The following is a 56,952-nucleotide window of genomic DNA, read 5'->3' as shown; positions in this document are numbered from 1 at the left end:
GCGTGGCGCCTGCCCGGTGATGCACAGGATCGGAATCGAATCCGCGATCGCTGAATAAAGCCCGGTGATCATGTCGGTGCCAGCAGGCCCCGAAGTGCCGATGCATACGCCGATGTTGCCGGCCTTGGCGCGCGTGTAACCTTCGGCCATGTGCGAAGCGCCCTCGACGTGGCGAGCGAGGATGTGACCGATCGAGCCGCTCTTCTTGAGCGCCGAATACAGCGGATTGATCGCCGCGCCCGGAACGCCGAACGCCTGCGTCACGCCTTCCTTTTCTAGGACAAGAACGGCGGCATCGATTGCTCTCATGCGGGCCATAGGCACCTCCCTACCAAAACGGTTGGTGTACGAAATGCCAAATTGACTCGATCGTCAATTTATTCCAGAATATTTTTCCATTTCTGATTTTAGGCGATTATTCAAATAATAACAGATGCTTGGAATTTTCTATCGTCTTTAGTGGAATATGGATCGGAAAAATATTCTGTTGACCTCGAGGAAACCCACTTATGACCATCATCGAGCAAAGCCGAAAGCGCGGGCGTCCGCGATCGTTCAAACCGCAAAGCAAGGCAGGCGCGATCCAGGCGCTGGATCGTGGTCTCGCGCTGTTGCGTATCGTCGCCGAAGCGGATGGCCTGACGCTCACAGATCTCGCGCAGCGCTCCAACCTCGCCCCCTCCACTGTTCATCGGCTGTTGTTCACGCTCGAGGCGCATCGTTTCGTCGTTCACGATGACGAGCGCGGGTTGTGGCAGGTCGGGGTCGATGCCTTCCAGATCGGGACAGCGTTCCTGCGCAACCGCCGCCTCGCCGGCATCGGCCGCGACGCGATGCGCCAGTTAATGGAGCAAACCGGCGAGACGGTGAATCTCGGGATCGAGGACGGCGGCGAAGTCGTGTTCATCTCGCAAATGGAAAGCCACAACACCCTGCGCGCCTTCTTCCGTGCCGGCTCGCGCAGCGTGATGCACGCTTCCGGTGTCGGCAAGGCGTTGCTGTCGGGGATGACCGAACAGCGCGTGCGGCAGATAGCGTCGGTGAAAGGGATGCCTCGCTTCACTGACAGAACGCTCATCGATCCTGCGGCGCTGCTGGCAGAGCTTGCCGAAAGCAGGCGACGCGGCTGGGCAGTGGACGATGAGGAGCGCACGCTGGGAATGCGCTGTGTCGCGGCGCCGATTTTCAACGAGCATGGCGAAACCATCGCGGCAATCTCGATGTCGGGACCTTCGGTGCGGATCACACCGCAGCGCCTCAGCGAGCTGGGTCCGCTGGTGATGCGTGCCGCCGATCAGATCACCGCCTCGATCGGAGGCGCGCTGACGCGCAGGAACTGAAAGTTAGTGCGTCGGGATCAGCGCCTGTCGCATCGTCGCGCCGACGAGATGGGCACTGCGTGCGATTCGTACACCGGCCTTTTCCAGCGCGGCGATCTTGCTGTTGGTGTCCCCTCGTCCATACAGCGTCAGCGTTCCGGCGTGGCCCATACGGCGCTCGGGCGGTGCGTGCTGGCCGGCGACGAACGCAACGATCGGCTTCGTCATCTTTCGGCCCTGCAGGTATTCTGCGACGTCCTGCTCTTCGCTGCCCCCGATTTCGCCAATCAGGATGATACCGTCGGTTTCGGGGTCGGCAAGAAACAGATCGAGGCAGTCCACCATGCCGATGCCGTGGATCGGATCGCCGCCGACGCCCACCGTGGTCGATTGACCGAGCTTTTCGGCGCTGACCTGCGCCACAACTTCGCTGGTCAGCGACGCTGAGCGCGACACGATGCCGATCGAACCTTCACGCGCGCTACCGGTCGCCATCACGCCGATCATGCACACGCCCGGCGCGAGAATACCCTGCGAATTCGGGCCAACCAGCCGCGTCCGCGAGCCGTTGAGCGCCTGACGCACACGCACCATGTCAAGCGCGGGCACTCGTTCAGTGACGGCTACGATCAATGGAATCTCCGCTTCGATCGCCTCGATCATTGCGCCCGCGGCCTGCGCCGGAGGCACGAAGATCATGCTGGCGTTGGCGCCGGTCTCGGCCGCCGCTTTCGCCACGGTGTCGTAAACCGGCAGGTTGAGATGCGAACGGCCGCCCTTGCCCGGCGTCACGCCGGCCACCACCGACGTGCCGTATTCCATCATCCGCGAGGTGTGATGGGTGCCGGCCCAGCCGGTCATGCCCTGGCACAGCACGCGCGTATCTCTGTCCACGAGGATTGCCATGGCTCAAGCTCCCTTGCGCGCGATTTCGACGGCGCGGGTCGCGGCCGTCCACATGTCCGGACATTCGATTATCGGGCAGCCGAAATTCACAAAGCGCGACCGCGCGAATTCCGCATTGTTGCCGGCAAGCCGCGCGATGACCGGAAGCGACCGGCCGGTGCGACGCATCGCGATGCCGAGCCCTTCGGCGATGGTGTCGCACGGTTGCATGCCGCCGCCATGGACGTTGACGAGAATGGCCCTGGTGGCCGGATTGTCGAGCAGCAGGCCGAAGCCATAAGCCACATCGCGTGTGGTCGCTGTGGTGCGGATGTCCATGAAGTTCGCCGGGCGGCCCTTTGCCTGGCACACCATGTCCACCGTCGCGAGCCCGAGCCCTGCGCCGTTGGCGACGAGCCCGATATCGCCGTCCATGCTGACATAGTTGAGCTGATGATTCTGCGCTTCATGCTCACGGCGATCGATCTCGCCTTCGTCTCGCAGCGCCGCGAGTTCGGGATGACGAAACAGCGCGTTGTCATCGAGCGCCATCTTGACGTCGAGCGCCTGGAAGCCGTCGCGCGTGATCGCCAGCGGATTGATCTCGATCAGGCTGGCGTCGAGTTCGACGAACGCTCGGCGCAGGCCATCGACGATGGTCTCGAATGCCGGGATCAGGCGGTTGTCGATCCGGATGTTATGAGCAAATGCAGCGACTGCGTCCGCCTGGCGGGTCTTGCCATCGCCGAGGCCGAGCTTTTCGAGGCGCAGTTCGCCGCGCGCGGCGCGCTCCTCGATGTCATCACCACCGCGCGCACTGCCGATGAGCATCACCTGGCCGGATTTGCCGTCAACCAGCAGCGCGAGGTGCAGTTCGTGGACGCTCTGCACGCCGACCTCGACATAGATCCGCTTGACGATGCGGCCTTCCGGCCCGGTCTGCGCCGTGACCAGCTTTTTACCGAGCAACTTGGCTGCGGCCGCCTTCGCCTCAACCGGTGAATTGACGATATGGATGCCGCCGGCCCTCGCCCGGCCGCCGGCATGGACTTGCGCCTTGACGACGATGGCGGACGGCCCGAGGTCGACGGCAATCGCTTCCGCCTGTTGAGGGGTAATGGCGACGCGCCCGCCCGGTGACGGCAATCCGTAACCGGCCAGCAGTTCTTTGGCCTGAAATTCGTGCAAGTTCATCTGGCACCTCCCGGTCGACGCTCTATTGGGCCGAAACCGCGTGTTCTGGCGACACTGAGCCCGTTCGGGCGCTCGGGTTCGGAGATACAAACGACTTGGTATACTAAATACCAGAAGATTTGAGCTGCCGCAACGGCTCAAATCGGCCTTTTTGCGCTGCCCCGCCCTCGTCATAGGCATCACTCGCCTACGGCGATTTACTCCCGGCCGACAATCTTCTTAGGTGGCGCCAAGGTCGGGCAGCACAACCCGGCCATGACAACAATCAAGCGGAAATGTTCAGAGGTTCTCGATGATCAAGACGAGGTTCACCGAACTGGTAGGTGTCGAACATCCGATCGTTCAGGGCGGGATGCAGTGGGTCGGGCGCGCGGAACTGGTCGCAGCGGTCGCCAACGCCGGGGCGCTCGGCTTCATCACAGCGCTGACGCAACCGACCCCGGAAGACCTGCGCAAGGAAATCGCTCGCTGCCGTGAGATGACCGACAAGCCGTTCGGCGTGAACCTCACCATCCTGCCGACGATCAAGCCGCCGCCCTATGCGGAGTACCGGCAGGCGATCATCGAAAGCGGCATCAAGGTCGTCGAGACCGCCGGCAACAAGCCGCAGGAGCATGTCACCGAATTCAAGAAGCACGGCATTGTGGTCGTGCACAAATGCACCAGCGTCCGTCACGCGCTGTCAGCGGAGCGGATGGGTGTCGATGCGATCTCGATCGACGGCTTCGAATGCGCCGGTCATCCAGGCGAAGACGATACCCCGGGCCTGATCCTCATTCCCGCCGCGGCTGACAAGGTGAAAATCCCGATGATCGCTTCGGGCGGCTTTGGCGACGGTCGCGGCCTGGTGGCGGCGCTGGCGCTCGGCGCCGAGGGCATCAACATGGGCACGCGATTCATGTGCACCAAGGAAAGTCCGATCCATCAGCGGGTGAAGGAGCAAATCGTCGCCAATGACGAACGCGCCACCGAATTGATCTTCCGCACCATGCGCAATACGTCGCGTGTCGCCAAGAACAGCGTCAGCACCAAGGTCGTCGAACTGGAAAAGGAAGGCACGACCTTCGATCAGGTTCGCGATCTGGTGGCGGGTGCGCGCGGGCGCGGCGTTTACGAGAATGGCGACCCGGAAGCAGGCGTGTGGTCGGCCGGCCAGATCCAGGGCTTGATCCACGACATTCCGACCTGCGCCGAACTGGTTGCGCGGATCGTTCGCGAGGCAGAGGATATCATTGCGGCGCGACTCGACAGCATGATGGCGAGCCGGCGCATGGCCGCGGAATAAATTTCAAGAACATCACTCAAAGAGAAACGTCCAATGAAAGCCTATGTCTACGGCGCCAGCGGCGCAGCCATCACCGACATTGCGAAGCCCGAGCCAAGGGGCTCGCAGGTACTGGTCAAGGTTCACACCTGCGGCATGAATCGCGCCGACCTCGGCATGATCAAAGGACACGTGCATGGCGCGGCGGGTGGTGCCGGCACCGTGCTCGGAATGGAGTTTGCGGGGGAGATCGCGGCGCTCGGACCGGATGCCAAGGGCTTGAAGATCGGAGACCGGGTGATGGGTTCGGGCGGCGGCGCTTATGCCGAATACGCGGTGACCGATTGTGGCCGCGTGTTTCCGATCCCGGCATCGATGGGTTACGAGACCGCGGCGACGCTCACTCTGGCGCTGACCACGATGCACAACGCGGTGGTCACCATCGGTGGCCTTCACCCCGGACAGAGCGTGCTGGTGCAAGGCGCCAGCGCCGGCGTCGGCCTGATGGCGATGCAGATCGCGAAGCTCAAAGGCGCGAAACTTGTCGCGGGTTCATCGACCGATGCAGCCCGCCGCGCCCGGTTGAAGGAATGCGGCGCCGATCTCGCGATCGACTCCAGCGATCCAAAATGGGTCGACGAAATTCTGAAAGCAACCGGCGGCAAGGGCGTCGACCTGATCATCGATCAGGTCTCGGGCAAGCTCGTCAACCAGAACCTCGCGGCGACCAAGGTGCTCGGTCGCATCGTCAATGTCGGCCGCCTCGGCGGCACCCACGCCGACTTCGACTTCGATCTCCATGCCGCTCGCCGCATCAGCTATATCGGCGTGACGTTCCGCACCCGGTCGATCGAGGAAATCCGCGACATCTTCGCACAGGTCAAGGCCGATCTCTGGCCGGCATTGGAAGCGGGCAAACTGAAACTGCCAATCGACAAGGTATTTCCATTCGCCGACATTGCGCAGGCCGTCGACCACATGTCGACAAACAAGCACTTCGGGAAAATTGTACTGAAATTGTGACGGCTACACGGAGCGAGACGCCTGCTGCGAATGAGACGCAATGCAGACAGTATCGGATCAATTGACGCCCACGCCCTGATCGTGACATGAGGCGGGTCAACCGGGACCCGTCATGAGTGCCAAGCGAAAGGTTGCTGCCATTTCGATCGTCGCCAGCGGCAGCATGGCGGCGGCGAAGTTTGCTGTCGGCATTGCCATCGGCAGCGTGGCGATGATCTCTGAGGCGCTGCACAGCACGGTCGATCTGATTGCCACCGTTATTACCTGGATCGTGGTCGGGGTTGCCGACAAGCCTGCCGACGCCGAACATCATTACGGCCATGGCAAGCTGGAAAGCCTGTCGGCGCTCGGCATCATTGCCCTGCTCTACATCCTTGCCGGCGGCATTGTTGTGGAGGCTTACGGCCGGCTGCAGGAAGGCGCGATACCGCCCACCCTGTCGGCCATTCCTTTCGTTGTTCTGATCATCGATATCTTCGTCAACGTTTGGCGCGCACGCGTGCTGCACAGTACTGCCCGCGAAACCAACAGCCAGGCGCTGGCAGCGGATGCGCTGCACTTTGCATCCGACGTGCTCGGCTCGAGCGCAGTCATTTTCGGCCTGATCCTGATCTGGCTCGGTTACGACTGGGGCGATGCCGCGGCGGCCATCGCCGTAGCGGTGTTGATCTCCCTGCTCGGTTTGCGCCTTGGCCGCGAGACCATCGAGACACTGCTCGATCAAGCCCCTAAAGGCGTTGCGGAGATCGCTAACCGAGCGATCCTGTCAGTCGACGGCGTGATCGACATCGAGCGGCTGCGCGTCCGCATGGTCGGCCCGACCCACTTCATCGATGCTGCCGTCCACGTCCCCCGCACCTATCCAATCGATCGCATCGACGAGATCAAGCGCAAAGCGCAGAATGCGACGGTCAAGGCGCTGGGCGATGCCGACCTGACATTCACCGCCATCCCGGTCGCCCGCGACAATGAAAGCGTTCGCGAGCGGATCATGGTGATCTCCCGCAACAGCGGTCTAGCGATCCATCATGTCACCGTCCATGACCTCGGCGGCAAACTGATCGTCAGCATCGACCTTGAGATCGATGCCAACATGCCGTTGGTCGACGCCCATGAAGTCACGCGAGAACTGGAGAGCGCGATCCGCAGTGAATTCGGCTCCGATGTCGAGGTCGACACCCACATCGAGCCGCTTGAGCCGGAATTGCCGCACGGCACCGATGCCGATTCCGGGCGCGTCATCGAAATTGCTCAAGAACTGGCGCACCTTGCTGCCCGCGATGGCGCGATCCACGACATCCATAACGTCCGGGTGCGTAACACCGAAGCTGGCGAGATCGTCAATTTCCATTGCCGTGCGACACCGTCGATGACGGTGATCGACGTCCACAACAATGTCGACGAGATCGAGCGCGCCCTGCGGCGCGCCTATCCCACCGTCAAGCGGGTCATCAGCCACGCCGAACCGGAACGCTAGCGATCCAGTTCGGCGAAACTGTTTTAGCTGACCTTCAGGGTGATGCCGCCATCGACCACCAGTTCGATGCCGGTCACGTAGCGCGATTCATCCGACGCCAGGAACAGTGCGGCGTTGGCAACATCCCACGCCTCGCCCATGTGCCCCATAGGCACCTGCGCATCACGCGCCCGCCACATCGCCTCGACGTCGCCCTTGGCATAGCTCGCCGCCAGCCCGGCCGAATGCTCGACCATCGGCGTCTTCATCAATCCCGGCAGTACCGCGTTCACCCGGACGTTCTGCGGCGCATACTGAACCGCAGTGGAGCGCGTCATCTGGTTCATCGCCGCCTTGGTGGTTGCGTAGGTTATGTAGGACACGCCGAGATGCCGGATCGATGCAATCGAAGAAATATTCACGATCGAGCCGCCACCCTGCTTCACCATCACCGGGATGACGTGCTTCATCGCGAGATAGGCACTTTTCAGGTTGATCGCGAAGACGCGGTCCCAGTCGGCTTCCTCCACCTCGACGACGCTGCCGACCTCGGCGATGCCGACATTGTTGTCCAGGATATCGATGCGCCCGAACGCCTTGAGGCACGCCGCCACCATCGCCTGAATATCGCTTTCCTTCGCCGCATCGGCCGCGAAAGCTTCCGCCTTGCCGCCCTCGCCGGCGATGATTTTAGCAGTCTCCTCGGCGGCCTTGACGTTGCGGTCGACGCAGAACACTTGCGCGCCCTCGCGCGCGAACGTGACTGCAGTGGCCTTGCCGTTGCCCCAGCCCGGCCCGATCGAACCCGCGCCAACGACGATGGCGGTCTTTCCCTTCAGCCGATCCATTTTTGTTTTCTCCCGCAGCGTTTGCCTGCCTCCTGATTAGGTAGGCTTTCAGGCTTCGGCAAGTGTTCTCGCGAGCGACGCCGGCCGAGAAGCGTGCACCGCCGGGATCGCGACGCAGAGACGATGCAGCGCCGGCGCGATGCGTTTCTATATTTTGTATCGCCACAAAGCGCGACGACGCAGCGCGTTCGCGTTTCGGACTCAAATTGTCGCGTGATCGAGTCAGAATTCTTCTTGGGACAACATTTATTTCGCATTAACGATTCGTTGACTCTCGACAGGGCGCCGAATCTGGATTCAAATCGCCTTCGATTCGGAAGGGCATCTCATCCTTCTGGACGGGGTGCGGAAAGACGATCCAAGGGGGCGAAGGCATGGCGCGTGCGCACACAGCGAGCACGTGTGTCCAATCCGATTCGATAAAGGGATTGGCCGAGTCGATCGCGAAGCCCGCGTATCATCGTCTGCTCATTGCCGAGCCTGCGTTGCGCCGCGCCGTCCCGATTCTCATCATCGCGTTTCTGGTCACGATCTGCATCGGCGCCTTCGTCCAGGTGCTTGACCAGACCCGGCACAAGCAAGCCTCGGTCAAACGCGACCTGGCGGCATTGGCGGATGTTCTCGCCGAGCGCCTCAACCGCAGCGGCACCATCCGTTACGATCGTGCCGCCACTGCGGAACGTCTGCAGGACCTGCTGCCGTCACTGATCCCCGCATGGGGCAACGCCCCCGGCCGCCGCATCATCATCGGCGGCATCGAACAACGTATTCTGGCGAGCCTGCCAGCTGACGAGGCCGGCAACGACAAGGCTCTCGTCGATCTGCTCGGCACCGTGCAGGCTGTCGCCGCGCAGGCGACCGAGAATACCGTCATCGAACTTACCCTGCCGAACGGCAATGCGGCGCTGACAACCCAGCGCGCCGTGAAGTGGCTTCCCGGCCAGATCGTGGTCGTTCAGGAGCAGGCCGAGTCGCTATGGCGTTCCGATACCGCACTGCAGATCACGCTGTCGGCAACCACCGGCTTCGTGGTGCTGATCCTCGGTTTTGCTTTCCATTGGCAATCGACCCGCGCCCGCGAGGGCGACCTGATCAACGACGCCGTACGCGGCCGGATCGACACGGCCCTGAACCGCGGCCGCTGCGGCCTGTGGGATTGGGATCTGTCGCGGGGCCGGATCTTCTGGTCGCAATCGATGTTCACGCTGCTCGGGCTTGAGAACCGCAACGATCTGCTGGCGTTTGGCGAAGTCAACGCGCTGGTGAATCCGGAAGATATCGCTCTCCTCGACATCGCCGAACAACTCATGTCGGGCACGATCACCCAGATCGACCAGACCTTCAGGATGCGGCATGCCCAGGGTCACTGGATCTGGCTCCGGGTGCGGTGCGAATTGAGCCACGGCACCAGTGGCGACGATGGCATCCACCTGATCGGCATTGCCGTCGACATGACCGAGCAAAAGAATCTCGCCGAGAAGACCGTCGAAGCCGATCTGCGGCTGCGCGACGCCATCGAGACCATTCCCGAAGCGTTCGTGCTGTGGGATGCCGACAACCGCCTCGTGCTGTGCAACTCCCATTTCAAGCGCCTGCACAAGCTCCCCGATTCAGCAGTGATGCCGGGTACGTCCTATGAGACGGTGATCGAAGTCGGGCGGATGCCGGAAGTCCGTGCGCGGCTGCCCGAAGCCGTCTCCCGGGCGCCGGGCACCCGCACCTTCGAGGCTCAGCTTGACGACGGGAGCTGGCTCCATATCAGCGAGCGGCGCACCAAGGACGGCGGCTACGTCTCCGTCGGCACCGACATCACCCAGATCAAGCTTCACGAACAGAAGCTGGTCGAAAACGACATGCGGCTGACCGCCAGTGTCATCGATCTCAAACGCTCGCAAACGGCGCTCGAGCGGCAGGCCAGCGAACTCGCTGATCTGGCGCAGAAGTATGCCGAGGAAAAACAGCGGGCCGAGGAAGCCAATCAGACCAAGTCCAAGTTCCTCGCCAACATGAGCCACGAGCTGCGTACGCCGCTCAACGCCATCATCGGTTTCTCGGAAGTGATGGGTAGCGGCATGTTCGGTGCGCTCGGCTCGGAAAAATATCAGGAATACTGCCACGACATCCTGACCAGCGGAAACTACCTGCTGGAGGTCATCAACGACATCCTCGACATGTCGAAGATCGAAGCCGGCCGGATGAAGTTCGATCTCGAACGTCTCGATCTGGCGCAAACGCTGACGGAATCGCTGCGTGTCGTCTCCGGCCGCGCCGAGAACAAGAACCTCAGCCTAGAGGCCGACATCGAAGACGCCGTCCCGGTGATCGCCGATCGCCGCGCGATGAAACAGATCGTCGTCAATCTGCTGTCGAACGCGGTCAAGTTCACCCCGGACAACGGCCGCGTCATCGTCCGCAGCCGCGTGGTCGGTGACACCGTACGGCTGATGATCGCCGACACCGGCATTGGCATTGCGCAGCAATCGCTTGCGCGCCTCGGCCGTCCATTCGAGCAGGTCGAAAGCCAGCTCACCAAAAGTTATCACGGTTCGGGGCTTGGCCTCGCCATCGCCAAGTCGCTGGTTCATTTGCACGACGGCTCGATGAAGTTGCGCTCGAAACTCGGCGTTGGAACCGTCGTCTATGTGACGCTGCCGTGCGACCCCCGCAGCGAAATCGCCGCCGAAATCATCCCCGCTCCGGCGGCCGCGCCTCGAGGTTCCTCAAGAAAATCGCGCGAACTTCGGCTTGTGTCTCCCGAACCTGGGCTTCAAGCGCCGAAAAATCAGGCGCGTCGCCGGCTCGCGTCATCACGCGCAGCAGATCCTCTCCCGCGGTTTCCGGCTTGAACCCGGAGCTGACGCAGAGCCGCAGGATTTGCGTCAGGTCGTGATAGAGCCGCGCCGCCGGGCGCAACACATCCGCGTCCGACGACGGCAGGACACCGAGCCTGACCGCGTTGTCCAGAACCTGAAGCGTCCTGACGCTGAGGATGTCCGGCTTGTCCGCAGCGTGGACCAACTGGAGATACTGCGCCAGAAACTCGATATCGATCATGCCGCCGGCGGCATATTTCAGATCCCAGATGTCTTTGTCGCCCTTCTCGTCGGCGATCGCCTGACGCATCTCCAGAACATCGTTGGCGATGATCGTCATGTCGCGGCGGCGCGTCAGCACCTCGCGAATGACATACTCGATCTTCTCCTTGAAGCCCGGCGAGGACGAAATCACCCGCGCCCGCGTCAGCGCCATGTGCTCCCAGGTCCAGGCTTCATGATCCTGATACTCGGCAAAGGAATCGATCCGCGTTGCGACCGGTCCCGCACGGCCTGACGGTCGCAACCGCATATCGACTTCGTACAGCACGCCGTAATTGGTCCGCGTCGTGAAGGCGCTGATCAACCGCTGGGTATAGCGCGCGAAATATTGCGCGCCATGGAGTGAGCGCGCGCCGTCGGAGTCCGGATTGTCGTGGTCGAAGTCGTAGATCAGGATCAAATCGAGATCGGACGACGCCGTCATCTCACGGCTGCCAAGCTTGCCCATAGCAAGGATGGCGGTCTCCTGCCCCTTGATGTGCCCGTGCTGCGCGACGAACTGCTCGCTGACCAGCCCGTGCACCGTGCGCACGACGCCTTCAGCCACGTCGGCAAAGGCGACGCTGGCATGCTGGGCCGAGACTGTACCGGAAAGAATCCGTGTACCGATGAGGAATAGACTTTCCTGACCGAACAGGCGCAAGCGATCGAGAAACTCTTCATATGAATCCGCATCGGCGAGCGTGGCCGCAAGCCGCGCGGACAACTCGCCCTGATCCGGCATCGCGCCGAAAAAGCGCGGATCGACCAGGCCATCCATCGTTTGGGGATGGCGGGCGAGCATGTCGCCGAGGCGGGGCGCGGCGCCCAGAATGAGCGCCACCAGCGCAACGATGTCCTTGTTCTGGCTGAGCAGCGAGATCAGCCGCCCACCGCGGGTCAGCGCCTGCAGGAAACGGTCGAATGCGTTGACTGCGGCGTCGGGCTCTTCGGCGCGCGCCAGTCCGCGGATCAGGTCGGGCACGAACTGCTGGAACGCTTCACGCGTGGCATCCACCCGGAAGACGCGATAATCGCCCGTCATCCAGGTCTTCACGGTTTCGGCGACCATCTTCGGCGTCTTGAACCCGAGCTTGAGCAGATGATCCTGCAAACGCAGATCGTCGGGGCCGGCATTGTAATCGATGTCTGGAAGCTTTTCGGTTCCGGCCGGGTCGCCCTCGAACAATCGCTCATAGTGGTTCTGGACGCATTTGAGATGTGCGAGCAGATCGGCGGCGAAGGCATCGCGGCTATCGTAACCGAAGAAGCGCGCGAAACGCTCGACGTCTTCGGCCCGCTCGGGAAGGCTGTGAGTCTGCTCGTCGGCGATCATCTGAATGCGATGCTCGACCCGCCGCAGAAACTCGTAAGCGATGGTCAGTTGGTCGCGTGCCTCAGCCGTGATCCAGCTGTTCTCGGCCAGAACGGCGAGCGTCTCCAGCGTCGGTCGAATACGCAATTCGGGGTGCCGCCCGCCAGCAATCAATTGCTGGGTCTGTGCGAAGAATTCGATTTCGCGGATGCCGCCGCGGCCGACCTTGACGTTGTGACCCTCGACCGAGATTTCGCTCTGCCCGCGAAACGTCTGCATCTGCCGCTTCATGTCGTGGACATCGGCAAGCGCCGCAAAATCGAGATGCTTGCGCCAGACGAACGGCGCGATTTCGGCCAGCAGCGCGTTACCGGCTTCGATATCGCCGGCGCACGGAAGCGCCTTGATCATCGCCGCGCGTTCCCAGGTCCGCCCTTCCCGTTCGTAATAATTCAATGCGGCTTCGGTCGAAATCGCAACGGGTGTCGAGGCCGGATCCGGCCGCAGCCGGAGATCGACCCGAAACACATAGCCGTCGCCCGTGCGCTGGGACAACAGGCGTGACATGCCCTGCGCGATCTTGACGAAGAACGGCGTCGGCTCGACATCCTCACCGAGTGCAGGGCGCTCGCGTTCGTAAAACACGATCAGATCGATGTCGCTGGAGTAATTCAACTCGCCCGCGCCCATCTTGCCCATGGCAACGATGATGAGACCGCTGCCGTCCTCGGGACGCTCGGGGTCGCGTGGCTTGAACCGGCCACGCTCGGCTTCCTGTGTCAGCAGATAGCGAACCGCACTCTGGATCGACGATATCGCGAGGTCGGTCAGCGCCTTCGTCACGCGCATCACCGGCCAGACCCCGCCGATATCGCACAGCGCGATCAGCAGCGCGGCTTCGGATTTCAGGCGCCTGAGATGCTGCATGACGTCGGCATCGTTGTCCGACGCCGCCACGCCTGCCCTCGCCCGCGCGATCAATTCTTCCAAGCAAGCGTCGGGATCGCACGACAGCAGCCGCGCGCCCCGCGAAGGATCGAAGCGCAGCAAATCGAACAGATAGGGAGAAGCCTCGGCGATCCCCTCAAAAATCGCTTTCGCGTGCGGATACCGGTCCAGGATTGCTCTGAGGGTCTCGGCCTGCGGGGGATCGATGTCCGCGAGCCAGCCGGCGACGCGTTCCTGCGCCTCCGCCGGAGCAGACAATTGCGGTCCGGTCACGAAGCGCGCGGCCAGGGTGAATCGGTCCGCGTCGCCATTCGCGGGTAGTTTCATACGGTCTTTTGTTCCACGTCCCGCCTTGGGATGGCAAGCGTCGCGCGCAGCCCCGGATGGGCATCGCTGAGTCGCAGGTCGCCACCATGCAATGTCGCAACGGCCGACGCCAGACTTAAGCCCAGCCCTGAGCCGGGCTGGGTACGGCTTGCTTCGAGGCGAACGAACCGCTCCACCGCACGCTGGCGGTCGGCGTCCGGAATACCGGGGCCATGGTCGGTGACACTGAATTCGATGCCGTGATCGATGCGCCGGGCCTCGATCAGAATATCTGCCGGTCCCAGGCTGGATTTGATCGCGGATTCCGGCTCGGGCTTGTTGCTGTCCTTCGCGGCGGCATGAACCGGTTCGCCGTACTTGATCGCATTTTCAACCAGATTGGCCAGAGCCTGACTGATCAATTCGCGGTTGCCGTGGATGGTCGCGGTGTCGGCTTTGACAGCGAGCGTCAAGCCCTTGTCCTCAGCCAGCGGCTCGTAAAGTTCCTGGATGCTGTGGGCAACTTCGGACGCGTCGAAATCGATCATATTGTCCCGCGCCTGCCCGGACTCGGCGCGCGCGATCATCAGGAGGGCGTTGAAGGTACGGATCAGGCCGTCGGATTCATCGATCGTCCGTTCCAGCGCCGCACGATATTCGCCCTCATTTCCGGCTTTCGCCAGCGCGTCCTCGGCCCGGTTTCTCAGTCGTGTCAGCGGCGTCTTGAGATCGTGGGCGATGTTATCGGACACCTCCTTGAGGCCCGCCATCAAGGCCTCGATTCGCTCCAGCATGGCGTTGAGATTTTCCGCGAGACGATCAATTTCGTCGCCACTCCGGCCCACCGGCAGACGCTCGCTGAGATCGCCCGCCATGATCCGCTGTGTCGTCCCGGTCATCGCATCGATCCGGTGCAACACACGGCGGGCGACAAAAATGCCGCCGGCGAGACCAAGGACGAATACGATCAGGACCGACCATTGCCCCGCCTTCGCGACGATGCCGAACAGCCGCCGCCGCTCTTCCAGATCGCGGCCAATCAGGAGACGGAATCCGCCGGACAACTGGGCAACACGCACCAGAGCGAAATGGGTTCGTGCATCAGTTTCGTCGAGCCGGCGATAAGACGCCTCCGCCCAGCCGGGCGTATCCATCACTCCCGGTTGCAGCGAGCCGACATTACCGGCGACCGCCTGCCCTTGCGCTGTCGTGACGAGATAGAGATTGGCGCCCGGCCGCAACGCGCGATTTTCGACGGCGAATACCAGCGCGCGAATGCCGCCCCGGGTGTACTGGTTTTGCAATTCGACCAGTTCACCGTTCACCGTTTCAGTGATTTGTTCGGTGATCATGCGCCGCGTGTTCCAGGCAAAATAGCCCAGCAGCGAAAACGCAAATAATGCAAACAAAAAAAGATAGGCCAGCGTCAACCGGAACGCAGTCGTGCGGACAAGTTTACCGAATGCCGTCACGAATCATGTATCCGGCGCCGCGAATGGTATGCAGCAGAGGCTGCGCGTAGCCTTTGTCGATCTTCGAGCGCAAACGTGAGATGTGGACGTCGATCACATTGGTCTGCGGGTCGAAATGATAATCCCAGACGTTCTCGAGCAGCATGGTGCGGGTCACCACCTGACCGGCGTGCTTCATCAGATATTCAAGCAGGCGGAATTCGCGAGGCTGCAGCGTGATCTCGTCGTTGCCGCGGGCGACACGATGGGACAAACGATCGAGTTCAAGGTCGCCGACACGATAGCTCGTCTCCTCGGACGGGCCGCCATGACGCCGCGACAGCACCTCGACCCGCGCCAGCAATTCAGCGAATGAATAAGGCTTCGGCAGATAATCGTCGCCGCCGGCGCGCAATCCCTTGATACGATCGTCAACCTGACCGAGTGCGGACAGAATGAGGGCCGGCGTCCTGTCGCCCTTATCGCGCAGTGTCCCGATCAGGGACAGGCCGTCGCGCTTCGGCAGCATGCGATCGACCACAAGGACGTCGTAATCGCCGGATTCGGCGAGCACCAGCCCCTCCTCGCCATCGCTGGCAAGATCGGCGACATGACCGACCTCGCGAAACGCCTTAACGAGGTAATCGGCGGATTCGCGGTCGTCTTCAACGATGAGCAATCGCATCTGTGATTCGTCTGAGGTCGGGACAGCTTCGCTTTTCATAACCATGACGCCGGGACCATTTTCTTGCAAGGCGGTGAAATGCCACCCGGGACAGAAACGGGCGGCGAGGCTGGGGAGACCTCACCGCCCGCTCGCACAATCCGCCAATGAACAAGCAACTGGGCGAACCATGCGCTCTTCGACGGAGGGGGGCGAATTCCATCGAAGAGAAGAATTGGAGGGGACGAGCTTGCGGCCCGTCCCCCGGGAAGGAGCCGTCGGCGGGGGCGATTGATACCGGCGACACTCCCCATCCTTTCAGCGCGAGATCAACCCTTCGCGACCGGCACGGCCACGAAGCGCGACGAGTCGCCGGAGCGGACCCGGATCAGCACGCTATTCTTCTTGTCGGCTTTCGCGGACGCAATCGCTTCGCGAACCTGGGCAGGACTGGCAACAGACTTTCCGGCGACCTCGAGAATGACATCACCTTCCTTGAAGCCGCGCTCGGCCGAAGCACTCTGCGGATCAACCTGCATCACGACGACGCCATCCTTGCCGGCACCGGCGACCGATTTCGACGGTGCCAGCGTCAGGCCGAGATTCGGAACTTCATCACCCTGCCCGGACTGGCCGTTGTCGCCCGAGTCGGAATCGGCCTTGGCCTGCTGAGTGTTCGGCAGCTCGCCGAGCGTCAGGTTGATCGTCTTGTCGACGCCCTTGTGGAGCACGTCGAGCTTGATCGTGGCGCCCGGCGCCATGGTGCCGATGGTCCGCGCCAGCTCGCGTGCATCTTTCACCGGATTGCCGTTCACCTGCTTGATGACGTCGCCGGACTCGATACCCGCCTTGGAAGCCGGGCCACCGGCCTGTGGTTCGGCAACCAGCGCGCCTTCAACCTTTTTCAGGCCGAGGCTGTCGGCGATGTCCGGCGTGATCGACTGAATCTGGACGCCGATCCAGCCGCGGCTGACAGTGCCCTTGTCCTTGAGCTGGGCGACAACGCTCTTCACCGTCGAGGACGGAATGGAGAATGCGATGCCGACGCTGCCACCGGACGGCGAATAGATCGCCGTGTTGACGCCGACGACGTCACCATTGGTGCTGAAAGCGGGACCACCGGAGTTGCCCTTGTTCACCGGCGCGTCGATCTGGATGAAATCATCATATGGACCGTTGCCGATATCGCGACCGCGCGCGGATACGATACCCGCCGTCACGGTGCCGCCGAGACCGAACGGATTGCCAACCGCAAGCACCCAGTCACCGATGCGCGGGAGATCGTCGGACAGCTTGGCGAACGCAAAGTCAGTCCGGCCATCGACCTTGATCAGAGCGAGGTCGGTACGCTTGTCGGTGCCGATTACTTTGGCCTTGTAGGTCTTGCCGTCGTCGGTGGTGACCTCGACCTTGTCGGCGCCATCGACCACGTGGTTGTTGGTCACCGCATAACCGTCAGGCGAAATGAAGAAGCCCGACCCCTGTCCGGTGACGATCGGACCGCCATGGCGGCCATGACCGCGACGTCCCGGGAATCCATCCGGACCGCCGAAGCGACGGAAGAAACGCTCCATCGGCGAGCCGGGCGGGAACGGCATATCGTTATCGAAGCTTTCGTTATCCGAGGTCTTCTCGGGAATCTTGACGCGAACCGAAATCACCGAGGGCTTTACGCGCTCGACGATGTCAGCGAAGCCGACCGGCTGCTGGACCTGCCGGACGTCCTTGTTGACCTGCGCATGTGCGGGAGTGGTCAGCACGTCAGTGCTGAAGATGGGAGCGAAGCCATAGGTCGCAGCGCCAAGGCCGGCGACGACCGAAGCCATCAATGCGAATTTGCGGGCCGAGAATATCCGGCGTGACGGCTGGGAGGTGGAGTTGGTGGGGCGGTCAGTCATGAAACATCTCCGGGGCGTGAATCTCGTTAGTGCACGGTCATGCACCTTCAACGCCGAAGATGGAGTTTGCGGCCTTACGGCGCGCTGGCCGGGGAATTAATGTTTTGTAATAATGATACCGCGTGGAAAATCGCTCACACCGGCTTTTCCGCACCCGGTTCGGCGGAAATCAGCTTTTCCAGCCGTGCTTCTTCCTCAGGCGACAGCCCCGGAACCTTATCCAGTGTTTCGGCACCGGCCTTTGATCGCCGCCGATTGAGCCACCATAGTGCTGCGCCGCCTCCGATTAGAAGCAACGGCGACACCAGCCACAGAATCAGCGTGTGGCCTTCGAGGCGTGGCTTCAGCAGCACGAATTCGCCGTAGCGCGCGACGAGAAAATCCATCACCTGCTGATCGTTCTTGCCGGCCGCGATCTGCTCACGCACCAGCAGGCGCAGGTCGCGCGCCAGTGGGGCATCGGAATCGTCGATCGATTGATTCTGGCAGACCATGCAGCGCAATTCGCGCGACAGCGCCCGCGCCCGCGCCTCCTGCGCCGGATCGGTCATGATCTCGTCCGGCTGCACGGCAAACGCAACGGATGGCCCTAACGCCAACATCGCGAAGAACAAGGCGGCGAAAAGATTGTTCATCGTCCTATTCCGCCGGCTGCAAGGCGCGCGGCGCCTTCGCTGGCTTCGGCGCGCCAACGCGCAGGCGGCGATCGGACAGCGACAGTACGCCGCCGAATGCCATCAACACCGGCCCGAACCAGATCAACAGCACCAGCGGCTTGTAGTAGATACGAACCGCAATCGAGCCATCGGTGTGGCTATCGCCGAGCGAGATATAAAGCTGGCTCGCGCCGCGCGTCATCAGTGCGGCTTCGGTGGTCGACGTCCCGCGCGTGGTGAAGCTGCGCTTCGATGGCGCCATCACGCCGACCGGCTTGCCGTCACGGTCGATGGCGAACGTCGCGATCTGCTCGCGGAAATTCGGTCCCTGCTGCTGGGTGACGCCTTTCAGCGTCGCGGTATAGGCGCCGACCCGGGCACTGTCGCCCGCCGACATGTTGGCGATGCTCTCGCTGTTCCATGTGGTTTCGCAGACAACGCCGATCAGCGCGACGCCGAGGCCGAGATGGGCGAACATTGTGCCCCATGTCGAACGCGGCAGGCCGCGCGCGCGGCGGAATGAGATCGACGGCGGCGCGCGGAAAAGATTGGTCCGCTCGGCGAGATCGCTCAACGCGCCGAGAATCACGAACACGGCAAGGCCGATCATCAGCGGCGCCAGAGCGCTGCCGCCGCGCATCCACGCCCAGATCAGCGCAATCGTCACCAGCGCCACGATGCCGGCCATGGTCAGGCGCTGCGCCGCGCCAAGGATGTCTCCGCGCTTCCACGCCAGCAGCGGACCGAACGGCACCGCGAGCAGCAACGGCAGGAACAATGGCGCAAACGTCAGATTGAAGAACGGCGCGCCGACCGAAATCTTGTCGCCGGTCACGACTTCGAGCGCGAGCGGATACAGCGTGCCGACGAACACGGTGGCGCAAGCCGTCGTCAGCAGCAGATTGTTCAGCACCAGCGCGCCTTCGCGCGAAATCGGCGCGAACAGGCCACCCTGCTTCAGCGCCGATGCGCGCCACGCATAGAGCGACAGGCTGCCGCCGATGAAGATGCACAGGATCAGCAGGATGAAAACGCCGCGCGTCGGATCGGTCGCGAAGGCATGGACAGATGTGAGCACGCCGGAGCGAACAAGAAAGGTGCCGAGCAGCGACAGCGAGAACGTCAGGATCGACAGCAGGATGGTCCAGACCTTGAGCGCGTCGCGCTTCTCCATCACCAGCGCCGAATGGAGCAGCGCGGTGCCGGCAAGCCACGGCATCAGCGATGCGTTTTCGACCGGGTCCCAGAACCACCAGCCGCCCCAGCCGAGTTCGTAATAGGCCCAGTACGAGCCCATCGCGATGCCGAGGGTCAGGAATATCCACGCCACCAGCGTCCACGGCCGCACCCACCGCGCCCACGCCGGATCGATCCGGCCTTCGATCAGCGCCGCCACGGCGAACGAGAACGAGATCGAGAATCCGACATAGCCGAGATAGAGCATCGGCGGATGCACCGCGAGGCCGATGTCCTGCAACACCGGATTGAGATCACGGCCCTCGATCGGCGGATTGGCGATACGCAGGAACGGGTTCGAGGTCAGGAGGATGAACAGATAGAATGCGGTCCCGACCCACCCCTGCACCGCCAGCACATGCGCCCGCAGCGACAGCGGCAGATTGTTGCCGAACGCCGCGACCAGCCCGCCGAATAGCGCAAGGATCAGCACCCACAGCAGCATCGAGCCTTCGTGGTTTCCCCACACGCCGGTGATCTTGTAGAGCAGCGGCTTCAGCGAATGGGAGTTCTCGTAGACGTTGACCACCGAGAAATCTGACGTGACGTGCAACGTCACCAAAGCCGTGAACGAAACCGCCACGAACAGACATTGTGCGAGCGCGGTCGAGCGCGCGACACCCATCAGCGCAGGATCGCGCATCCGCGCCCCGACGATCGGCACGAACGACTGGATCAGCGCCAGCGCCAGCGCCAGAACCAGCGCATAATGACCAGCCTCCGCGATCATTTCGCGGCTCCCTGAAGCTCGGTCGCCTTCTTGCCGTAATCATCCTTCCAGTGGCCGTCCTTCTTCAGTTCGTCGGCCACCGCTTTCGGCATGTAAGTTTCATCATGCTTGGCAAGCACGGTGTCGGCGCGAAACACGCCGCCGGCGTCGAGCGCACCTTCCGAAATCACGCCCTGACCTTCGCGGAACAGATCGGGCAGTATCCCCTGAAATGCCACCGGCACCGCGGCCTTGCCGTCGGTGACCTCGAATTTCACGTGAAGCTTGTCGCCGCGCACCAGCGAGCCGGGCTGCACCAGGCCGCCAAGCCGGAAGCGCTGACCTGGCACGATGTTTTTCTCGGCAATGTGCGCCGGTGTCGTGAAGAACACGATGGAATCGCGCAGCGCGTTGAGCACCAGCGCAGCCGCAATCGCCAGCACCGCGAGCGCACCTCCGATCATCGTCAAACGCCGCTGCTTCCGAGTCATGCGAATTCCGTGTCCTTGCTCATCCATCGAGCCCGAGATTCTTGAGGCCGTCATTGAGCTGGCGCAAACGTTCTGGGTCCTTGACCGCGTGGCGGGCGTCGGCGAGCGCGGTTTTCGCCTTGTCGGTGTCGCCGAGAACCATATAGGCACGCACCAGCTTCAACCACCCCTCGACATCGTCGCCATTTTCCTTCAGCCGCGTCGCAAGGCGGTCGACCATGCCGCGGATCATGGTGTCGCGGTCGCCGGCGTTCATGTCCTTGGCGGCGGCGATCGTCTCCTCTGACAGTTTCGGCATCGCCGGACCACCGACGCGCAACAGTGCGCTCTGCACCAACTCTCGCCACGGCGCATCCCGCGGCGCCTTGTCGAGCATCCCGCGCCAGATCGTCGCTGCTTCGTCCTTGCGGCCGTCCTGCTCGGCGGCGAGACCGACAAAATAACGCGCCTTGGCCTCCTCCGGATCGAGTGCGATGGCGCGCTCGAACTCGTTCTTGGCATCGGCGGTGACCACGCCGCCCGCCGCCGCCGCAAGCGCCTCGCCGAAATCGGCGTGGCGCGACGCCTTCTCGCCGTTGTAGGTCACGGCATTCCGGTAGGCGCGGACGGCATCGTCGAAACGGCCGAGTTTCAGCAGCACCGGCGCCAGAACATCCCAACCACGCCCGTCGGCGGGGTTCTTTTCCAGATGGGCTTCGACCTGGGCGACCAGCTTGTCGAGCCGGTCGGTGGCCGCCACCGAACGGGTGCGCTCGGCCAGCGGAAAATCGCCCAGCGTCGGCGAGCCGAGTTCCAAATAGAATCCGGCGGCAATCAGCGGCAATCCGGCGAGCGCGACCACCGCCACGAAACGCCGGAACGGCAGGCTGACCGACGTCGTGCCGGCTTCGGCCTCGGACGCGGCCAGCAGGCGGCGGCTGATCTCGACACGCGCCGCCTCGGCTTCACGCGGCCCGATCAGACCGGCAGCCTTGTCGCGTTCAACCTCTGCAAGCTGGTCCTTGTAGACGGCGGTTTCACGGCCATCGCGGTCGGCCCGGGGCGTGCGCCCAAGCGGCCACAGCACCGCGAACACCGCCGCAACCGTCATCAGCGCGAACACAAACCAGAGGGCCATTCACCAAAGTTCCGTCGGAATGACGCGGCTCCGAAGGCTGGACGGCCCGCGCCGTTGGGGCCGGTTTACACCATGACGGGCGGGTGTGTGCAATTGACAAATGCGGCATAAAAACTGGCGCAAACGGCCGGAAAAACAGCGAAATCAGCTCGCGCGGGGCTGCTTGCGCTCACCGGTGCGGGCCATTTCCGCCGACCGGCTCATCAGCGAGGCATAATCGGGGCCGAACAGCAGGTCGCAGAATCGGATCGCCGCCGCCACCTGCATCTGCCGGAACGCCCTCACCTTGGCGTCGCCGGCGCGCAGCGACTCCACCAGCGCCTCGGTGGCCTTCTCGACGTAGTGCTGGAGGTCGCTGTAGGCCCGCAGGGTAACCTCATTGATCGCCAGTTCGCCCGCATAGGTGCGACAGACCGCGACGAAATCAATCAGGGCCACCGTCTCGTCGACCTCGGAGGCGTCGATCCGGCTGTTGGCGGTGATGTCCTTGTCCGGCCGCTGGCGCAGCAGGCGGCGGACCCGGCCCGGCACGCTTTCAATCTCGGATTTGAGCGAGTCGGAAATCTCGACCCGGATCGAGGCCAGTTGCCGGCCCCACGCGGAATCGCTGCGGATGTCGAGCTCGGTGCGCAATCCGCGAACGCCGTCATGGAGTTTCTTGAGATAGTTCGACGTATTAGTGAACTGCCCGCGCCGGATATCGACGCGCAGTTCGGCGGCCGCGTAAGACAGATCCTGAATCGCCATCGTCACGGCAACGCCATAGGGCGTGCCGGCGACGCGGATTTCATCGTCGGAACCAGCAACGCTAACGCCAAGCCGAATGATCTGCCAGGGCGCGGTCAACCGCTGCATCACCAACGACAGTGCGAACGGCAGCACCTGAGGGGTCTGGAGCGAGGGAAGATTGAGCGCACCGATGACCGAAGCGATCTGGGAATCGCCGAATTGACGGAATCTGGCGGGTAGCCGGACACTCAGCGCATCAAGCGCCTCGCGGGCCTGCAATGCCGCGCCGATCGAGGCGATGTCCTCGACGACATTGGGCCCGCCGATCCGGCTCAGCAGCCGTTGCCGGTCTGCTCCGGCGGCCTGCCCGGCGATGGTGGCGATGGCCTCGCCTGCGGCAGCCTGGATGGTACGGACGGCGCGATCGATCTCCGATGCGGTGGCCTGTTCGCTGGCCAGTGCCGCCTCGAACGTCTGAACCGCGTCCGGGATCCCTTCCCGGCTCAGCCACAGCCACACCGGCGCCAGCGACGAGCGGCGAATGAGGCCCGGCCGCGCCGCCGGGGCGCTGTCGATCAGGAACGATTCCAGCGGATGAAACACCAGCCGTGCCGGGTCATCGGTACGGGGCGTGATGTCATCCGATTGGCGGACCACCGCCCTGAGCTGCTCCAGCACGAAAGTGGCAACGGCAACGTCCTCGCCGCGTTCGATGGCGCGCTCGAACTCCCGCATCAGCAGCGCCTGCGCTTTCGGCGGAAGCTGCGCGAGATAGTCCCTTAGCCGCTCGATCGACGTTTGGCTCATCGGCCCGGACGCTCACCCCAAAGAGCCCCTGAAACCGAGGCCCACCGGGTTTGATAGCCTGATCGCCGTTAATTTCGGGTTGAGGCGGCCAGAGGGGTTCGGAGCGCCCTCACGTCACCACCCCCGGCAGGATCAGTTCCGCTCGCAGACCGCCGATCGGGGCGGTGCCGAGCCGCAGGCTGCCGCCATAAAGCGCGGCAAGATCCGACACGATCGACAGGCCAAGGCCCGAACCGGGCTTGGACTCGTCGAGCCGCTGGCCGCGCTGTGCCACCTGGGCGCGCTCGGTCGGCGACAGGCCGCGCCCGTCATCGTCGACGAAAACGTGGAGGGTCATCTCGATATCGGTCTTACTATCGTGCTCGGCGGTGACCTCGATCTGGATGCGCTGATCGGTCCACTTGCAAGCGTTGTCGAGGAGATTTCCGACCATCTCCTCCAGATCCTGACGCTCGCCGCGAAACCGCGGCGTGCCGCGAATGTCGAGGTCGATGACCAGGTCGCGTTCGCGATGAATTTTCTCCATCGTGCGCGCCAAGGCCTCGATCACCGGCTTTACGTCGGTGATGGTCGCAACCACCGTCAGCCGCGCGGCAATCCGCGCGCGCTCAAGATGGTGCGCGACCTGATCGCGCATCACCTCGGCCTGCTCCAGCACCTTCTTGACGAACGGATCGGAGCCGTGGGTCGCGGCTTCATTGACGATCACCGACAGCGGCGTCTTGATCGCATGGGCCAGATTGCCGACATGGGTGCGGGAGCGCTCGACGATGGCGCGGTTGGCGTCAAGCAGCGCGTTGGTCTCGCGCGCCAGCGGCGCGATCTCGACGGGAAATTTGCCCTCCAGCCGCTCGGCCTTGCCGGACCGGATGTCGGCCAGCGAACGTGTGATGCGCTTGAGCGGCGCGAGGCCGAAACGAACCTGGAAGATCGTCGTCAGCAGCAGCCCGATGGCGAGCGCAACGAAGGTGCCGGCGAGATAATAGTCGAACGCCCGCGTCTCATCGCTGATCTCGGTGGCATCACCGGCGACGGTGACGAGAAATTTGCCGTCGGTGCCGAGATCGACCGGCCGTTCCACCATGCGTAGCCGCTGGTTTTCAGGGCCGGGAACGTAACCGACTCGGACACCCAGCGGGCTGAGATCGATGCCCTTGTTCTCAAGATCGGGAAGTGCCGCATCCCACAACGAGCGCGACGACCGGATTTCCGGCTTTGCCTTGTTGACCGTAGCGATCCGCCAATACCAGCCCGACAGCGGCAATTCGAACAGTGGTTCGCCCAATGCCTGGGCGAGCTTCTCATCGGTCTTGTCATCGGATTTATCGTTGGGATCGTCGGGCGTCGTAACTTCCGCGATCAGCGTGCGCAGATAGAGATTGAGCCGGCGATCGAACGCCCGCTCGACCGACTTCTGATAGACCGACGACAGCGCGACGCCGGTGATCAGAAGGATCGCCACAACCCACGCGGTCGCGGACAGGAAGAGCCGCGTCGCAAGCGAATTAGCGCGCATCGGATGGCGGCGGCGACGCGAGCAGATAGCCGAGCCCGCGCACGGTCTGGATGATGTCGACGTCGAGCTTCTTGCGGATGCGCCCGACGAACACCTCGATGGTGTTGGAGTCGCGATCAAAATCCTGATCGTAGAGATGCTCGACCAGTTCGGTGCGCGACACCACGCGGCCGGCATGGTGCATCAGATAAGCCAGCAGACGGTATTCGTGCGACGTCATCTTGATCGGATTGCCGCCGACGCTCACGCGCCCGGTCCGGGTGTCGAGCATCACGGGGCCGCAGGTCAGTTCGGATTGGGCGTGCCCCGCGGTGCGGCGCAGCAGCGCCCGGATGCGCGCCAGTACCTCCTCGAGATGGAACGGCTTGGCGACATAGTCGTCGGCACCGGCGTCGAAGCCCTGCACCTTGTCGCTCCAGCGATCCCGTGCGGTCAGGATCAGCACCGGCATGGCGCGGCCGTTGCGCCGCCAAGCCTCCAGCACTGAGATGCCATCCATTTTCGGCAAACCGATGTCGAGCACGACGGCGTCATAAGGTTCGCTGTCGCCGAGGAAGTGACCCTCCTCGCCGTCGAACGCACGGTCGACGACGTAGCCGGCATCGGACAGCGCCGTCGTGAGCTGGCGGTTGAGGTCGGGATCGTCTTCGACAACAAGAAGGCGCAAGATGGTCTCCGCAATTTCCTGATCGGCGCGTCAAGATGAACTGGAAACGGGTGAATGCTGCGTGAACGGCGCGTCCGGCCAACCTTACTTTTTTGTCACGACGGCCTTCACCAGCCTGTCTACCAGTCCCGGTGCGTCCTGGCCCGTCGCCCGGCAGACTTTTTCCCGCGTCCGGCCACTGAAATAAACGCCTAACACGCCGAATCTGAAACCCCAATAGGTCACCAGCAGCGTGGCGGAGCTGGCCATGGTGTCGATGGTCTTGATATCGCCGGTCCAAAGTTCGTGGACCAGCACGGTGCAGAGAGCGGCACATTCGAGCGTGAGTTTACCAACCAGCGCGATGTTGCCGACCGCCTCATCCGCGAGCGGCGGCAGTCCCAGCGCCTGTGCGCGAATCCATTCGGCACCGGCGCGCGTCTTGCCCGCCCCGCGCCCGCCGATCAGCAGCCAGGTCAGCCACCGTTCGCCATGGGCTGTGAGCGACGGCGGAATCTGATGCGGCTGCGCGAACAGCGACCAGTCGGCGGTGATAAACTCCGCCTCAACCTCCGTCAGCCTCTCCAGGATGTGCTGCCTTTGCCTCGGCAGCAAGCTGTTCCAGGCGTCGCGCGAGCCGCCGTCGAAATTCGTTGATGTCGCGGGGGACGGCGTCGTCATCCTGCTTTTTCTCCTCGCCGCTCCGCAGTTGCATCACCTCGCGCAAGGTGCGCGCCAGCGACGCCAGCGTGCGGGCGCGGCGTTCGGCCTCGGTGCGCAGCTCCGATTTGACGCGCGTACCGCCGACGATGCGTTCGATCTGCGTCAGTTCGCGCTCGATGGCGATACTGACGCGGCCGAGCATCACCCCGACCGGCGCGGGCGGCGGATCGTCGAGGCGTTCCACCGCGCTGCGCTTGTGGTTCGCAATGGCGTTGCGCGCGCGCCGTTTGGCCGGGCGCCTGTTCGCTTCCGCGATCCGGGCCGCCGCAACCTCGTCCGTGGGATCGGCGACGAGTTCACCGGCCTTCGGGCTGTATCGTTTCGTCGGCGCGGCATCGAACGCCGTCGCCTTCTCGAAGCGCGTTTCCAGCGGCAAGGCTTTCGGCTTTGTCGTTTTCTTTGCGACGGCTTTCCTCGCGGCAACTTTCTTCACAACCGTTTTTTTCACCGCCGGTTTTGCCGCCGTCTTGCGCGGCGCCGTCTTTGCCGTCGTGGGGCGCGCAGTTGTCTTGCGAACGGCCGGCTTGCGAACCGTCTTCGTTACGCGCACGCCTTTGCGGCCCGCGGCAGCCTTGATCCGGCTGGCAGGTTTTGTCGCGATCATGGTGTCAGATGTCCCCCATGGCCGCGGCGGCGCGGCAGCCGGTCACTTCATCAGGTGCGGAAGAACAGGAACCAGACGATAGCGAACACGAAGATCAGCGCGATCGTGCTGATGGTGAGAACCGCGAGCATCGACGGCCCAGGTTCACCCTGCCGCGCCTCGGTCGGCGTTTCGACGATTTGTCCGTGCTCTTTGGTCGGCATGAGCGCTCTCCGGAATTTGGCGCGATCGCATCGCGCAACTGTTCCCAAGAGCAACGCCGGGATGGCGATGCCGTTCCGCAGAACCCAATTGTGGAGCATGTCGCAAACCTACTGCGGGAGCGTCACGGTGTCAAGGCTTTTATTCCTAGGATAATACTCTCTATGAAATATCGTGCATTATCAGCGCCACTTGATTTCCAGTGAAATTTTCTTATTATTATCTTTCAAGGGAAACGAGATGACCCTGCCACCCAAAACCGACAGTGCCTCCGTCAATGAAGGCGCGGTACTCACCAAGGCGATGATCCGCGCCGCCGACCGGCTCGGTGTGTCGCAGAAAATTCTCGCCGCCGTGATCGGCGTGTCGGAACCGGTGGTGTCGCGGATGCGCAAGGGCACCTTCACCATCGAGCGCGCCAGCGGCAAGCCGTTCGAACTCGCCGCCCTCTTCATCCGGCTTTATCGCTCGCTCGACGCCATCGTCGACGGCGACGAGAGCGTCGCCCGCGCGTGGCTGAAGAACGACAACACCGCGCTCCAAAATCGCCCGATCGACCTGATCCAGAAAGTCCAGGGTTTGCTCCATGTCATCCAGTACCTGGACGCAAGACGCGCTCCGATCTAGCGCCACTGCGCTCGACGGCCGCTGCTGGCGCGTGGTCGAAGCGCAGCATCAGGTGTCGACGATGAAAATCACCGACACGCTGGCCGAGCAGACCTTGCTCGAAGACCTGCTCGAGGAAACCAAGCCGCCGGTCCCGCGCGGCTGCGCACATCTGCATTTCCTGTTGCTGACGCCGTTCCGCTACAGCGCGACCAATCCGTTCGGCTCGCGCTTTCGCAAGCCGTTCGCCGAGCACGGCGTGTTCTACGCCGCAGAGCATCCGGCGACGGCGATGGCCGAGACGGCGTTTCATCGCACGCTGTTCTATGCCGAGTCGCCGGCGACGCCGTGGCCCGCCAATCCCGGCGAATACACCGCCTTCGCCTGCGCGTTCCGCACGAAACGCGCCGCCGACATTACGCGGAAACCTTACGCCACTGATGCCGGTCTTACCGCCCTGTCCGATTACACCGCGACCCAGGCGTTTGCCGAGACGGCGCGCGCGGCGGGCTGTGAGGCGATCCGCTATCACTCGTTGCGCGACCCCGGCCACGGCGCCAACATCGCGCTGCTGACCTGCGCAGCATTCACCAAGGCGGAGCCGGTGGCGCGGCAAAGCTGGAAGCTGCATCTCGGCGCTTACGGCGCCCGCGCGATCTGCGATGCCCCGCGCCTGTCGATCGAATACGCGCGCACGGCGTTCGCGAACGATCCGCGGCTTGGCGGGATAAAGTGGGAGCGGTGACGATTCTCAAACTACGAGATGTCACGGACTTGTTCCGGCTATCCACGTCTCGTGATGGCTGCTTAAGACGTGGATGCCCGGCACAAGGCCGGGCATGACAATTTAGAAATCCGAGGGCACCGCCTCACCCGCGTGCCGGGCAGATCCCGACAGCGCGGCGTTCCGTCAGTTTGCTTTCGCAATAGCTGTGGCACACCGGGCCGCTTAGTTTCGCGCATTTCGTCATGCAGCGCTGATAGGTGCAACTGACGCCGCCGGGGCCGACATCGACGCGCGCGACCGGCTCGGGCGCAGGTGCCCCCGCCGCGAACAGATGCACGATCAGCAATCCGGTCTTCCACATCGCCCTGCTCCCGAACAGGAGTGCAGCATCGTTGGGCGTGGAGCGCAACCGGGACGCGCGGAATTCTATTCCGAAAACTCGGTGACCGCGGGTTTGGCCGGTCCGGCCAGCGGGCGTTCTTCCATGATCAGCAGGAAGGTCAGCGCCGACGCCAGCAGCACCGCAGCCGCGACGAACACATAGCGGAACGCGGACACCATATCGGCGGCGGCGATGCCGTGCCCGCCGCTGACGTTTTGCTCGGCACCGATGGTGAGGTTGCCGCCGAGTGCCATCAGCAGGATGGTGGTGAACATCGCGACGGCGAACGACGCCATCAGCGAGCGGAAGAAGTTCATCGCGCCGGTGGCGGTGCCGACCTGTGCGCGTGACACGGCGTTCTGGATCGAGACCACACTGACCGGGAAACAGCTGCCGAGCCCAAGCGCCAGCAGTGACAGCAGCGCCAGCAGCGCCCATAGCGGCATCGGCAACAGGACCGCTATCGCGACCGCGGCAGCCGTCGCGCAACCGCTGCCGATGATCGCGGCCCACTTGTAGTGTTTGGTGTGCATCATGGCCCGGCCGGCGATCCACGCGCCCGGCACCGACATCGCGACGATCGGGATCAGCGCCAACCCCGCCTCGCTGGCCGACAGATGATAAACCACCTCGTAATAGAGCGGCATGTGAACCGTCAGCCCGATCATGGTGCCGATGGCGCAGGCGCCGGCCGCCATCGCATACGGAACCACCGATCCGCCGAGCAGCGGGATCGGCAGGAACGGCTCGTCGGTATTGCGGGCGTGCCAGACGAAGGCGAACGCCATCGCAACGGCCGAGCCGAACATCGCCAGAATCGTCGGCGACGCCCACGCAAAGCGGCTGCCGCCCCATGTCAGCACCAGCATGAACACCACCGCGGACGTCATCAGCAGGAGGCCGCCGATCCAGTCGATCTTGCGGTGGCGATGGAAGGTCGGGATCTTGCCCATCTTCGGCAACAGCAGCGCGAGCGACAGGAGGCCGAGCGGCAGGTTGATCCAGAAGATCACCGACCAGTGCAAATGCTCCGCGAACACGCCGCCGAGGACCGGACCGCCGATGCCGGCCGATACCCACACCGCGCTGAAATAAGCCTGATACTGGCCGCGCTCGCGCGGCGTCACGATATCGGAAATCACCGTCTGCACGATCGGCAGGATGCCGCCGCCGCCGATGCCCTGCAGCGCGCGGGCAAGAATGAGCGTCAGCAGGTTCGGCGCCAGCGCGCACCAAACCGAGCCGACGAGGAACAATGTCAGCGACACGATGATCATGGCGCGGCGGCCGTAGATGTCGCTCAGCGTGCCGTAGACCGGCGCGACCGCCGTCGATGACAGCAGATACGCCGTGATGATCCACGACAGGTCGGAGACGTCGCCGAACTGGCGGCCGATGGTCGGCAACGCGGTGGCGACGATGGTCTGGTCGAGCGCGGTCAGGAACATCGTGAGCATCAGGCTCAGGATGATGGTGTGAACCTCGCTCTTGGAGAGCGGCGCCGGTGGCGCGACCGGCGGCGCGTCGCTCACCTCGATCACTTCGGTGGCGGCGGTCGTCAGGTCTGTGATGTCGTCAGGATTGGACACAGGTTGCCCGTGAGCCATCCCGTGGCCCGGTCGATCGATCTTGTTCATGCAAACTTCGTCAGGGCCTTCCGCCTTGAAGCGGCGACCGCACATATGAAACGGAGTACCACTGACTTAGCGGGTTTTGCCGTGATTCATAAGACACTTGCGCGCATGGGTGCGCCGCGCATGAAGCGCAGCAGGGAACGGAATTGTGATTGGGGTGGGCCGAGCGCCAAATTCAGAGTCGTCCCCGCGCAGGCGGGGACGACGCCGAGTGTGCATCCTGGCGCGTTTGCCTCATCCACAAAAGGTCATCGCCCGAAATCCCACCCCCTACTTCGGCCGCGTCTTGAGCTTGGCGCGTTTCGGCAGCAGGCCCGGCCAGCGCACGATGTGGTCCTCGAGATCGGCGTCCTCGACATCGTCCTCGCTGCCCCACACCCGGCCCTGCACCGACACGCCGGCTTCATGCACCGTGTTGGGATCGCCGGAGATCAGCGGGTGCCACCAGTACAGGTCCCGCCCCTCGGCAACGAGCTTGTAGCCGCAGCTCGGCGGCAGCCAGTTCAGGGTCCGGACGTTCTCGGGCGTCAGACGCACGCAGTCGTGAACTTTCGCGGAGCGGTTGGGATAATCCTTGCAGGCGCACAGCCCGGCATCGAGCAAGGTGCAGGAGATGTGGGTGAAGTAGATCTTGCCGGTGTCCTCGTCCTCGAGCTTTTCGAGGCAGCAGCGCGCGCAGCCGTCGCACAGGCTTTCCCATTCGCTGTCGGACATCTCCTCCAACGTCTTGGTTTTCCAGAAAGATTTGCTCTGGGTCGAGGGCCGCCGGGGCGGAGCTGTCATGAACCGTTCCTTGGCCTTTAACTGGTCCGTAAGCGAAAAGGTCTGTGGTGCATCATGAGGGTTCTAGGAGCGTTGGCGGTCATGGCGCAAGCGGCACCGGCACTGATCACGGGTCACCGGGGGCAAATTCACCGCCATCATCGAAATACCAGCGAGACCATTGGTTTATAAGTCCCGCTCGGCTAGAAGACTGCGGATTCTCCATTGGCGGCGCGGCCCGAATGACCAGCCATTTGCCTTGGGGTTGCCGCAAGAAGCTCGCATGTTTGACCGGCGCTTGAACGTGTCGTTTCAACGTCGCGGCAGACCGGCAGGTTTCAAGGTTTCGGACGCGAATTTTTAGGCAGGAATTGCGGTGCGCCAGATCGTGCCAGAGAAGTGGAAAACGCGGTTCCGGCACTTCCTGCTGGACCTCGACGCGCGCATCGATTCCACGCTGTTTTCCTCCGCCGTCGGCCTGCGGGAACTCTACGAGCGCTACTCCACCTTCATGGACCGCTTCTATGTCGGCCGCTGGAAACGGTGGGTGTTCATCGAACCCCTTTCGGAGGCCGCCACCATCGGTCTCGTCGGCCTGATCCTGATGCTGGCGCTCGCGGTTCCCGCCTTCCGCGAAACCGCCGACGAGGACTGGCTGAAGAAGTCCGATCTCGCGGTGACGTTCCTCGACCGTTACAACAATCCGATCGGCAGCCGCGGCATCAAGCATAACGACTCGATCCCGCTGGAAGAATTTCCCGACAACCTGATCAAGGCGACGCTCGCCACCGAGGACCGCCGTTTCTACGATCATTTCGGCATCGATCTCGCTGGCACCGCCCGCGCGCTGGTCACCAACGCGCAGGCCGGCGGCGTCCGCCAGGGCGGCTCGTCGATCACCCAGCAGCTGGCGAAAAACCTGTTCCTGTCGAACGAGCGCACCATCGAGCGCAAGGTCAACGAGGCGTTCCTCGCGATCTGGCTCGAAACGCGGCTGACCAAGAACGAGATCCTGAAACTCTATCTCGACCGCGCCTACATGGGCGGCGGCACCTTCGGCGTCGACGGCGCGGCGCATTTCTACTTCAACAAGTCGGTGCGCGACGTGAACCTCGCCGAATCCGCGATGCTCGCCGGCCTGTTCAAGGCGCCGACCAAATACGCCCCGCACATCAACCTGCCCGCCGCCCGCGCCCGCGCCAACGTCGTGCTCGACAACATGGTCGAGGCCGGTTTCCTCACCGAGGGCCAGGTGTTCGGCGCGCGGCGCAATCCGGCCGTCGCAGTCGACCGGCGCGACGAGAATTCGCCGAACTACTATCTCGACTGGGCCTTCGACGAAGTGCGCAGGGTCGTGCAGACCTTCCCGAAATCCTACACCGAGCGCGTGTTCGTGGTCCGCACCGCGATCGACATGAACGTGCAGCGCGCGGCGGAAGCGGCGGTCGAGGACCAGTTGCGCCAGTTCGGCCGCGACTATCACGCGACGCAGGCGTCTGTCGTGATCGCCGATCTCGATGGCGGCGTGCGCGCCATGGTCGGCGGCCGCGACTACGGCGCGAGCCAGTTCAACCGCGCCACCGACGCCATGCGCCAGCCCGGCTCGTCGTTCAAGCCGTATGTCTACACCACCGCGCTGCTCAACGGCTTCAAGCCGACCTCCACCATCGTCGACGGCCCGGTGTGCATCGGCAACTGGTGCCCGCAGAACTACGGCCACTCCTATTCCGGCACGATCACGCTGACGCAGGCGCTGACGCGCTCGATCAACGTCGTGCCGGTGAAGCTGTCGATCGCGCTCGGCGGCAAGGCCGGGCCGAAAGCGGGCCGCGCCAAGATCGTCGAGACCGCGCGCAAGTTCGGCATCAAGGCTCCCCTGCCCGACACGCCATCACTGCCGATCGGCGCCGACGAAGTGACCAATGTCGAACACACCGTCGCCTATGCCACCTTCCCCAACAAGGGCAAGGCGGTGGCGCCGCACTCCATTCTCGAAATCCGCACCGGCGCCGGCGATCTGGTGTGGCGCTGGGACCGCGACGGCGTGAAACCGCGTCAGGCAATCCCGGCTTCCGTCGCCTCCGACATGGCAATGATGATGAGCCACGTCGTGTCCGAGGGCACCGCGCGCCGCGCGCAGCTCGACGGCATTCCGGCGGCGGGCAAGACCGGCACCACCAACAATTATCGCGACGCATGGTTCGTCGGCTACACCGGCAATTTCGTCGGCGGCGTCTGGTACGGCAACGACGACTACTCGCCGACCAACCGCATGACCGGCGGCTCGCTGCCGGCGAAGACCTGGCACGAAATCATGGTGGTCGCGCATCAGGGCGTCGAGATCAAAGACATCCCGGGCGTCGGTCCCGGCAAGCCGCTGCCGCAGGTCGCCTCTTCCAAGGCTGGCGCGAACGGCGCCGAGATCAATCCCGGACCACCGCCGATCCTGACACGGCGCGGCGCCAACATCCTGGTTCGCGTCGAGAAGATGCTGGACGAAGCCGCGAAGACCGCGGGTGCGGCCCCGCCTCCGGCCGGCCCCAACGGCAAGACGACGTCGGCAAAACCGGCCGGCGCGTCGGCTTCGACGGCGCTGACCTTCCCCGACAGCTTCGCGGCGGCGACGCCCGGCGAAGCAGCGGACGCGAAGCGGTCCGCGCAATGATGATGGCGGTTGTCTCGTGCGATTGATCGGCGTCTGCGTCCTCGTTCTGGTGATCGCGACCGTGGTCGGCCTCGGCACGACATGGATGACGGCAACGCGCGGCGTCGATGTCGGCACCGTTACCATCGGCGCGTGGACGGCGCGGCCGAAATCCGGCACCAGCGACATCGATCCCTATTCGCGCGCGGCGATCGCGCGCTCCGGCGAACTTCCGATCGGCACCGGCGACGGCGTGACCTTCCTCGCCAAGGCTGACGCCACCGGCAAGCGCCTCGACGGCAATTGCGACGTCACGGTGAGCGGCGTCACGCCCGCCGCGCGGTTCTGGACACTGACCGTCTACGACATGAAGGGCCGACTGGTCGCCAACTCGCTGCAGCGCTACGGCTTCACCAGCGAGGAAGTGGTGCGCGGCTCGAACGGCTCGTTCGAAGTGCGGATCGCCGCCCGCGCCCGCGCCGGCAACTGGCTGCCGACCGGCGGCATCGACCGCTATCAGCTCGCGCTGCGCTTCTACGACACGCCGGTCGGCGCGGCGACGCGCACCCAGAAAGACGCGCCGATGCCGGCGATCACCACGGTGGGCTGTCCATGATCCGCTGGCTGTTCGCAATCCTCGGCGGAATCCTGCTCGGCGGCGTTGTCCACCTCGTCAGCGTGCTGGCGTTGCCGCGCATCGCCTCGCAGGACGCCTATTCGCGGCTCGATCCGATCACGCAGCTCAACGCGGTGACGCAACTGCCGGCCGCCGAGCCGAACACCGCGCCGATACCATTCATGGATCCGGCGTTCGCCGTCGCGGTGTGCAAATACGACCTGAGCGGCGGATCGCTCAAGCTGCGGGTGCCGGTCAGCCAGGCCTATACGTCGGTGTCGTTCTATACCCGCGGCGAGATCGCCTATTACGCGATCAACGACCGTTCCGCCGGGCGCAAGGTGATCGAACTCGATCTGATGACCGAGGCGCAGCACGCCGCTGTGCCGGAGGACGAGGATATCACCTCCGCCGACCGGCTGATTATCGATTCCCCGACCGACACCGGGCTGATCGTGATGAAGGCGCTCGCCGCCGAGCCGAGCCTGATGGCGCAAGCCCGCGCCTCGCTGCAGGCGTCAAGCTGCAAGGTGCAGCCGCCCGACGCTCCCGCCCCGCAGGTGAAGCGGTAGGCTTTGCTGCTGCGATTTCCGTATCCAGGGCGCAATGCAGCGTGCAACGCTGCTTTGCAGACCCCGGACCATTCCAGATTCGGAATATGAAACGGCCCCGGATCAGCGGAGCGGCGTGAACAACGCCGCACCGCGTCCGGGGCACAAGCTCCTTAGTCCTGCGCAGTCGCCGCCAATGACGCGAGTTGCGGCCACACCTCCAGCGTGCCGCGATAGATCATGTCGCCCGCGACATACAGAATAACCGCGAGGCCGACATAGGCGATCCAGCGGTGGTTGTGCAGCAGCCTGGCGATGAACGTCGCCGCGACGCCCATCATCGCGATCGACAGCGCAAGCCCGATCACCAGAACATACGGATGCTCGCGCGCGGCGCCCGCCACCGCGAGCACGTTGTCGAGCGACATCGAGACGTCGGCGACGATGATCTGCCACGTCGCCTGCGACAGCGTCTTGCGCGGCGCGCCGTCCAGCTTGCCCGGATCGATCTCGCCGCTGTCATGGTGGTTGGCGCGCAGTTCGCGCCACATCTTCCAGCAAACCCACAGCAGCAGCAGGCCGCCCGCGAGCAGCAGGCCGACGATCTGCAGCAATTGCGTGGTGAGACCGGCGAATACGATGCGCAGCACGGTCGCCGCGATGATGCCGATCAGGATTGCCTTGCCGCGCTGCTCTTTGGGCAGACCGGCAGCGGCAAGACCGATCACGACGGCGTTGTCGCCGGCGAGAACGAGATCGATGATGATGACTTGAACGAGTGCAGTAAGAACTTCATGTGTGATGAGGTCAAACATAAAACCGGGCTTCCCTTTTGTTGAAGGGAGCGGCCTTTCGCATCAGGCAAATGATCCGGCACCGAAACGTGTGCACGCGGCATCAAGCATGATGACACCAAAATGCGCCGTGCACCCGGCGTCGTCGATCGAAAAAGGGCCACTCCAACTGAATTCCAGTCCGACATCACAGCCACTTGGCTGCCAGAGGGGCCCGGCCTGGTCGTCTGGCGCGCGATCGATGAGATCGTGCGCGATTTCAATGACTGGTCTCGTCTCCTTCTTTTCTTTACTGCGAGGTCTGCTGGCGTTCGAACAGATGCTCGAACAACAGCGCGACGTTTTCAGGCTCGCCGAACACCGATGCGGCACACCCGGTCAGAACCAGGCCTCCGGCGACATCCCACAAATTCAGATCCTGCGACGCCGGCTCGGTCCTGACCATGAACGCGAGTCCCGCAGAAACCGCAGCGCCCGTAAACAACAGCACGCTGAGCGCCGCAAGCACCAGATCGGGATCGAGCGCGCGCACGATGATCAACGCGGGCACGCCGATGGCGACACTCAGCAGCACCAGGATGCTGAATGATTTCGTGGGACTGAATTTGCCGAACGAAAAGCCATTCATCATGGAACCCGCCTCGCCGCACGATTACGATCAGGCTTGAAAGCGAAACACCCGATGGCGCGTCGGCACAACGTGACGTTCCGCCGCATCAGGCACCGGCTACCTTGCGACTCGCGCATTCGTAATCATGGAACCTGTTCGGTGCGCCGCCCAGCTTCTCCCTCCCTCCTGCGGGAGAGGTGAAGACGCATCCCGTGATGATGGCGAATTTACCCGCCGACCCGCAGCACCTTGCCGACGACAGGCGGTGCGGAGGTCCATGCGGAGGCCGCACGCGACGCCAGTTCGCGGATCAGGCGATCGGCGTCGGCCGCCATCGGATCAGGCGCGTGAATGGCCAGACGCTCCAGCGCCCAGCGATACGACGCGACGCGCTGTTCCAGCACCTGCTGCGTCCATTGCACAACCAGCACGTTCTCGCGCATTCGCGCCTGGGCGTCGTCATACTCGCGCGGCGACAGGGCGGAGACATATTTCATCGCTTCCTGACGCTTGATGTCGAGATCGTTGACCTTCATCGCCACAGGAACGAACTGGTCGAGCATGGTGAAGTCGTTGCGCACGTCCTCGATCAGCCCGCCATAGGCCGACGCCTGCGAGCGATGCGGCTCGTTGATCATGCGGCGGCCATAGGCGGTGGGATCGAACACCACTGTCTGCCGCCATGGCGACGGGATCACCTGATAGTCGCCGAACACCGCCTTCCACGCCGGGCGCGAATGGGGCGGCTGGATGAAATAGTAAGCGAGGTCGCGCAACTGGCGCTCGAGATCGGTGAGCTGAAATTGAGACGGCCGGCCGCCGAGGCTTTCAGTCGCCTCCGCGCCGACCCATTTGTGCATGTCCTGATGATAGAAGGTGTCGCGCGTCCGCCCGAAGTCGCCGCCGTTGCAGCCGAGGCCGGCGATGATGGGCAGCAGGATCAGCGCGTTGCACATGATGGAATCGGTTTCAGCCGGTTGCGGTTGATCCGCGAAAATATTCAGAACGCAGTTTCGGCGCGCGATGCGCGGCGAACGTGTCGACGGTCAGGAGCGCGCCCGGCGGCGGCGGCGGCGGCCTGCGGTTCCTTCTTCAGGTCCGTGCCCGTCGCTGGCTTCGCCATAACGCTCGATCCGGATCACGGGGAGGATCATGACGGTGGCTGTGCCCTCGCGCGGCGTCTGGTCCGTGCGCCGCGACGCCGCATCCGTGGGAAACTCAATAACGGTGCCCATTTTGCCCCTCCTCGCCGCCCGGCTCACGGCCTTCGGCACCCGGTTATTAAGAGCAGGCATGGTTAATGGGGCCTTAATAACGACAACACCCGCTCGGGGTGGTGGTGGCAGTGGATGAGGCCGACGGTCTAAAGGATGAAGGTGATTTGTTCTGGGGGTGCATGAGTACCCTCATATTTGCATAGCGAGGGGTATGGTGTGAGTCGGATCGAATCTGCTTATTGGGTGGGACATCCGGCCGGGACTTAAGATGCATTGCTGAAATATCTACGGATCACGCTTTCACCGCTTCTGCTGCTCGCGGCCCTGTGGCTGGTCTATCGGGGCTTCGAAGGCAACGGGATCGGCGTGTCGCTGACGGCGCTCAGTCCTGTTCCACTTATCGGCGCAACGGTTGCCATTGTTCTCAGCTCGCTGTTCGCCGGCCTCCGCGTCCGCTCGATCGCCGCCGGCTTTGGTTATCATCTGTCGGTTCGCGACGCGGTCGCGACCGTGAGCCTCGGCCAGATCGGCGGCGCGCTGTTCTTCCAGATTTTCGGGCAGGTCGCAGCACGCAGCTCCTACCTCAGCCGCCGCAACATTCCCTTCGCCGGCACGGTGCTGATGACCACGCTAGAGCGGATCGCCGCCGCGCTGGTCTCATTCACCCTCGCCATCGGCGGGGCATTTTACCTGTTCGGCCATCTGACGTTCGACCTCACCCGCGGTGGCGGATTGATCCGTATCGTGATCGGCGTGGCGTTGACGGCGGCCGGGGTGCTGTGGCTGTGGCGGCGCGAGGTCGCGGCATTCGCCGCCCGCATCACCGTAAATGACGTGGCCCGCGCCACCCACGCCATCGGTTATTCGCTGGCGATCCAGTTCGCCACCATGGCGGCCTATGTCGTGCTCGGCCGTACGCTGGCCCCGTCGATCGCACTGGCCGATCTGGCAGCCGCGTCGGCGCTCGTGATGTTCGCCGCCAGTATTCCGATCAGCTTTGCCGGCTGGGGCGTGCGCGAGATGAGCGCGGTGGCGGCACTCGGGGCCGTCGGCATGCCGGGAGCCGCGTCGCTCACCGTCGCGGTGATGGTCGGCGTGCTGTCGCTGATCTGCGCCGGACTGCTTGGCGCATTGACCGCGCGGCACAACCGCATCGCGCCTCCCGTGGCTGCAAAGCCGTCCGGCAAGACCGGAGCGGTCTCCCGGCCGGATGTGCTGCTAAGCACGATCGTGCCGGCGCTGGCCGCGATGTTCGTCTTCTTCCAGCTTCACCTGCCGACGCAATCCGGCGCGATCAACGTCAACCTCGCCGATCCGCTCGCCATCGTCGGCGGCGTCATGCTGCTGCTGGCGGCGCGGCACGGTGCGCCGCGCTGGCGGCTGTCCGGCGTGAACCTTCACGTCGTGCTGTGTACGCTGGCGATCACCGTGGCGCTGCTGATCGGCGCCAGCCGGATCGGCTGGACCCAGTGGGCGCTCACCAACAAATTTGCCGGCTGGTTCGTGCTGCTTGCCTTCGCCGCCACCGGCGCGCTCGGCGCGAAGCTGTCTCTGCGGAAACTGCTCGATACGTTCGCCGTCGCCGGCGGCATCGTGGTCGCAATACAGATTGCCGTTGTCTATCTCAACGTGCTCAAGGTGCTCCCGCCTGACCCGTATGCTTCAGGCTTCGCGCAAAACGCCAATGCGTTCGGCTTCCAGTGCCTGATGCTGCTGGCGGTCGCGCTTGCGCAAGCGCGCGCGCGTTCGATCCTGATCGCACTCGCCCTGACAGGGATTTTCCTGACCGGATCGCGAGCCGCGATCGGCGCGGGGTGTGTCGTCCTTGTCACGGCGCTGGTTTTCATTCCCGGCTCGTGGAAGCCCATTGCGAAGGGCGTGGCCGGTTTTGCCTGTATCGTGGGGGTGATCATCCTCACGCCGATGCTGCCTGCCCTGCTGGGGAAACTTGGCACATCGGCAAAACACGCTCTGCCGGTCAACGTCCTGTCTCAAATCGTCGGCGCCAATCGGCTCATCGCCGAGCGGGCGTCGTCCGACAACGAGCACTGGATCAGCGTCGTGGCCGGGCTGCGGATGTTCAAGGAGCACCCGATCTTCGGTGCCGGACTGGGCGTATTCATCCACAACTGGCCGGGACAGCTTCCGGTGGTGATTCATTCGACGACAATCTGGCTGCTGGCGGAGTTCGGCATCGTCGGCGCCGCGATCTTCCTGATTCCGGTCTTCCGCCTGTTCGTCAACGAAGCGGCATGGTTTCGCGGCAACGACAATGCCGGCCATCTGATCGTGCTGATTATCGCCGCCCTGTCGGCGATGTCGCTGTTTCACGAACTGCTGTACCAGCGCACCTTCTGGTTCCTGCTCGGCGCGGCGCTGGCGACGGTCAGGGTGGCCGCCCCGGCACGCCAGTCCGGCGGACTCGTCGCCGATCGGCAAGCCGGTTAACGAACCGTTTTCCTTAACCGGACATTAAAGCGCACTGGATAATTTCGGACGACTCAACTCTCGTTCGTATCCGGCATGATCGCACCACCGATGTTGCAAGGCCTTGATGGTCTCCTCAGCCTCTCCCAGCGGGAGGGCGTCGACATTCGCCCGACGCTGTTGCGGGTGCTGACGGATCTGTATGTGCAGGCTGCCGCCCACAGCCATGACGAGGAAGCCCAGTTTGTCGAACTGGCGACGCGCCTGATCGACGCCGTCGACGACGCCACCCGCGCCGCCGTGCGCGGCAAGCTGTCGATCTACCCGCATACGCCGCGCCCCATTCTCCGCCAGCTCGGACTGGAGCCGCAGGTCACTGAACCGGCACCGGAGATTGCGGCCGAAGCCCACGACGCCGCGGCCGCTCCGAACGAAGAAGTGCACGAAACGCCGCCCGCGCGCCCGCTGCCGACCCTGTCGATGCAGCCGGCCGACGCCGCCGCGCTTCACGAGATGTTCGAGAAGGCGAGCTCGAAAGAACGCTCCGCGATCCTGCGCAATCTCGACATCGCGCCGCTCAAGCCCTCGGTGCGGGTCGATCCCCGCCGCGCGGCGCGCGCGGTGGCGAGCCTCGAGCAATATGCCATGACCGCCGATGTCGCGGCCTTCACCGCCGAACTCGGCGACGCGCTGATCCTGCCGGTCAGCATCGCCGCCAAAGTGGTCAACGATCCGCTCGGCGAGCCGCTGGCCTGTGCGATGCGGGCGCTGACCATGCCCAGCGACATGTTCCAGCGCGTGCTGCTGTTCCTCAATCCCGCGATCGGCAGTTCGGTGATGGACGTCTATCGCCTTGCCCGCCTCTACGACGTGCTCAGCGAGCGCGCAGCACTGGTGATGCTGGCGGCGTGGCGCGGCGCGTCGATCGCGCAGACCCGCGCAAAATACCGCCCCGCCCTGTACGACGACGAGCGCCAGCGCGCCCGCGCCGCGACACCGCAGGCGCGGCCGTCCGTGCAGCCCGGCGATGCGGTCGTTGATCTTCCGTCACAGGCGCGAAGCTTGTCCTGAGGGACAGGCCTTGCATTCGATATCGTCGCCCTCACCCCTTCGCGAGATCGAGAAAGTGCCGCCCGGCGCGGTCCTCGATCTCGACGATCCAGACGTCGGGATCGAACGACATTTCCTTGACCAGCCGCTCCTCGATTTTCTGCTCGGCCACTGGCTCAGTCGGCCATTGGACGAAATTGCGTTCGGACGGACGGTCTTCGTCGTAGGTGCTTTGCGGCGCCGGCGTGAACAGCAGCGCGTTGCCGTCGAGCAGCGCGAGCTTGACGAACACCGCGCCCGCCTCCTCCGAACCCCTGCGGCGCACCGCGCCGAACACGTTTTCGGTCTGGCAGCGGAGCAGATAGGCCGCCACCCAGATGTTTGACTTTATTCGCATGGAATCGACGATAGGCCAGCGCGGCCGCGAGCGCAAAGGCGCCCCCGCATAGCGACCCTCAGTCGATCGGCCGCCCGGTCAGGATCACGACCTGATGCACCAGCCAGTCCGACATCTTGCCGGTCGGCGCTTTCTTGCGGTCGGTCTCGAACTTGCGGATCGCCGCCTGGGTATCAGGGCCGACCGCGCCGTCCGGCTTCAACTGGCCGTAGCCGTATTCGGTCAGCGCGCGCTGCACCGCCGACACCCGGCGGTTGGAGGCGATCAGATCGCCGAGCGGATCGTTGTGCGCGGGCGCAGGCGACGCAGCAGCGGGTGCAGCCTTGGCCGGCACCGGCGCCGGTGCGGCAACCGCAGGCTTCGGATCGAGCGGCCGGATTACCTCGCGCGAGCTCGCTTCAGCCGGGCGCGCGCGCGGCATCACCGGCATGATGGTGACGGACGCGGGCGACGTCAGCGCCGAGCCGAACATCGGATACGGATGACGGCCGGCCTGCAAAAAGGTCGCGTTGACGATGATCGCCATCACCGCGGCAAACGCCACCGCGCCCGCCAGCGTGTCCTTCGGGCTGTGCAGCAGCACGCGCATCAACGGATTGGGATCGCGTTCGACGGCGACGGCCGCAACGCGGCGGCTGGATTTGGAGGCAGTCTTCCTAGGCACGTTTCTTCACCTGATGGTCTTTGGCTTCCGCGCGCGGCGCAAGCGACAGCGTGGCGACATTGCTCGACGGCTTGGGATCCGCCGGGCTGTAGGTCAGAGGCAGGGCGACGCAGACCGTGGTCCCCTCGTCGATCCTGCTGAGAATGGTCATCTCGCCGCCGTGCAGTTCGGCAAGGCTTTTCACGATCGACAGGCCGAGGCCGGTGCCTTCGTGGCGGCGCTGATAGGTCTTGCCGGCCTGGAAGAACGGCTCGCCGAGGCGCTTGATGTCGTCGGCGCTGATGCCGACGCCGGTGTCGATGACCCGCAGCATCAGGCGCGATCCATCGACCGCAGCGGTAACGGTGACGGCGCCGCCGCGCTCGGTGAACTTGATCGCGTTCGATATCAGGTTGAGCAGGATCTGCTTGAAGGCGCGGGGATCGCCGATCATCTGCGGCAGGTCGCCCGGCGCACGGGTCGTCAGATCGATGCCGTTTTCACGCGCTTTCAGCACCATCAGGTTGCTGCAACTGACCAGCGCATCGCGCGGCGCGAACGGCTCCGGCAGGATCTCGAAGTTGCCGCTTTCCATTTTCGAAATGTCGAGAATGCCGTTGACCACCGACAGCAGATGCAATCCGGATTCGTTGATCAGCGTCGCGTATTCCTTGCGCCTGGCGGCGTCGAGCATCATCTCTTCCTCGCGCGCGATCATCTCGGAGAAGCCGATGATGGCGTTGAGGGGCGTGCGCAACTCATGGCTCATGGTGGCGAGGAAACGCGATTTCGAGGCGTCGGCCTGCTCGGCAGCGAGCCGCGCGGATTCCAGCGCATGTTCCTGGGCCTTGCGTTCGGTCACGTCGCGCATCACCGACACCACTTCGGTGTCATGATCGGCGCCGCTCGCGGCCGGAATCTCGATCGGACGGCAGCGCATCTCGATCCAGAGGAAGTCCGACGGATGGTCGCGCTTGAGACGGAATTCGACGCTGGCCGATTCATGGCCGCGCGCCGCGTCCGACAGCGCCTTGAGATAGGCCGGACGGTCGGCGACATGGACGCGGTCGAACAGGCCGTGGCCGAGCAGCCGCGCCGACGGGATTCCCAGCAGGGCTTCCGCCGCCGGCGAGATGAAGCTGACCGCACCGTTGCGGCTGTGGCGCGCGATCACGTCGCTGATGTTGCGCGCCAGCAGGCGATAGCGGTCTTCCTCGGTGTCGAGCAGATGCTTGCTGGTCCGCGCCAGCGATTCGGCGCCGAACGCGAGGCTCGCGGCGTAGATCGTCGCGGTCGCAATTCCGAGCGCCTCGAACAGCGGACTGACGTTGGCGGCGACGCCGGACGGCGGCAGCGCGCCGAGCGCCTCGCACATCACCAGTGTCAGCGCGCATCCGAGTGCCAGCACCACCGCGAACGCGACCACGCGGCGCGACGCCGACAGTGCGGCTTCAAGCGGCACCGCGACCAGCCAGATCGCGGCGAACGATGAAATGCCGCCGGTATTGATCGAGATCGCGAACACCACGGCGGCGAGCGCCAGTGACGACAGCACATGGGCGCTCTCGAAGCGGCCGGTGCGCGACAGATAATAAGAGACGACGATCGGCGTGATCAGCCACGCCAGGATCATGACCTCGACTTCGGCCGGCGCACCGCGCACGGCGAGATAAAGCGGCAGCGACGCCAGCGCGACCAGGCATCCGACCATGCGCGGCGCGATGAAGGCGCGATGGCGCGCCCATGTCATGGCGTCCTGACGCGCTGATGGATGCACCAGCGAGTCGAGATGATCGCGAATGGTTTCGAACAGTGTCACGTTGTTCTCGCGTTTGGCGTGTCCGTGAACGGACGCGCCGGAACGCCCCCTTTTATCGTTGCGGGATCGTGTCAGACGCGCCTTAAGCGAACGCTAAGGCGGCGATGCGGCAACCGCAGGCAACGGCGTGAACGGCGTTTTGAGGCGTAATCCAGGGCCGATTTGCGCGGGATGGTGAACCAGAAGTTTCAGCGCGGCGGAGATTATGGTTTCGAAATGGTGGATATCCGGCGATCACGCGCCGCCACGGCTGGAATCATCCCTTCGCGGGCATCAATCGAAAATTTACACCAAACGAATTGATTCCAATTTTACGCAAATTTAGCGCACCCAAAATACGAGAGGTTTAGCGGCTGCTGCTAGAGAAAATGCAGATTGCGAGTTCAATCGCAACGGGACGAGACGACGGGGTTCTTCGATGTTCTTCCTTCTGCGCATGGCATTCTGGCTCGGGCTCGTGCTCGTGCTGCTGCCGACGGACAAGGCACCGGATGCGGGCACGCAGCCGGAGGTCGCGGCATCCGACGCGATTTCCGCCGCGAGCGCCGCGGTGTCCGACATGGCGCAGTTCTGCGAGCGTCAGCCGGCGGCGTGCACCGTGGGCGGCCAGGCCGCGAGCGTGATCGGCGCGCGCGCACAGGCCGGCGCGAAGAAGGTCTATCAGTTCATCACCGAGAAAAACGAAAAGGCCGACGCCGGCGACAAGCCGGAAAAGGACAAGGCCGAGAAGGCCGACAAGATCGAGAAGAAGCCGCACGACGCAGCGGCGAAAAACGCGGGCAAGCAGAGCGACCGCCGCGACCGCCGTGCACCGGATCACACCGGCTCGATCGACGCCATGGACAATGTGACCGAGGCCGCGCGCAGCGACGCCCTGACGCCGGACGACCTCGCGATCGAATGGCAGACCCCAACGTTGTAGTCTTTGCCCGATACGATCTCCATCGTCGTCCCTGCGCAGGCGGGGACGACATCGAATATGTCGGACTCCGCATTTGTCCCGAGGCGCGATGCAGCGTGCAACGCTGCCTCGCAGAACCGGGACCGTCGCAAACTCCGAATCTGGAACGGCCCCGGTTCAACGGAGCGGCATGAAAAACGCCGCACCGCGTCCGGGGCACGACCCTAAAACCACAATGCCCCCGGAACCTTCAAATTGCGATAAATCCGCAATCGGGTTATCGCTTTCGCGGGTCCGCGCCCTCATATAAGCGTGGACGGACGGGATATGGCTTCATGACGACGATCGACGAAATCAGGGACAACTTCGCGCTGCTCGACGAGTGGGACGACCGCTATCGCTATGTCATCGAGCTTGGCCGCACGCTGGAGCCGATGTCCGAGGAAGAGCACTCGCCGGAGAACAAGGTTCAGGGCTGCACCAGCCAGGTCTGGCTCGCCCGCAAGGTCGATCGCGGCGCGGACAACGAGCCGGTGCTGCATTATGTCGGCGACAGCGACGCCCATATCGTGCGCGGGCTGGTTGCGATCCTGCTGACGCTCTATTCGGACAAGACCGCGAAGCAGATCCTCGACACCGACGCGCTGGCGCTGTTCGACGAGTTCGGCTTCCGCGAGCATCTGACGCCGCAGCGCTCCAACGGCTTGCGTTCGATGGTCGAGCGCGTCCGCCGCGACGCCAGCGAAACGCTGGCGGCGGCGTCGTAGGAACATTCTCAGTCGTCATGGCCGGGCTTGTCCCGGCCATCCCGATCAGGGACGCACCATACCCACCTAAGCGAGATCACCGGGACATAGGCGAGCGGAAGCGACGCCGTTCTTCGAACGGCTACGGCCCGGTGATGACATCGAAGCTGGAGTAGGCTTCTTATCGCCCACATCCACCTCAACTCGTGAACGTCACGTCCTCCGCCAGCCATGTGCGGATGCGCGCGGCATCGCCGCGCGCGGCGACCCGCAGGCCGTAGTGCCGGGCAAGGCGATCGAGCGCCAGTTGCAGCACCACCTTGGCGGAGCGCGACGGCCAGCCGCGCTCGCGCTCGACATCCTCGAGGCCACGCAGAAAACAGCAGACATCCATCAGCACGCCGGCGAATTCCGGCCCGCAGGCGGCAAGGGCCAGACGCACACGCTGGCGCGACGCCACGATCAGATCGGTCATCTCGCCGGCACCGCCGCCCGAGCCCCGCGCCTGCGCAAGGCCCGACCAGCTCGACGTCACACGCGGCGTCAAATGCCCGCGGGTAAAATCGGCGCGCAGCTTTTCGCCGGCGATGAACTGGTTGCCGTCGATCATCGCGCGGCCGTCGCGGCCCTTGCGGCGCGCCAGCCACGCCAGCGGACTTTCGCTGTCGTTGACCATGACCCGCGCGATGCCGTCCTCGGCCATGATCTCGCGCTCCGACAGCGACAGATGCTGCGCGCGAAAGCCATCGATGTGGTCCGCCGTCGTCGCGCCGTCAGCGTGGTGACGGCGTCCGCTGCGAGCGCGGCGGGAGTGATCGCGCTTGATCATCGGGCGCACTCCTTGTCGCCTGCGCCGCAGACACGCTCCAGCGTCGCGATCCGGCAATCGAACCAGATGTCGTCGCGGCGGTCCTCGATCACCCGGCAGGCATGAGCCACCGTGGTGCGGTCGCGGCCGAACGCCCGGCCGATCGCCTCGAAACTCATCGCAAATGCGACATGGAACAGATACATCGCGACCTGCCGCGCCAGCGAGACGCGCGGCGAGCCGCGCGACGGCGCGAGCAGGCAGCCAACGTCGAGACCGAAGTCGCGCATCACGCAGACGCCGACGCGGCGGCATACGGCTTTCGGATCGGATTTGCGGACGGAAGGCCGGGCCACGGACCCGGTGGCGGCGGACAGGCTGGTTTCGGACATCGCAGGCACTCTCATTAGGAATGTATACCTATTAGGAATATATACCTACATCGTAATGCCTGCCGTGTCACCGGGGATAGCTATCCCCGAAAAACTTTCCGTACCTCAAAACTCGCGAGGATGTAACGACTTACCGCTTGGCGCGGCGGCGCTGCTGGCCGAGGCCCATCTTCTTCGCCAGTTGCGACCGCGCGACCGCGTAATTCGGCGCAACCATCGGATAATCGGCCGGCAGATTCCACTTCTCGCGGTATTGCTCCGGAGACATGTTGTACTGGCTGCGCAGATGGCGCTTGAGCGATTTGAAGCGCTTGCCGTCCTCGAGGCAGACCAGATAATCCGGTGTCATCGATTTTTTCACCGACACCGCAGGCTTGGTCGGCTCGGGTGCGGCTTCCGTGCCGCCGGTGGAGACGCGCTGCAGCGCGCTGTGGATCTGCGCGATCAGCGCCGGAATCTCCGAAGCCGCCGTCGCATTGTTGCTGACATAGGCCGACACGATGCTCGCTGTCAGTTCGATGAAACCCTTGCTCGCGGTGTCGTTCATGCGGAGCGTCTTTCTGCCAGTTGTCCGAAATCAGGTTCGCCTGAAATCAATCGTGTCCAAAACCACTCGTGAATGAACGGCGGCACCGGATCGGCCGGCATTCGCCCGCCGGGCGATGAACCGTTGCGCCGTCCGCACTTCCCGCATCCTTGATCGGTGCGCGCTCAAGTATTCACAGATTATGAAGGAAACGGAGCTGTCGTGACAAGTAAAACGCATCATGCGGCGCAGAAATAGTCTGCAACAGATGAAAAGAAGGTGATTGGCCGGGCGTCGGCGGACCAGCAGCGGTCATAGCCCCATGGCATGGGCTGCTCTTGGACCTGTCCTCGTGGCCCGCGCGTTACTCGCGCTGGCCGAGATGTGCGCGCAGTTCGTCGATCGACTCGAACCGCACCATGCCTTCCGGCATCTGCGCCTCGATCGAGCCGTCCGAATACAGCGAATAGGCCATCGCATCGACGACGCCGGATTTCACCACGGTGACCGACGGTGCCGACGGCTCCTCGCTGCGGCGGAACGGCTGGAAGCGGCCGGCGCCGTTGGAGCGCGGGGTGCTGCCCTGGTCTGCGTCCGGTCGCGGCCGCTCGGCCTGCGGCCAGGCAGTGTCGAACCGGTCCGGCTGTTCAGCCTGATCGGTCGCCGCGCGCACGGCATTGAGGTCCGGCAACTCGCCGGCAGCCAGTGTCGCATCCTGCGGCGGCTCGGTGGACGTCGCCGGACGGCGGCGCGATGAGAACAGGAAATTGCGGCGCGGCCGCTCGGCGGGTGCATCGGCGGCGGGTTCGGAAGCCTCAGCAGCCGGCTTGGGAGACAGCGGCGATGTGGTGCGGGCGCGCTCGGACGGCTGACTGCGCCACGGCGGAATCGACGAGGCCTCATCCGCATCGCGTTCAGCCGCGCTGGCCGCGGCCGACGCTGGCCGTTCCTCATCGCCAGCGACATCCGCGCCGTGCGGCTGGTCGCGCGGAAACAGAAATCCTCCGCTCGGCGCGGGACGCGGCGGCACCGGACGCGCGACCTTCGGCAGTTCGAGCGACGGCACCAGACTTGAGCTGCGCGGCGAGAGGACGCTCGCCTCGTCCCGCACGACGGCCGCCGGACTCCGCTCCGCCAACTCACGCGACAGGTTTTTCAGTTCGCGAATGATGAGCGACAACCCGATCAGAAGCAGTCCCGTACAGGACACCACGGCCCCGACCAGGATCAGTGTATTGCCGAAACTGAAGTCCTTGATCGGGACTCCCCACACCACGGTCAGAACACCGCCGCAAAACACCAGGGCCCCGATGATCAACAAACCCGCCATCCACCAACTCCACGCCTGCCGCCGGTTTATTGGGGCAGAATTCAAGCCATAATACTGTCAAATTAGCTGCATTACAAAAGTGTAATTCGCGCCCGCCCGGCTCCTTTGCTCGAAAGATCAAGGACATGCTTAACAGCCGGGCCGTCCTCGGGAACATAACGCGCGAGAGCCGATTTACTTCCCGCCGCGGCGCATAAATCTTTACCGCGCCCCTGCTTTTGCGCTCGGTTAGATCAAATAAGCCACAATTCCCAATTACTTGGACAAGAATTATCGCTACCGTGGCGCCGCGGACAACGGCCCTAAAGCGAACACGCGGGGTCACTGAGGGCGCCGGGCTCACGAGCTATCATGCCATCCACGACTTCCATCCTCGAAACGCCTGCGCGGCGTTCGACCGAGCAGGCCTGCGACAATCTCGCGTACGCGACGCTCGCCGTCGTCGCGCTGATCGCCGGCCTCACCTTCCGCGATTACGGTCTCGGCTGGGACGATTACACTCACGCGGAATATGCCGACCTGTTGCTGAAGATGTTCGGGTCCGGCTTCAGAGACACCGACGCACTGTCGTTCGCAAATCTCTATATGTACGGCGGCGGCTTCGACATGGCCGCGGCCCTGCTGCACAAAATCATTCCGCTCGAACTGTTCGAGACCCGCCGCCTGCTCGGCGCGATCGTCGGCGTCATCGGCCTCGCCGTAAGCTGGCGGCTTGCGCGCCGCGTCGGCGGACCGCTCGCCGGCCTCGCCACGGTTCTGCTGCTGGCGCTGTGCCCGACGTTCTACGGCCACATGTTCATGAATCCCAAGGACGCGCCGTTCGCCGTGGCGATGGTGATCCTGATGCTCGGCTTGGTGCGGCTTGCCGATGAATATCCATCTCCCTCGCCTCATACGATATTGATCCTCGGACTCGGCGCGGGTCTCTCGATCGGTTCGCGTATTCTCGGCGGCCTCGCACTGGTTTACGCGGTGATCGGATTCATCCCGATCTGGCACGCCGACATTCGCGCGCGCGGCTGGCGCGAAGCCGTCCACCGGCTTGGCCACACCGGATATGTGATGCTGCCGGGCCTGCTGCTCGGCTATCTTGTGATGGGGCTGATCTGGCCCTGGTCGATCATCGAGCCTGGCAATCCTCTCCATGCGCTCACCTACTTCTCGAAATTTTTCGAGAAGCCGTGGAAAGAGTTGTTCGACGGCGCGATCATTTCCGTGCCCGACATGCCGTGGTCGTATCTGCCGACGCTGTTCGCGCTGCAAATGCCCGAAATCCTGATCGGCCTTCTCTCGGTCGGCGTGGGCGGCACCGCCGTGATGGTGTTTCGTGCAACCGAAGATCCGCGGCGAAAATCCGTTCTTGCGATGCTCACGCTGGCGGCGCTGTTGCCGCTCGCGGTCGCGATGTTGAAGCGCCCTGCTCTCTACAATGGCATCCGCCATTTCATCTTTGTCATTCCGCCCATGGCAGTCATGGCGGGCATCGGCTTCTCGTGGATCATCGACCGCCTGCAGATTCGCGGCCGCGCCGCGCAGAGTTTTGCCGTATCGCTGTTCGTGTTCGGACTGACGCTGCCGTTCGTGGAAATGATCCGGCTGCATCCGTATCAGTACACGTATTTCAACGAAGCCGCCGGAACCGTGCGGAAGGCCGAATACTCGTTCATGCTCGATTACTGGGGCCTTGCGCTCAAGCAGGCCTCGGAAGCCCTGCGCACCGAATTGATCGAGCGTCAGGAAGTTCCACCGCAGGATCGCAAATGGAAAGTCGCGGTGTGCGGACCGCAACGCCCCGCGCAGGTTGCACTCGGCCCGGACTTCACCATCGGCTGGGATAGTCAGGCGGCAGACTTTGCGATCACACTCGGCGAGTTCTACTGCAAGGGTCTGTCCGCCCCGGTCTATGCGGAAATCATCCGCGATGGCGTGGTGTTCGCGCGAGTCTACGATATCCGCGGATTGAGCATCGCCAGCCTGCTGTCGATCCCCGCGCCGTAACCCGCCAGTTTCGACGGGCAGCCATACCGCACGCGATGGCGATGCGGCGCATCTGCTGTTGCCGGGCCCCGATGCCGGGCTTACGCTCCACAGCAATCAACAATGAGCCACCGGAGCAAGCGCCGATGTCACCAGCCGAAGCACGCCTCAAGGAAGTCCCCTCGCATATGAGCGAAGCGGAATGGTCGCAGCGGGTCAATCTCGCCGCAGCCTATCGTCTCGTTGCGCTGTATGGCTGGGACGATCTCGTCGACACCCATATCTCGGCGCGGGTTCCGGGGCCGGAGCACCACTTCCTGATCAACCCGTACGGCCTGATGTTCGACGAAATTACCGCATCGAGCCTGGTCAAGGTCGATCTCGACGGCAACCAGCTCACCGAGAGCGCCTACAAGATCAATCCCGCCGGCTTCACCATTCATTCGGCGGTTCACGAAGTGCGCGAGGACGCCGGCTGCGTGATGCATCTGCATACGCCGGACGGCACCGCGGTTGCGAGCTGCATGGAAGGCCTGCTGCCGCTGAACCAGACCGCGCAACTCGTCACCGGCGACCTTGCCTACCACGACTATGAAGGGATCGCGCTCGATCACGACGAACGCCCGCGCATCCAGAAAGACCTCGGCACCAAGAACCATCTGCTGCTGCGCAATCACGGCACGCTGACGGTCGGCCGCTCGGTCGCCTCCGCCTTCGAGCGGATGTATCATCTGGAGCGCGCCTGCACGATGCAGGTCCGCACCCGGATGCTCGGGCCCACCGCCTACCCGGTTAAGAAGCTGGTGATCGAGAAGAACGAAAAGCTGGTCAGCGATCCGGATCGCTCCGACTTGCGTTCGACCAAGCTGGTGTGGCCGCCACTTCTGCGCAAGCTTGACAGGATCGATCCCAGCTACAAGAATTGATCCATCAACCTCTACACGGCAAATAAAAACGCCGCCCAATTCCGGGCGGCGTTTTTACGTTTGGGCTGATCTGGCATGACTCGCCAAGCCACATATTCGATGTCGTCCCCGCGAAAGCGGGGAACCATCACCACCGAACCTTGTGGTCATGGCGAGAAGGTTTCTCCCCTCCAATCGAGAACTCAGGGAGTATGGGTCCCCGCTTTCGCGGGGACGACCGGAGAAGAGATCGCTTAAGACCTCAGCGCGGCGCGTCCGCCAGCGCCGCGAGAATTCGCGCCCATGAGCGGATGCCCTTGTGGAAGCTCTTGAGGTCGTACTTCTCGTTGGGCGAATGGATGTTGTCGTCTTCCAGGCCGAAGCCGATCAGCACGGTATCGAGGCCGAGCGTCTTCTTGAAATCGGCTACGATCGGGATCGACGCGCCCGATCCAATCAGCAGCGCCTCCTTGCCCCATTCATCGGTCAGCGCCCGCTTCGCCGCCGCCAGCGGCTTCATGCCCCAATCGAGCGCGATCGCCGGCGCACCGGCATGATCGAGGAATTCGACCTTGCAGTCCGCTGGCACCCGCGACGTGACGTAATCGCGAAATGCCTTGCGGATTTTCGCAGGCTCCTGCCCTTCCACCAGCCGGAAGGACACTTTTGCCGAAGCCTCTGCCGGAATGACGGTCTTCGATCCTTCGCCGGTGTAACCGCCGACGATCCCGTTGATGTCGCAGGTCGGGCGCGACGACACCTGCTCGATCAGCAGGCGATCCTTCTCGCCCGCCGGGACCGAAAGACCGATCGGCTTGAGGAACGACTCCGACGACAGATTGAGCGCCTTCCACTGCGCAAGGATATCCGCCGGCAAATCCTTCACGCCGTCGTAGAAGCCGGGAATGGTGATGCGGCCATTGTCGTCATGGATACCGCCGAGGATGCGGGTCAGCACGCGGATCGGGTTCTGCGCGCCGCCACCGAAAATGCCGGAATGCAGATCGCGGTTCGCTGCCTTGATACGCACCTCTTCGTAGACGAGCCCGCGCAACGACGTGGTGATCGCCGGCGTGTTCGGGTCCCACATCCCGGTATCACAGACCAGCGCGAAATCGGCGGCGAGGTCTTTCTTGTGCTCGTCGAGGAACGGTCCGAAATTCTTCGAGCCGATCTCCTCCTCGCCCTCGATCAGGATGGTGATATCGAGCGGCAGCGAGCCGGTGACGCTCTTCCAGGCGCGGCAAGCCTCGACGAAGGTCATGAGCTGACCCTTGTCGTCCTCGGCGCCGCGCGCGACGATGATCTTGCGGCCGTCCGCATGGTCGGTCACCACCGGCTCGAACGGCGGACGATGCCAGAGATCGAGCGGATCGACCGGCTGCACATCATAATGGCCATAGAACAGCACATGTGCGCGCTTGCCCGGGCCGGTGCCGTTGCTCTTGCCGACAATGGCCGGATGTCCGGCCGTGGGCCTCACTTCAGTCGCGAAACCGATGCTGGCGACGTCCGCCGCCAGATGATCGGCCGCCTTCCTGCAATCCCCGGTGAAGGCCGGATCGGCCGAGATCGACTTGATCCGCAGCAGGGTGAACAGCCGCTCGAGGCTCTTGTCGAAATCGGCATCGATGCGGTCGAGAACCGCCGGCAGCGCATTCGTTATCGTCATGATGTTTCTTCTCCGGATGCCTGAAGCGACTAGCGTCGCAGCAGGCTGCCTAAAACGTTGCGTACGATCGAACGGCCGATCGAGCCGCCGAGCGAACCGGCGACGGATTTGCCGAGACTCGCCGCAACATCTCCCGCGACCTTGTTGGTGACCGAGCGCGTCACGCTGCGCGCAACCACCTGCCCTGTGCTGAGGCGCCCGCGCGGAGTGTTGGTGCCAAAAATGGAGCCGACAATGGAGCCAACCTGTCCCAGAACACCGCCGCCTTCAGCTGGCGCTGCCGTTGCCGACACACGCTTTTGCAGCACCTCATAAGCGGACTCGGAATCGATCGTGGTGTCGTATTTTCCCTTCACCGGGCTTGCGGCCATGATCGCCTTGCGCTCCTCCGGCGTAATCGGCCCGATCCGGCCGGTCGGCGGGCGGATCATGACGCGCTCGACGATCGCCGGTGTGCCGTTGCCTTCGAGGAACGAGACCAGCGCTTCGCCCTTGCCGAGTTCGGTGATGACCTGCGCGGTATCGAGCTTGGGATTGGGCCGGAAGGTCTGCGCCGCAGCCTGCACCGCCTTCTGGTCGCGTGGCGTGAAGGCGCGCAGCGCGTGCTGAATGCGGTTGCCCAACTGGGCGAGAACCTTGTCCGGCACGTCGATCGGATTCTGGGTAACGAAATAGACTCCGACGCCCTTTGAGCGGATCAGGCGCACCACTTGCTCGATCTTGTCCATCAGTGGCTTCGGCGCATCGTTGAACAGCAGGTGCGCTTCATCGAAGAAGAACACCAGCTTGGGCTGCGGCGGATCGCCGACCTCGGGAAGTTCTTCGAACAGTTCGGACAGCATCCAGAGCAGGAAGGTCGCGTACAGTTTCGGGCTCTGCATCAGCTTGTCGGCGACAAGGATATTGACCATGCCGCGACCGTTGGCGTCGGTCCGCATGAAGTCCTTCAATTGCAGCGCCGGCTCGCCGAAAAACTTGTCGGCGCCCTGGTTTTCGAGCACCAGAAGCTGGCGCTGCATGGTACCGACCGTCTGTTTGGAGACGTTGCCGTACTGCGTGGTCAGTTCATCGGCGTGTTCAGCGATAAAGGACAGGATGCCGCGCAGATCCTTCATGTCGAGCAACAGCAGGCCCTGCTCGTCGGCGACGCGAAAGGCGATATTCAGCACACCTTCCTGCACGTCGTTCAAATCCATCATGCGCGACAGCAGTACCGGACCCATTTCCGAGACGGTCGCGCGCACCGGATGGCCCTGTTCGCCGAACACATCCCAAAATACCGTCGAGAACTGATCGGGTTTGAAGTCGAGCGCCATAGCCTTGGCGCGGCTGAGGATGAAATCCTTGGCCTCACCCGTTTCAGCGATACCCGAAAGGTCGCCCTTGATATCGGCTGCGAAAACCGGAACGCCGGCGCGGGCAAACCCCTCGGCCATCACCTGCAAGGATACGGTTTTTCCCGTACCGGTGGCGCCGGTCGCGAGCCCATGCCGGTTCGCGAGTGCAAGCGTCAGGAAGGCTGTTTGATCGCCTTCCTTCCCGATAAAGATGGCTTTGTCGGTATCGGCCGATTTGGTTGTCGTGGTCGCCGCGGCGGTCGCTTTCGCAGCGGTCGTGCTGGTTGTCTTGCTTTTCGCCTTGGCCATCGTCGCGCCTCTTGTTGCAGTATGTCGCCGCGCTGTCGAACAAATCGGTATGGGCTGCACGCAACATCTTGCAGCCAGATTAGAACGGGTCAACAGCCCTTGCCGATATGCGCGGCCAATTTTCCGGGATTGGATCGGCTGCTTTCGTCGTTTGAAGCCTTCCAGATCAAAAACATGTTCTCTGCTGCGGCATTATGGAGCGAAACTGTTCCGATCTCTTGCATCGTTGCAACAGTTGCCGCCGAGATGACGGCTAAATGCCGGTTCAAGTGCAGTCATCACTTGTAATTGGCGCAACACCCGCTCAAGATAAAATCGCAATCAAGGATCCGGCACTCAACCGGAGCAGTGGGGCGCCAATGAACAAACGGATGGACGGGCAGGCTTCAAATGCCAGCCTTGAGAAACCTGCGATAGGCAATCATGCCGGGCCGGGCCGATATTCCTGCATGATGATGCTCCAGTTGCTTCGGCATGAGCGGTTCCGCGACGACAGACGAAACGCGCTCCTCTCTCCGTAGACTCTTCTTAGTCGCGCGACAGTCTGCAAGACGCCGCTTGAACATTTCAGTTTTCCGAGTGCAATGACATATCCGATTTCACAGATTGACGGACTTGGGCTGCTCGCAGTGTCGAAGCTCAAGGCTCAGGGCATCCGCACGACGGATGCATTGCTTGAAAAGGCCAGCACGCTGAAGGGCCGTAAGAAGTTGGCGGCGGCGACCGGCATCAGCGAACAGCAACTGCTCGAATGGGCCAATATGGCCGACTATATGCGCGTTCCGGGCATGGGAAAGCGCAAGGCCGAGCTGGTCCGCGCGGCAGGCGTGCCAACGGTGCGGGAATTCGTCCAGCGCAACCCGGGCCGGCTGGCAAAAGCGATGGCGGAAGCCAATACCAAACGCAAACTGGTGAGCGTCCTGCCGTCCGAGAAATCGGTCGAGCAGTTGATCGCGCGCGCACGCAAACTGCCGCTGAAGATTTCCTACTGACGGCATGGAAAGCTGCGGGCGGCCAGCCGTTTAGCGCACCGATCCGGCCGGTTCCAAACGCCTTGACTCCCACCCATAGACCGCGCAAAGCCACCGCATGATCGAGGTGGATGTCCGGCGCCAGCACCAGGCCTTTCCCACGCAGCATCCGGTGCTGCAGCCGCTGCTCGCGCACCCCGTCCCGGCCGTCATGGGCATCCTCAATGTCACTCCGGATTCGTTTTCCGATGGCGGCAAATTCCTCGACCCCGATCTGGCGCTGGCACAGGCCAGACGCATGATCGCGGAAGGCGCCGACATTCTCGACATCGGTGCGGAATCGACCCGGCCTTATGGCTCCGCGATGCCTGTGTCGGCAGACGACGAAATGGAACGGTTGCGGCCGATCCTCGCCCAGGTCGTAGCCCTCGGAATTCCGGTCTCGATCGACACCATGAAAGCCAAGGTCGCGGCATGGGCGCTTGATCAGGGCGCGGTGATCGCCAACGACGTCTGGGGTTTGCAGCGCGACCCGGAGATGGCGTCCGTCGTCGCCGCCCACGGCGCGCCGGTGATCGTGATGCACAACCGCGACAGCGCCGATCCCGCCGTCGACATCATGGCCGATCTCGCGGTGTTCTTCTCGCGGTCGCTCGACATCGCCGCGAAGGCCGGCATTCCGGCGTCGCACATCGTGCTCGATCCCGGTATCGGCTTCGGCAAGACGCCGGAACAGAGCATGACGGCGCTGGCCCGCCTCGATGATCTGCGGCAGTTTGGATGCCCGATCCTGGTCGGCGCATCCCGCAAGCGCTTTATTGCGAGCGTAACGCCATCGGAGCCGCAGCAGCGGCTCGGCGGCTCGCTCGCGGCTCATCTAATCGCGGCAAACAGCGGCGCACGGATCATCCGCGCTCACGATGTCGCTGAAACCGTACAGGCGCTGCGTGTGAACGCGGCTATCGAGGACAAACGATGAGCGATATTATTTTCGTCAAGGGCCTGCTGGTCCATGCCCGTCACGGCGTCATGGACCACGAGGCACAGGTCGGTCAGCGTTTTGTCATCGACCTCGAACTCTTCATCGACCTGTCGGAATCATCCCGCACCGATAAGCTG

52 protein-coding genes and 1 pseudogene (2 of these 53 running past the window's edge) are annotated in these 56,952 nt (G+C 63.6%); 19 read left to right on the top strand and 34 right to left on the bottom strand.

What is annotated here, in order from left to right:
* Positions 1 to 318: the beginning of a glyoxylate carboligase gene (gene gcl / locus ASC80_RS21435; protein WP_056301734.1), read on the bottom strand. The gene continues 1,476 nt to the left of window position 1, outside the view; the window shows 318 of its 1,794 coding nt (coding positions 1-318); its start codon is at positions 316 to 318; its stop codon lies beyond the left edge, outside the window.
* Positions 319 to 509: 191 nt separating this feature from the next.
* Here gcl and bhcR point away from each other — a divergent pair, with 191 nt between their 5' ends.
* A complete protein-coding gene (gene bhcR / locus ASC80_RS21430; protein WP_056301732.1) occupies positions 510 to 1,340 on the top strand; it encodes an HTH-type transcriptional regulator BhcR in 831 nt (276 codons plus the stop codon).
* A gap of 3 nt (positions 1,341 to 1,343) precedes the next feature.
* Here bhcR and sucD read toward each other — a convergent pair whose 3' ends face one another.
* Both sucD and sucC read right to left on the bottom strand, forming a co-directional pair.
* Entirely contained in the window at positions 1,344 to 2,225 is an 882-nt protein-coding gene (gene sucD / locus ASC80_RS21425) for a succinate--CoA ligase subunit alpha (protein ID WP_056301729.1), read from the bottom strand.
* A gap of 3 nt (positions 2,226 to 2,228) precedes the next feature.
* On the bottom strand, positions 2,229 to 3,398 hold the full coding sequence (gene sucC, locus ASC80_RS21420) for an ADP-forming succinate--CoA ligase subunit beta (RefSeq protein WP_056301727.1): 1,170 nt from the start codon (positions 3,396 to 3,398) through the stop codon (positions 2,229 to 2,231).
* 292 nt (positions 3,399 to 3,690) lie between these two features.
* On the opposite strand from sucC, the gene ASC80_RS21415 reads away from it, so the two are divergent.
* The 3 genes from ASC80_RS21415 to ASC80_RS21405 all read left to right on the top strand — a co-directional run bounded on the left by ASC80_RS21415 (position 3,691) and on the right by ASC80_RS21405 (position 7,162).
* Positions 3,691 to 4,683: an NAD(P)H-dependent flavin oxidoreductase gene (locus ASC80_RS21415; protein WP_056301726.1), complete on the top strand. Its 993-nt coding sequence runs from the start codon at positions 3,691 to 3,693 to the stop codon at positions 4,681 to 4,683.
* A gap of 33 nt (positions 4,684 to 4,716) precedes the next feature.
* The gene (locus ASC80_RS21410) at positions 4,717 to 5,685 is read left to right on the top strand and encodes a zinc-binding dehydrogenase (RefSeq protein ID WP_056301724.1); all 969 of its coding nucleotides are present in this window, start codon (positions 4,717 to 4,719) and stop codon (positions 5,683 to 5,685) included.
* A 112-nt stretch (positions 5,686 to 5,797) separates the two neighbouring features.
* Positions 5,798 to 7,162: a cation diffusion facilitator family transporter gene (locus tag ASC80_RS21405; protein WP_056301722.1), complete on the top strand. Its 1,365-nt coding sequence runs from the start codon at positions 5,798 to 5,800 to the stop codon at positions 7,160 to 7,162.
* 23 nt (positions 7,163 to 7,185) lie between these two features.
* Here the strand turns inward: ASC80_RS21405 and ASC80_RS21400 are convergent, their stop codons facing one another.
* Complete coding sequence (locus ASC80_RS21400) at positions 7,186 to 7,989, bottom strand: SDR family NAD(P)-dependent oxidoreductase (protein WP_056301721.1); 804 nt, start codon at positions 7,987 to 7,989, stop codon at positions 7,186 to 7,188.
* A gap of 374 nt (positions 7,990 to 8,363) precedes the next feature.
* Between ASC80_RS21400 and ASC80_RS23295 the strand changes: the two genes are divergently transcribed.
* Complete coding sequence (locus ASC80_RS23295) at positions 8,364 to 10,835, top strand: PAS domain-containing sensor histidine kinase (RefSeq protein ID WP_244487331.1); 2,472 nt, start codon at positions 8,364 to 8,366, stop codon at positions 10,833 to 10,835.
* Here ASC80_RS23295 and ASC80_RS21380 read toward each other — a convergent pair.
* The 14 genes and pseudogenes from ASC80_RS21380 to ASC80_RS24215 all read right to left on the bottom strand — a co-directional run.
* Positions 10,756 to 13,653 (bottom strand): annotated as a pseudogene (locus ASC80_RS21380) (bifunctional [glutamine synthetase] adenylyltransferase/[glutamine synthetase]-adenylyl-L-tyrosine phosphorylase); the annotation flags it as partial. The gene ASC80_RS23295 and the pseudogene ASC80_RS21380 overlap by 80 nt on opposite strands.
* On the bottom strand, positions 13,650 to 15,104 hold the full coding sequence (locus tag ASC80_RS21375; protein WP_056301711.1) for a sensor histidine kinase: 1,455 nt from the start codon (positions 15,102 to 15,104) through the stop codon (positions 13,650 to 13,652). The pseudogene ASC80_RS21380 and the gene ASC80_RS21375, both read right to left, overlap by 4 nt.
* Positions 15,088 to 15,813 (bottom strand): response regulator transcription factor, encoded by a 726-nt coding sequence (locus ASC80_RS21370; protein ID WP_056301709.1) that lies wholly within the window; start codon positions 15,811 to 15,813, stop codon positions 15,088 to 15,090. Before ASC80_RS21370 ends, ASC80_RS21375 begins: the two co-directional genes overlap by 17 nt.
* A 263-nt stretch (positions 15,814 to 16,076) precedes the next feature.
* A complete protein-coding gene (locus ASC80_RS21365) occupies positions 16,077 to 17,645 on the bottom strand; it encodes a Do family serine endopeptidase (protein WP_056301707.1) in 1,569 nt (522 codons plus the stop codon).
* 134 nt (positions 17,646 to 17,779) lie between these two features.
* Complete coding sequence (locus ASC80_RS21360) at positions 17,780 to 18,280, bottom strand: cytochrome c-type biogenesis protein (protein ID WP_056301705.1); 501 nt, start codon at positions 18,278 to 18,280, stop codon at positions 17,780 to 17,782.
* Positions 18,281 to 18,284: 4 nt separating this feature from the next.
* Positions 18,285 to 20,267 carry a heme lyase CcmF/NrfE family subunit gene (locus ASC80_RS21355; protein ID WP_056301703.1) on the bottom strand — a complete coding sequence of 661 codons (1,983 nt, stop codon included), beginning with the start codon at positions 20,265 to 20,267 and terminating at the stop codon, positions 18,285 to 18,287.
* Complete coding sequence (gene ccmE, locus ASC80_RS21350; RefSeq protein ID WP_056301702.1) at positions 20,264 to 20,737, bottom strand: cytochrome c maturation protein CcmE; 474 nt, start codon at positions 20,735 to 20,737, stop codon at positions 20,264 to 20,266. Before ccmE ends, ASC80_RS21355 begins: the two co-directional genes overlap by 4 nt.
* 19 nt (positions 20,738 to 20,756) lie before the next feature.
* Positions 20,757 to 21,854, bottom strand: a complete 1,098-nt coding sequence (ccmI, locus tag ASC80_RS21345) for a c-type cytochrome biogenesis protein CcmI (RefSeq protein WP_056301700.1) — start codon at positions 21,852 to 21,854, stop codon at positions 20,757 to 20,759.
* A gap of 144 nt (positions 21,855 to 21,998) precedes the next feature.
* On the bottom strand, positions 21,999 to 23,390 hold the full coding sequence (locus ASC80_RS21340) for a hypothetical protein (RefSeq protein ID WP_056301698.1): 1,392 nt from the start codon (positions 23,388 to 23,390) through the stop codon (positions 21,999 to 22,001).
* 109 nt (positions 23,391 to 23,499) lie between these two features.
* A complete protein-coding gene (locus ASC80_RS21335; RefSeq protein ID WP_056301697.1) occupies positions 23,500 to 24,906 on the bottom strand; it encodes a sensor histidine kinase in 1,407 nt (468 codons plus the stop codon).
* On the bottom strand, positions 24,896 to 25,573 hold the full coding sequence (locus ASC80_RS21330; protein WP_056301694.1) for a response regulator transcription factor: 678 nt from the start codon (positions 25,571 to 25,573) through the stop codon (positions 24,896 to 24,898). Before ASC80_RS21330 ends, ASC80_RS21335 begins: the two co-directional genes overlap by 11 nt.
* A gap of 84 nt (positions 25,574 to 25,657) precedes the next feature.
* Positions 25,658 to 26,167 (bottom strand): hypothetical protein, encoded by a 510-nt coding sequence (locus ASC80_RS24480; protein WP_244487330.1) that lies wholly within the window; start codon positions 26,165 to 26,167, stop codon positions 25,658 to 25,660.
* On the bottom strand, positions 26,118 to 26,879 hold the full coding sequence (locus ASC80_RS21320) for a hypothetical protein (RefSeq protein ID WP_056301692.1): 762 nt from the start codon (positions 26,877 to 26,879) through the stop codon (positions 26,118 to 26,120). Before ASC80_RS21320 ends, ASC80_RS24480 begins: the two co-directional genes overlap by 50 nt.
* A 50-nt stretch (positions 26,880 to 26,929) precedes the next feature.
* On the bottom strand, positions 26,930 to 27,082 hold the full coding sequence (locus ASC80_RS24215) for a hypothetical protein (RefSeq protein ID WP_200941224.1): 153 nt from the start codon (positions 27,080 to 27,082) through the stop codon (positions 26,930 to 26,932).
* Positions 27,083 to 27,320: 238 nt separating this feature from the next.
* On the opposite strand from ASC80_RS24215, the gene ASC80_RS21310 reads away from it, so the two are divergent.
* The gene (locus ASC80_RS21310) at positions 27,321 to 27,707 is read left to right on the top strand and encodes an MbcA/ParS/Xre antitoxin family protein (protein WP_056301687.1); all 387 of its coding nucleotides are present in this window, start codon (positions 27,321 to 27,323) and stop codon (positions 27,705 to 27,707) included.
* Positions 27,667 to 28,431: an RES family NAD+ phosphorylase gene (locus ASC80_RS21305; RefSeq protein WP_056301685.1), complete on the top strand. Its 765-nt coding sequence runs from the start codon at positions 27,667 to 27,669 to the stop codon at positions 28,429 to 28,431. The genes ASC80_RS21310 and ASC80_RS21305 overlap by 41 nt, the downstream gene beginning before the upstream one ends.
* A gap of 124 nt (positions 28,432 to 28,555) precedes the next feature.
* Here the strand turns inward: ASC80_RS21305 and ASC80_RS21300 are convergent, their stop codons facing one another.
* From ASC80_RS21300 to ASC80_RS21290, 3 genes are all read right to left on the bottom strand, one after another.
* A complete protein-coding gene (locus ASC80_RS21300; RefSeq protein ID WP_056301684.1) occupies positions 28,556 to 28,774 on the bottom strand; it encodes a hypothetical protein in 219 nt (72 codons plus the stop codon).
* Positions 28,775 to 28,839: 65 nt separating this feature from the next.
* On the bottom strand, positions 28,840 to 30,432 hold the full coding sequence (locus ASC80_RS21295; protein ID WP_056301828.1) for an MDR family MFS transporter: 1,593 nt from the start codon (positions 30,430 to 30,432) through the stop codon (positions 28,840 to 28,842).
* 267 nt (positions 30,433 to 30,699) lie between these two features.
* Positions 30,700 to 31,212, bottom strand: coding sequence for a YcgN family cysteine cluster protein (locus ASC80_RS21290; protein ID WP_056301682.1), 513 nt, complete (start codon positions 31,210 to 31,212; stop codon positions 30,700 to 30,702).
* Between the two features lie 355 nt (positions 31,213 to 31,567).
* Here ASC80_RS21290 and ASC80_RS21285 point away from each other — a divergent pair, with 355 nt between their 5' ends.
* The 3 genes from ASC80_RS21285 to ASC80_RS21275 are packed head-to-tail and all read left to right on the top strand — an operon-like array spanning position 31,568 to position 35,023.
* Positions 31,568 to 33,856: a transglycosylase domain-containing protein gene (locus ASC80_RS21285; protein ID WP_056301680.1), complete on the top strand. Its 2,289-nt coding sequence runs from the start codon at positions 31,568 to 31,570 to the stop codon at positions 33,854 to 33,856.
* 16 nt (positions 33,857 to 33,872) lie between these two features.
* Entirely contained in the window at positions 33,873 to 34,451 is a 579-nt protein-coding gene (locus tag ASC80_RS21280; protein ID WP_056301678.1) for a DUF1214 domain-containing protein, read from the top strand.
* A complete protein-coding gene (locus ASC80_RS21275) occupies positions 34,448 to 35,023 on the top strand; it encodes a DUF1254 domain-containing protein (RefSeq protein ID WP_056301676.1) in 576 nt (191 codons plus the stop codon). The genes ASC80_RS21280 and ASC80_RS21275 overlap by 4 nt, the downstream gene beginning before the upstream one ends.
* Before the next feature lie 152 nt (positions 35,024 to 35,175).
* Here the strand turns inward: ASC80_RS21275 and ASC80_RS21270 are convergent, their stop codons facing one another.
* The 4 genes from ASC80_RS21270 to ASC80_RS23290 all read right to left on the bottom strand — a co-directional run bounded on the left by ASC80_RS21270 (position 35,176) and on the right by ASC80_RS23290 (position 37,641).
* Entirely contained in the window at positions 35,176 to 35,817 is a 642-nt protein-coding gene (locus ASC80_RS21270; protein WP_056301674.1) for a TerC family protein, read from the bottom strand.
* Positions 35,818 to 36,085: 268 nt separating this feature from the next.
* Positions 36,086 to 36,427 carry a hypothetical protein gene (locus ASC80_RS21265; protein ID WP_156464483.1) on the bottom strand — a complete coding sequence of 114 codons (342 nt, stop codon included), beginning with the start codon at positions 36,425 to 36,427 and terminating at the stop codon, positions 36,086 to 36,088.
* 206 nt (positions 36,428 to 36,633) lie between these two features.
* Entirely contained in the window at positions 36,634 to 37,362 is a 729-nt protein-coding gene (locus ASC80_RS21260; RefSeq protein WP_056301673.1) for a hypothetical protein, read from the bottom strand.
* 90 nt (positions 37,363 to 37,452) lie between these two features.
* On the bottom strand, positions 37,453 to 37,641 hold the full coding sequence (locus ASC80_RS23290; protein ID WP_082512701.1) for a hypothetical protein: 189 nt from the start codon (positions 37,639 to 37,641) through the stop codon (positions 37,453 to 37,455).
* Positions 37,642 to 37,896: 255 nt separating this feature from the next.
* Here ASC80_RS23290 and ASC80_RS21255 point away from each other — a divergent pair, with 255 nt between their 5' ends.
* Together ASC80_RS21255 and ASC80_RS21250 are read left to right on the top strand one after the other, a co-directional pair.
* Positions 37,897 to 40,071, top strand: a complete 2,175-nt coding sequence (locus ASC80_RS21255; protein WP_056301671.1) for a lysylphosphatidylglycerol synthase domain-containing protein — start codon at positions 37,897 to 37,899, stop codon at positions 40,069 to 40,071.
* A 75-nt stretch (positions 40,072 to 40,146) separates the two neighbouring features.
* Positions 40,147 to 41,121, top strand: coding sequence for a DUF2336 domain-containing protein (locus ASC80_RS21250; protein WP_056301669.1), 975 nt, complete (start codon positions 40,147 to 40,149; stop codon positions 41,119 to 41,121).
* A gap of 31 nt (positions 41,122 to 41,152) precedes the next feature.
* Here the strand turns inward: ASC80_RS21250 and ASC80_RS21245 are convergent, their stop codons facing one another.
* The 3 genes from ASC80_RS21245 to ASC80_RS21235 are packed head-to-tail and all read right to left on the bottom strand — an operon-like array spanning position 41,153 to position 43,959.
* Positions 41,153 to 41,497: a DUF1491 family protein gene (locus tag ASC80_RS21245; protein WP_056301825.1), complete on the bottom strand. Its 345-nt coding sequence runs from the start codon at positions 41,495 to 41,497 to the stop codon at positions 41,153 to 41,155.
* A 58-nt stretch (positions 41,498 to 41,555) separates the two neighbouring features.
* The gene (locus tag ASC80_RS21240; protein ID WP_056301665.1) at positions 41,556 to 42,161 is read right to left on the bottom strand and encodes a peptidoglycan-binding domain-containing protein; all 606 of its coding nucleotides are present in this window, start codon (positions 42,159 to 42,161) and stop codon (positions 41,556 to 41,558) included.
* Positions 42,154 to 43,959, bottom strand: a complete 1,806-nt coding sequence (locus ASC80_RS21235) for a sensor histidine kinase (protein WP_056301663.1) — start codon at positions 43,957 to 43,959, stop codon at positions 42,154 to 42,156. The genes ASC80_RS21240 and ASC80_RS21235 overlap by 8 nt, the downstream gene beginning before the upstream one ends.
* Before the next feature lie 418 nt (positions 43,960 to 44,377).
* Between ASC80_RS21235 and ASC80_RS21230 the strand changes: the two genes are divergently transcribed.
* On the top strand, positions 44,378 to 44,881 hold the full coding sequence (locus ASC80_RS21230; protein ID WP_056301661.1) for a DUF5330 domain-containing protein: 504 nt from the start codon (positions 44,378 to 44,380) through the stop codon (positions 44,879 to 44,881).
* A gap of 314 nt (positions 44,882 to 45,195) precedes the next feature.
* Positions 45,196 to 45,627 (top strand): SufE family protein, encoded by a 432-nt coding sequence (locus ASC80_RS21225; RefSeq protein WP_056301659.1) that lies wholly within the window; start codon positions 45,196 to 45,198, stop codon positions 45,625 to 45,627.
* Between the two features lie 178 nt (positions 45,628 to 45,805).
* Here the strand turns inward: ASC80_RS21225 and ASC80_RS21220 are convergent, their stop codons facing one another.
* From ASC80_RS21220 to ASC80_RS21205, 4 genes are all read right to left on the bottom strand, one after another.
* A complete protein-coding gene (locus ASC80_RS21220) occupies positions 45,806 to 46,435 on the bottom strand; it encodes a DUF6456 domain-containing protein (RefSeq protein WP_056301657.1) in 630 nt (209 codons plus the stop codon).
* Positions 46,432 to 46,806, bottom strand: a complete 375-nt coding sequence (locus tag ASC80_RS21215; protein WP_056301655.1) for a helix-turn-helix domain-containing protein — start codon at positions 46,804 to 46,806, stop codon at positions 46,432 to 46,434. The genes ASC80_RS21220 and ASC80_RS21215 overlap by 4 nt, the downstream gene beginning before the upstream one ends.
* Before the next feature lie 130 nt (positions 46,807 to 46,936).
* A complete protein-coding gene (locus ASC80_RS21210; RefSeq protein ID WP_056301654.1) occupies positions 46,937 to 47,353 on the bottom strand; it encodes a Ros/MucR family transcriptional regulator in 417 nt (138 codons plus the stop codon).
* Positions 47,354 to 47,696: 343 nt separating this feature from the next.
* A complete protein-coding gene (locus ASC80_RS21205; protein ID WP_056301652.1) occupies positions 47,697 to 48,662 on the bottom strand; it encodes a hypothetical protein in 966 nt (321 codons plus the stop codon).
* A gap of 348 nt (positions 48,663 to 49,010) precedes the next feature.
* On the opposite strand from ASC80_RS21205, the gene ASC80_RS21200 reads away from it, so the two are divergent.
* Both ASC80_RS21200 and ASC80_RS21195 read left to right on the top strand, forming a co-directional pair.
* Complete coding sequence (locus tag ASC80_RS21200) at positions 49,011 to 50,660, top strand: ArnT family glycosyltransferase (RefSeq protein WP_156464482.1); 1,650 nt, start codon at positions 49,011 to 49,013, stop codon at positions 50,658 to 50,660.
* 125 nt (positions 50,661 to 50,785) lie between these two features.
* Entirely contained in the window at positions 50,786 to 51,565 is a 780-nt protein-coding gene (locus ASC80_RS21195; RefSeq protein WP_056301650.1) for a class II aldolase/adducin family protein, read from the top strand.
* Positions 51,566 to 51,806: 241 nt separating this feature from the next.
* Here the strand turns inward: ASC80_RS21195 and ASC80_RS21190 are convergent, their stop codons facing one another.
* Together ASC80_RS21190 and ASC80_RS21185 are read right to left on the bottom strand one after the other, a co-directional pair.
* Positions 51,807 to 53,216, bottom strand: a complete 1,410-nt coding sequence (locus ASC80_RS21190) for a M20/M25/M40 family metallo-hydrolase (RefSeq protein WP_056301648.1) — start codon at positions 53,214 to 53,216, stop codon at positions 51,807 to 51,809.
* A 29-nt stretch (positions 53,217 to 53,245) separates the two neighbouring features.
* Positions 53,246 to 54,862 carry a helicase HerA-like C-terminal domain-containing protein gene (locus ASC80_RS21185; RefSeq protein WP_056301646.1) on the bottom strand — a complete coding sequence of 539 codons (1,617 nt, stop codon included), beginning with the start codon at positions 54,860 to 54,862 and terminating at the stop codon, positions 53,246 to 53,248.
* Positions 54,863 to 55,446: 584 nt separating this feature from the next.
* Here ASC80_RS21185 and ASC80_RS21180 point away from each other — a divergent pair.
* From ASC80_RS21180 to folB, 3 genes are all read left to right on the top strand, one after another.
* Positions 55,447 to 55,854 (top strand): DUF4332 domain-containing protein, encoded by a 408-nt coding sequence (locus ASC80_RS21180; protein ID WP_056301644.1) that lies wholly within the window; start codon positions 55,447 to 55,449, stop codon positions 55,852 to 55,854.
* A gap of 97 nt (positions 55,855 to 55,951) precedes the next feature.
* Positions 55,952 to 56,812: a dihydropteroate synthase gene (gene folP, locus ASC80_RS21175; RefSeq protein WP_056301642.1), complete on the top strand. Its 861-nt coding sequence runs from the start codon at positions 55,952 to 55,954 to the stop codon at positions 56,810 to 56,812.
* Positions 56,809 to 56,952, top strand: the beginning of a protein-coding gene (folB, locus tag ASC80_RS21170; RefSeq protein ID WP_056301640.1) for a dihydroneopterin aldolase. 222 nt of this gene lie beyond the right edge of the window; only the first 144 of its 366 coding nucleotides appear in the window; it begins with the start codon at positions 56,809 to 56,811; its stop codon lies off the right edge, out of view. Before folP ends, folB begins: the two co-directional genes overlap by 4 nt.

This window comes from Afipia sp. Root123D2 (genome assembly GCF_001425835.1).
In the GTDB taxonomy this organism is placed as follows: Bacteria; Pseudomonadota; Alphaproteobacteria; order Rhizobiales; family Xanthobacteraceae; genus Afipia.
Note: the sequence above shows the minus strand (reverse complement) of the source record. Positions and strands in the feature narration are given on the sequence as shown.

What these genes read in the sequence shown, in the direction of transcription:
- ASC80_RS21205 (WP_056301652.1), bottom strand. Translation starts at nt 48,662, where the DNA reads ATGGCGGGTTTGTTGATCATCGGGGCCCTGGTGTTTTGCGGCGGTGTT.
- ASC80_RS21305 (WP_056301685.1), top strand. Translation starts at nt 27,667, where the DNA reads ATGTCATCCAGTACCTGGACGCAAGACGCGCTCCGATCTAGCGCCACT.
- ASC80_RS21180 (WP_056301644.1), top strand. Translation starts at nt 55,447, where the DNA reads ATGACATATCCGATTTCACAGATTGACGGACTTGGGCTGCTCGCAGTG.
- ASC80_RS21320 (WP_056301692.1), bottom strand. Translation starts at nt 26,879, where the DNA reads ATGATCGCGACAAAACCTGCCAGCCGGATCAAGGCTGCCGCGGGCCGC.
- ASC80_RS21405 (WP_056301722.1), top strand. Translation starts at nt 5,798, where the DNA reads ATGAGTGCCAAGCGAAAGGTTGCTGCCATTTCGATCGTCGCCAGCGGC.
- ASC80_RS21190 (WP_056301648.1), bottom strand. Translation starts at nt 53,216, where the DNA reads ATGACGATAACGAATGCGCTGCCGGCGGTTCTCGACCGCATCGATGCC.
- ASC80_RS21270 (WP_056301674.1), bottom strand. Translation starts at nt 35,817, where the DNA reads ATGTTTGACCTCATCACACATGAAGTTCTTACTGCACTCGTTCAAGTC.
- ASC80_RS21400 (WP_056301721.1), bottom strand. Translation starts at nt 7,989, where the DNA reads ATGGATCGGCTGAAGGGAAAGACCGCCATCGTCGTTGGCGCGGGTTCG.
- ASC80_RS23290 (WP_082512701.1), bottom strand. Translation starts at nt 37,641, where the DNA reads ATGGGCACCGTTATTGAGTTTCCCACGGATGCGGCGTCGCGGCGCACG.
- bhcR (WP_056301732.1), top strand. Translation starts at nt 510, where the DNA reads ATGACCATCATCGAGCAAAGCCGAAAGCGCGGGCGTCCGCGATCGTTC.
- ASC80_RS21290 (WP_056301682.1), bottom strand. Translation starts at nt 31,212, where the DNA reads ATGACAGCTCCGCCCCGGCGGCCCTCGACCCAGAGCAAATCTTTCTGG.
- ASC80_RS21265 (WP_156464483.1), bottom strand. Translation starts at nt 36,427, where the DNA reads ATGATGAATGGCTTTTCGTTCGGCAAATTCAGTCCCACGAAATCATTC.
- ASC80_RS21250 (WP_056301669.1), top strand. Translation starts at nt 40,147, where the DNA reads ATGATCGCACCACCGATGTTGCAAGGCCTTGATGGTCTCCTCAGCCTC.
- ASC80_RS21410 (WP_056301724.1), top strand. Translation starts at nt 4,717, where the DNA reads ATGAAAGCCTATGTCTACGGCGCCAGCGGCGCAGCCATCACCGACATT.
- ASC80_RS21275 (WP_056301676.1), top strand. Translation starts at nt 34,448, where the DNA reads ATGATCCGCTGGCTGTTCGCAATCCTCGGCGGAATCCTGCTCGGCGGC.
- ASC80_RS21370 (WP_056301709.1), bottom strand. Translation starts at nt 15,813, where the DNA reads ATGGTTATGAAAAGCGAAGCTGTCCCGACCTCAGACGAATCACAGATG.
- ASC80_RS21195 (WP_056301650.1), top strand. Translation starts at nt 50,786, where the DNA reads ATGTCACCAGCCGAAGCACGCCTCAAGGAAGTCCCCTCGCATATGAGC.
- ASC80_RS23295 (WP_244487331.1), top strand. Translation starts at nt 8,364, where the DNA reads ATGGCGCGTGCGCACACAGCGAGCACGTGTGTCCAATCCGATTCGATA.
- ccmI (WP_056301700.1), bottom strand. Translation starts at nt 21,854, where the DNA reads ATGGCCCTCTGGTTTGTGTTCGCGCTGATGACGGTTGCGGCGGTGTTC.
- ASC80_RS21210 (WP_056301654.1), bottom strand. Translation starts at nt 47,353, where the DNA reads ATGAACGACACCGCGAGCAAGGGTTTCATCGAACTGACAGCGAGCATC.
- ASC80_RS21260 (WP_056301673.1), bottom strand. Translation starts at nt 37,362, where the DNA reads ATGTGCAACGCGCTGATCCTGCTGCCCATCATCGCCGGCCTCGGCTGC.
- ASC80_RS21230 (WP_056301661.1), top strand. Translation starts at nt 44,378, where the DNA reads ATGTTCTTCCTTCTGCGCATGGCATTCTGGCTCGGGCTCGTGCTCGTG.
- ASC80_RS21335 (WP_056301697.1), bottom strand. Translation starts at nt 24,906, where the DNA reads ATGCGCGCTAATTCGCTTGCGACGCGGCTCTTCCTGTCCGCGACCGCG.
- ASC80_RS21245 (WP_056301825.1), bottom strand. Translation starts at nt 41,497, where the DNA reads ATGCGAATAAAGTCAAACATCTGGGTGGCGGCCTATCTGCTCCGCTGC.
- ASC80_RS21295 (WP_056301828.1), bottom strand. Translation starts at nt 30,432, where the DNA reads ATGAACAAGATCGATCGACCGGGCCACGGGATGGCTCACGGGCAACCT.
- ASC80_RS21355 (WP_056301703.1), bottom strand. Translation starts at nt 20,267, where the DNA reads ATGATCGCGGAGGCTGGTCATTATGCGCTGGTTCTGGCGCTGGCGCTG.
- ASC80_RS21220 (WP_056301657.1), bottom strand. Translation starts at nt 46,435, where the DNA reads ATGATCAAGCGCGATCACTCCCGCCGCGCTCGCAGCGGACGCCGTCAC.
- sucD (WP_056301729.1), bottom strand. Translation starts at nt 2,225, where the DNA reads ATGGCAATCCTCGTGGACAGAGATACGCGCGTGCTGTGCCAGGGCATG.
- ASC80_RS21300 (WP_056301684.1), bottom strand. Translation starts at nt 28,774, where the DNA reads ATGTGGAAGACCGGATTGCTGATCGTGCATCTGTTCGCGGCGGGGGCA.
- folP (WP_056301642.1), top strand. Translation starts at nt 55,952, where the DNA reads ATGATCGAGGTGGATGTCCGGCGCCAGCACCAGGCCTTTCCCACGCAG.
- ASC80_RS21185 (WP_056301646.1), bottom strand. Translation starts at nt 54,862, where the DNA reads ATGGCCAAGGCGAAAAGCAAGACAACCAGCACGACCGCTGCGAAAGCG.
- ASC80_RS24215 (WP_200941224.1), bottom strand. Translation starts at nt 27,082, where the DNA reads ATGCCGACCAAAGAGCACGGACAAATCGTCGAAACGCCGACCGAGGCG.
- ASC80_RS21225 (WP_056301659.1), top strand. Translation starts at nt 45,196, where the DNA reads ATGACGACGATCGACGAAATCAGGGACAACTTCGCGCTGCTCGACGAG.
- ASC80_RS21215 (WP_056301655.1), bottom strand. Translation starts at nt 46,806, where the DNA reads ATGTCCGAAACCAGCCTGTCCGCCGCCACCGGGTCCGTGGCCCGGCCT.
- ccmE (WP_056301702.1), bottom strand. Translation starts at nt 20,737, where the DNA reads ATGACTCGGAAGCAGCGGCGTTTGACGATGATCGGAGGTGCGCTCGCG.
- ASC80_RS21415 (WP_056301726.1), top strand. Translation starts at nt 3,691, where the DNA reads ATGATCAAGACGAGGTTCACCGAACTGGTAGGTGTCGAACATCCGATC.
- ASC80_RS21365 (WP_056301707.1), bottom strand. Translation starts at nt 17,645, where the DNA reads ATGACTGACCGCCCCACCAACTCCACCTCCCAGCCGTCACGCCGGATA.
- ASC80_RS21360 (WP_056301705.1), bottom strand. Translation starts at nt 18,280, where the DNA reads ATGAACAATCTTTTCGCCGCCTTGTTCTTCGCGATGTTGGCGTTAGGG.
- sucC (WP_056301727.1), bottom strand. Translation starts at nt 3,398, where the DNA reads ATGAACTTGCACGAATTTCAGGCCAAAGAACTGCTGGCCGGTTACGGA.
- ASC80_RS21310 (WP_056301687.1), top strand. Translation starts at nt 27,321, where the DNA reads ATGACCCTGCCACCCAAAACCGACAGTGCCTCCGTCAATGAAGGCGCG.
- ASC80_RS21340 (WP_056301698.1), bottom strand. Translation starts at nt 23,390, where the DNA reads ATGAGCCAAACGTCGATCGAGCGGCTAAGGGACTATCTCGCGCAGCTT.